Annotated in this window: 56 protein-coding genes (1 of these 56 running past the window's edge); 51 read left to right on the top strand and 5 right to left on the bottom strand. The window is 43.5% G+C overall.

The genetic code is table 11. The features are described from left to right. From A33I_RS14900 to fliT, 12 genes are all read left to right on the top strand, one after another. Positions 1-347, top strand: partial view of a DUF8042 domain-containing protein gene (locus A33I_RS14900; protein WP_022629137.1) — the 3' portion only. The gene continues 22 nt to the left of window position 1, outside the view; only the last 347 of its 369 coding nucleotides appear in the window; its start codon lies off the left edge, out of view; its stop codon occupies positions 345-347. Positions 348-365: 18 nt separating this feature from the next. Then, the gene (locus A33I_RS14895; RefSeq protein WP_022629136.1) at positions 366-566 is read left to right on the top strand and encodes a YjfB family protein; all 201 of its coding nucleotides are present in this window, start codon (positions 366-368) and stop codon (positions 564-566) included. 47 nt (positions 567-613) lie between these two features. Beyond that, a complete protein-coding gene (locus A33I_RS14890) occupies positions 614-856 on the top strand; it encodes a hypothetical protein (RefSeq protein ID WP_022629135.1) in 243 nt (80 codons plus the stop codon). A 72-nt stretch (positions 857-928) separates the two neighbouring features. After that, positions 929-2,779, top strand: a complete 1,851-nt coding sequence (gene fliD, locus A33I_RS14885) for a flagellar filament capping protein FliD (protein ID WP_022629134.1) — start codon at positions 929-931, stop codon at positions 2,777-2,779. A gap of 120 nt (positions 2,780-2,899) precedes the next feature. Next, positions 2,900-3,496, top strand: coding sequence for a hypothetical protein (locus A33I_RS14880; protein WP_022629133.1), 597 nt, complete (start codon positions 2,900-2,902; stop codon positions 3,494-3,496). Between the two features lie 294 nt (positions 3,497-3,790). Further along, the gene (cobA, locus tag A33I_RS14875) at positions 3,791-5,257 is read left to right on the top strand and encodes a uroporphyrinogen-III C-methyltransferase (protein ID WP_022629132.1); all 1,467 of its coding nucleotides are present in this window, start codon (positions 3,791-3,793) and stop codon (positions 5,255-5,257) included. Between the two features lie 34 nt (positions 5,258-5,291). Further along, positions 5,292-6,122 (top strand): formate/nitrite transporter family protein, encoded by an 831-nt coding sequence (locus tag A33I_RS14870; protein ID WP_022629131.1) that lies wholly within the window; start codon positions 5,292-5,294, stop codon positions 6,120-6,122. A gap of 53 nt (positions 6,123-6,175) precedes the next feature. Next, positions 6,176-8,599: a nitrite reductase large subunit NirB gene (nirB, locus tag A33I_RS14865; protein ID WP_022629130.1), complete on the top strand. Its 2,424-nt coding sequence runs from the start codon at positions 6,176-6,178 to the stop codon at positions 8,597-8,599. 11 nt (positions 8,600-8,610) lie between these two features. Continuing rightward, the gene (gene nirD / locus A33I_RS14860; RefSeq protein WP_022629129.1) at positions 8,611-8,937 is read left to right on the top strand and encodes a nitrite reductase small subunit NirD; all 327 of its coding nucleotides are present in this window, start codon (positions 8,611-8,613) and stop codon (positions 8,935-8,937) included. A 118-nt stretch (positions 8,938-9,055) separates the two neighbouring features. Further along, positions 9,056-9,415, top strand: a complete 360-nt coding sequence (locus A33I_RS14855; RefSeq protein ID WP_031311698.1) for a flagellar protein FlaG — start codon at positions 9,056-9,058, stop codon at positions 9,413-9,415. A gap of 79 nt (positions 9,416-9,494) precedes the next feature. Beyond that, entirely contained in the window at positions 9,495-9,893 is a 399-nt protein-coding gene (gene fliS, locus A33I_RS14850) for a flagellar export chaperone FliS (RefSeq protein WP_022629127.1), read from the top strand. Beyond that, positions 9,893-10,255 (top strand): flagellar protein FliT, encoded by a 363-nt coding sequence (gene fliT, locus A33I_RS14845; RefSeq protein WP_022629126.1) that lies wholly within the window; start codon positions 9,893-9,895, stop codon positions 10,253-10,255. The genes fliS and fliT overlap by 1 nt, the downstream gene beginning before the upstream one ends. 448 nt (positions 10,256-10,703) lie before the next feature. Here the strand turns inward: fliT and A33I_RS14840 are convergent, their stop codons facing one another. Next, positions 10,704-11,693, bottom strand: coding sequence for a DUF6612 family protein (locus A33I_RS14840; protein ID WP_022629125.1), 990 nt, complete (start codon positions 11,691-11,693; stop codon positions 10,704-10,706). A gap of 355 nt (positions 11,694-12,048) precedes the next feature. Between A33I_RS14840 and A33I_RS14835 the strand changes: the two genes are divergently transcribed. Then, on the top strand, positions 12,049-12,246 hold the full coding sequence (locus tag A33I_RS14835; RefSeq protein ID WP_012960443.1) for a cold shock domain-containing protein: 198 nt from the start codon (positions 12,049-12,051) through the stop codon (positions 12,244-12,246). Between the two features lie 356 nt (positions 12,247-12,602). Then, complete coding sequence (hpf, locus tag A33I_RS14830; protein ID WP_022629124.1) at positions 12,603-13,160, top strand: ribosome hibernation-promoting factor, HPF/YfiA family; 558 nt, start codon at positions 12,603-12,605, stop codon at positions 13,158-13,160. Positions 13,161-13,239: 79 nt separating this feature from the next. On the opposite strand, the gene A33I_RS14825 is transcribed toward hpf, so the two are convergent. The 4 genes from A33I_RS14825 to dcuS form a co-directional block, all read right to left on the bottom strand. Next, the gene (locus A33I_RS14825; RefSeq protein ID WP_022629123.1) at positions 13,240-13,902 is read right to left on the bottom strand and encodes a glycoside hydrolase domain-containing protein; all 663 of its coding nucleotides are present in this window, start codon (positions 13,900-13,902) and stop codon (positions 13,240-13,242) included. Positions 13,903-14,012: 110 nt separating this feature from the next. Continuing rightward, entirely contained in the window at positions 14,013-15,677 is a 1,665-nt protein-coding gene (locus A33I_RS14820) for an SLC13 family permease (RefSeq protein WP_022629122.1), read from the bottom strand. 322 nt (positions 15,678-15,999) lie between these two features. After that, the gene (locus tag A33I_RS14815) at positions 16,000-16,695 is read right to left on the bottom strand and encodes a response regulator (protein WP_235806198.1); all 696 of its coding nucleotides are present in this window, start codon (positions 16,693-16,695) and stop codon (positions 16,000-16,002) included. Positions 16,696-16,705: 10 nt separating this feature from the next. Beyond that, complete coding sequence (gene dcuS, locus A33I_RS14810; protein WP_022629119.1) at positions 16,706-18,337, bottom strand: DcuS/MalK family sensor histidine kinase; 1,632 nt, start codon at positions 18,335-18,337, stop codon at positions 16,706-16,708. A 355-nt stretch (positions 18,338-18,692) separates the two neighbouring features. Between dcuS and secA the strand changes: the two genes are divergently transcribed. The 37 genes from secA (at position 18,693) to A33I_RS14630 (ending at position 56,789) form a co-directional block, all read left to right on the top strand. Continuing rightward, positions 18,693-21,212: a preprotein translocase subunit SecA gene (gene secA, locus A33I_RS14805; RefSeq protein ID WP_022629118.1), complete on the top strand. Its 2,520-nt coding sequence runs from the start codon at positions 18,693-18,695 to the stop codon at positions 21,210-21,212. A 106-nt stretch (positions 21,213-21,318) separates the two neighbouring features. Further along, positions 21,319-22,423 (top strand): peptide chain release factor 2 gene (prfB, locus tag A33I_RS14800; protein WP_152976483.1). Its coding sequence is split into 2 segments (ribosomal slippage): positions 21,319-21,390 and positions 21,392-22,423, totalling 1,104 coding nucleotides; the frame shifts between segments, so codons are not numbered across the junction. Positions 22,424-22,836: 413 nt separating this feature from the next. After that, the gene (locus tag A33I_RS14795; protein ID WP_022629115.1) at positions 22,837-23,709 is read left to right on the top strand and encodes a YitT family protein; all 873 of its coding nucleotides are present in this window, start codon (positions 22,837-22,839) and stop codon (positions 23,707-23,709) included. 85 nt (positions 23,710-23,794) lie between these two features. Continuing rightward, on the top strand, positions 23,795-24,160 hold the full coding sequence (locus A33I_RS14790; protein ID WP_022629114.1) for a c-type cytochrome: 366 nt from the start codon (positions 23,795-23,797) through the stop codon (positions 24,158-24,160). Between the two features lie 294 nt (positions 24,161-24,454). After that, positions 24,455-25,141: a cell division ATP-binding protein FtsE gene (gene ftsE / locus A33I_RS14785; protein ID WP_022629113.1), complete on the top strand. Its 687-nt coding sequence runs from the start codon at positions 24,455-24,457 to the stop codon at positions 25,139-25,141. Beyond that, complete coding sequence (gene ftsX / locus A33I_RS14780; RefSeq protein ID WP_022629112.1) at positions 25,131-26,024, top strand: permease-like cell division protein FtsX; 894 nt, start codon at positions 25,131-25,133, stop codon at positions 26,022-26,024. The genes ftsE and ftsX overlap by 11 nt, the downstream gene beginning before the upstream one ends. Before the next feature lie 64 nt (positions 26,025-26,088). Further along, entirely contained in the window at positions 26,089-27,459 is a 1,371-nt protein-coding gene (locus A33I_RS14775) for a murein hydrolase activator EnvC family protein (protein WP_022629111.1), read from the top strand. A 341-nt stretch (positions 27,460-27,800) separates the two neighbouring features. Further along, positions 27,801-29,264, top strand: a complete 1,464-nt coding sequence (locus A33I_RS14770; RefSeq protein ID WP_022629110.1) for a S41 family peptidase — start codon at positions 27,801-27,803, stop codon at positions 29,262-29,264. Between the two features lie 1,040 nt (positions 29,265-30,304). Beyond that, positions 30,305-31,495: a PDZ domain-containing protein gene (locus tag A33I_RS14765; protein WP_022629109.1), complete on the top strand. Its 1,191-nt coding sequence runs from the start codon at positions 30,305-30,307 to the stop codon at positions 31,493-31,495. 35 nt (positions 31,496-31,530) lie between these two features. Beyond that, complete coding sequence (locus A33I_RS14760) at positions 31,531-31,755, top strand: DUF2198 family protein (RefSeq protein ID WP_022629108.1); 225 nt, start codon at positions 31,531-31,533, stop codon at positions 31,753-31,755. A gap of 161 nt (positions 31,756-31,916) precedes the next feature. Beyond that, on the top strand, positions 31,917-33,893 hold the full coding sequence (gene uvrB, locus A33I_RS14755) for an excinuclease ABC subunit UvrB (RefSeq protein ID WP_022629107.1): 1,977 nt from the start codon (positions 31,917-31,919) through the stop codon (positions 33,891-33,893). 5 nt (positions 33,894-33,898) lie between these two features. Further along, entirely contained in the window at positions 33,899-36,784 is a 2,886-nt protein-coding gene (gene uvrA / locus A33I_RS14750) for an excinuclease ABC subunit UvrA (protein ID WP_022629106.1), read from the top strand. 143 nt (positions 36,785-36,927) lie between these two features. Beyond that, positions 36,928-38,022: a DUF4097 family beta strand repeat-containing protein gene (locus A33I_RS14745; protein ID WP_022629105.1), complete on the top strand. Its 1,095-nt coding sequence runs from the start codon at positions 36,928-36,930 to the stop codon at positions 38,020-38,022. 43 nt (positions 38,023-38,065) lie between these two features. After that, complete coding sequence (locus A33I_RS14740; protein ID WP_012960420.1) at positions 38,066-38,263, top strand: PspC domain-containing protein; 198 nt, start codon at positions 38,066-38,068, stop codon at positions 38,261-38,263. Between the two features lie 3 nt (positions 38,264-38,266). Continuing rightward, complete coding sequence (locus A33I_RS14735) at positions 38,267-38,608, top strand: phage holin family protein (RefSeq protein WP_022629104.1); 342 nt, start codon at positions 38,267-38,269, stop codon at positions 38,606-38,608. Positions 38,609-38,783: 175 nt separating this feature from the next. Further along, the gene (hprK, locus tag A33I_RS14730; protein ID WP_012960418.1) at positions 38,784-39,722 is read left to right on the top strand and encodes an HPr(Ser) kinase/phosphatase; all 939 of its coding nucleotides are present in this window, start codon (positions 38,784-38,786) and stop codon (positions 39,720-39,722) included. Positions 39,723-39,757: 35 nt separating this feature from the next. Continuing rightward, on the top strand, positions 39,758-40,624 hold the full coding sequence (gene lgt / locus A33I_RS14725; protein ID WP_022629103.1) for a prolipoprotein diacylglyceryl transferase: 867 nt from the start codon (positions 39,758-39,760) through the stop codon (positions 40,622-40,624). Between the two features lie 27 nt (positions 40,625-40,651). Next, entirely contained in the window at positions 40,652-41,602 is a 951-nt protein-coding gene (locus tag A33I_RS14720) for a nucleoside recognition domain-containing protein (protein WP_022629102.1), read from the top strand. Next, positions 41,592-42,257, top strand: coding sequence for a pyrophosphatase PpaX (ppaX, locus tag A33I_RS14715; RefSeq protein ID WP_022629101.1), 666 nt, complete (start codon positions 41,592-41,594; stop codon positions 42,255-42,257). Before A33I_RS14720 ends, ppaX begins: the two co-directional genes overlap by 11 nt. Continuing rightward, on the top strand, positions 42,257-42,745 hold the full coding sequence (locus A33I_RS14710; RefSeq protein WP_022629100.1) for an acyltransferase: 489 nt from the start codon (positions 42,257-42,259) through the stop codon (positions 42,743-42,745). Before ppaX ends, A33I_RS14710 begins: the two co-directional genes overlap by 1 nt. A 124-nt stretch (positions 42,746-42,869) precedes the next feature. After that, entirely contained in the window at positions 42,870-43,103 is a 234-nt protein-coding gene (locus A33I_RS20635) for a hypothetical protein (protein ID WP_152976482.1), read from the top strand. Between the two features lie 176 nt (positions 43,104-43,279). Beyond that, the gene (locus tag A33I_RS14705; RefSeq protein WP_022629099.1) at positions 43,280-44,461 is read left to right on the top strand and encodes an ATP phosphoribosyltransferase regulatory subunit; all 1,182 of its coding nucleotides are present in this window, start codon (positions 43,280-43,282) and stop codon (positions 44,459-44,461) included. Between the two features lies 1 nt (position 44,462). After that, positions 44,463-45,101: an ATP phosphoribosyltransferase gene (hisG, locus tag A33I_RS14700; protein ID WP_012960412.1), complete on the top strand. Its 639-nt coding sequence runs from the start codon at positions 44,463-44,465 to the stop codon at positions 45,099-45,101. After that, positions 45,098-46,369 carry a histidinol dehydrogenase gene (hisD, locus tag A33I_RS14695; RefSeq protein WP_022629098.1) on the top strand — a complete coding sequence of 424 codons (1,272 nt, stop codon included), beginning with the start codon at positions 45,098-45,100 and terminating at the stop codon, positions 46,367-46,369. Before hisG ends, hisD begins: the two co-directional genes overlap by 4 nt. After that, positions 46,370-46,954: an imidazoleglycerol-phosphate dehydratase HisB gene (hisB, locus tag A33I_RS21175; protein WP_022629097.1), complete on the top strand. Its 585-nt coding sequence runs from the start codon at positions 46,370-46,372 to the stop codon at positions 46,952-46,954. After that, on the top strand, positions 46,955-47,596 hold the full coding sequence (gene hisH / locus A33I_RS14685; protein ID WP_022629096.1) for an imidazole glycerol phosphate synthase subunit HisH: 642 nt from the start codon (positions 46,955-46,957) through the stop codon (positions 47,594-47,596). It begins immediately after the preceding gene. After that, positions 47,589-48,317, top strand: a complete 729-nt coding sequence (gene hisA / locus A33I_RS14680; RefSeq protein WP_022629095.1) for a 1-(5-phosphoribosyl)-5-[(5-phosphoribosylamino)methylideneamino]imidazole-4-carboxamide isomerase — start codon at positions 47,589-47,591, stop codon at positions 48,315-48,317. The genes hisH and hisA overlap by 8 nt, the downstream gene beginning before the upstream one ends. A gap of 5 nt (positions 48,318-48,322) precedes the next feature. Further along, the gene (gene hisF / locus A33I_RS14675; protein WP_022629094.1) at positions 48,323-49,081 is read left to right on the top strand and encodes an imidazole glycerol phosphate synthase subunit HisF; all 759 of its coding nucleotides are present in this window, start codon (positions 48,323-48,325) and stop codon (positions 49,079-49,081) included. Continuing rightward, positions 49,078-49,710 (top strand): bifunctional phosphoribosyl-AMP cyclohydrolase/phosphoribosyl-ATP diphosphatase HisIE, encoded by a 633-nt coding sequence (hisIE, locus tag A33I_RS14670; protein WP_022629093.1) that lies wholly within the window; start codon positions 49,078-49,080, stop codon positions 49,708-49,710. The genes hisF and hisIE overlap by 4 nt, the downstream gene beginning before the upstream one ends. A gap of 252 nt (positions 49,711-49,962) precedes the next feature. Next, positions 49,963-50,481 carry a DoxX family protein gene (locus A33I_RS14665; protein WP_022629092.1) on the top strand — a complete coding sequence of 173 codons (519 nt, stop codon included), beginning with the start codon at positions 49,963-49,965 and terminating at the stop codon, positions 50,479-50,481. Between the two features lie 164 nt (positions 50,482-50,645). Beyond that, positions 50,646-51,713 carry a tetratricopeptide repeat protein gene (locus A33I_RS14660; protein ID WP_022629091.1) on the top strand — a complete coding sequence of 356 codons (1,068 nt, stop codon included), beginning with the start codon at positions 50,646-50,648 and terminating at the stop codon, positions 51,711-51,713. A gap of 108 nt (positions 51,714-51,821) precedes the next feature. After that, positions 51,822-52,763 carry a thioredoxin-disulfide reductase gene (gene trxB / locus A33I_RS14655; RefSeq protein WP_022629090.1) on the top strand — a complete coding sequence of 314 codons (942 nt, stop codon included), beginning with the start codon at positions 51,822-51,824 and terminating at the stop codon, positions 52,761-52,763. A 265-nt stretch (positions 52,764-53,028) separates the two neighbouring features. After that, a complete protein-coding gene (locus A33I_RS14650; RefSeq protein ID WP_031311692.1) occupies positions 53,029-53,511 on the top strand; it encodes an NUDIX hydrolase in 483 nt (160 codons plus the stop codon). An 81-nt stretch (positions 53,512-53,592) separates the two neighbouring features. Next, the gene (gene rapZ / locus A33I_RS14645; RefSeq protein ID WP_012960401.1) at positions 53,593-54,486 is read left to right on the top strand and encodes an RNase adapter RapZ; all 894 of its coding nucleotides are present in this window, start codon (positions 53,593-53,595) and stop codon (positions 54,484-54,486) included. After that, positions 54,483-55,436, top strand: coding sequence for a gluconeogenesis factor YvcK family protein (locus tag A33I_RS14640; protein ID WP_022629088.1), 954 nt, complete (start codon positions 54,483-54,485; stop codon positions 55,434-55,436). Before rapZ ends, A33I_RS14640 begins: the two co-directional genes overlap by 4 nt. A gap of 104 nt (positions 55,437-55,540) precedes the next feature. After that, positions 55,541-56,497, top strand: coding sequence for a DNA-binding protein WhiA (gene whiA / locus A33I_RS14635; RefSeq protein WP_022629087.1), 957 nt, complete (start codon positions 55,541-55,543; stop codon positions 56,495-56,497). Between the two features lie 34 nt (positions 56,498-56,531). After that, a complete protein-coding gene (locus tag A33I_RS14630; protein ID WP_022629086.1) occupies positions 56,532-56,789 on the top strand; it encodes an HPr family phosphocarrier protein in 258 nt (85 codons plus the stop codon). Positions 56,790-57,671 lie beyond the last annotated feature (882 nt).

Raw genomic sequence — 57,671 nt, 5'->3', positions numbered from 1 at the left:
TGGAGCAGTCGGTGGAGTTAGTTAACACAATGGTAGAGGGAGCCAGTCATCTTCAGCTTCTATTAAATGAAGGCCGATTTGAGAAGGCGATTATTTTGTTTGAAGATATTATGAAGGCGTATGCTGCCATTGAGCGTTCGATTACGCCTGTGGTTGAAGAAGTTGAGGGTGAAGCGATCAGCGCGCAGCTTGGTAAAGTTCGTGAGAGTTTGGAGCTTGTGTTAACTCATTATGAGAAGAAGGAATTCGGACGTGCGAAGGAAGTGGTTCAGTTTAACATGCTTCCTCAGCTGAAAAAAGTGGAAGCGGGGTGTTCAACGGCTTTTTCTAAGTATTTGGTTTCGTAATAGGATAGGAGGGTTTAGATGGATATCGCATTACTTTCAATGGCTCTTAATCAAGGCCAGGTGCAGCAGCAGGCTTCGATGGCTGTGATGAAAAAGGCGATGGGAAATGCCGAGCAGCAAGGTGAAGCGCTGCAGAAGTTAATGAGTTCAGCTGATGCCAGAGCGATTCAGCAAGCAACTCAGCCGCATTTAGGGAGTTCGATTGATTTGAGTTTGTAAGAGTAACCAGAGTGGTTGCTCTTTTCTTTTATAAGGTGGGATGACATATGAATGAAGAAACAAAAGAACAGATTGTGTTTTTGCAGCAGCAGCTAGAGTGGAGCAGGGAGCAAGCTCAATTACTAGAAGCAATTGAGAGAAAGTTAATTGAAATGAGAGAACTGGCAGAGGCTTCACTGGACTCAGGGCTTTCACAATTGGAATGGGAATCTCTTAACGAACAGTTTCAACAGTTGCGAAATGAAGTAATAGAGTTACAAAGGAAAGCTGCTCCTGAGACACTTCATTAATAAGGCTTAACAAATACAAATACATATCCGATATAAAAAGTAACAATGTGCAGTGACGAGGAGTGAAGTGAAATGAGGATGGGTGGTTTAGCCTCGGGTATGGATACCGAGCAAATCATGCGTGACTTAATGCGGGCCGAGCGTATGCCTGTAGATAATATGGTGAAGCAGCGCCAGGTCGTTGAATGGCAGATGGATGCGTACCGCGAAGTGAACCGGAAGTTTAATGAGTTTCGAAATAAAATGGTCGATCAGTTTATTTTAACGAGTGCGAATTTAAGTGCGAAGAGGGCGACAAGTACAAATAGCAGCCTAGTGACGGCTACAGCCAGCCCTAATGCAGGTAACGTCTCGCTGCGGTTATCAAACATTGATAGTCTAGCACGATCGGAGTCAAGGTTCAGCTCCGGTTCGATTACTGAAGGCGCGAAAATTATAACAAATCAGGCAATAAAAGGCCAAATACCAGAAACGTATGTAGATGGTGAATTGACAAAAGATGTATGGAAATCCGGTTTGGCTAAAACAGAAACAATCAGAGTTTCTTCATCTTCCAATACTGTCTCATTTGCTAATGGGAATTCCAATTTAAATACTGATGCAGTTGGTGATACAGTAGTCAAAGTAAATGGGAAAGAGTATAAAACAACTACTGGTGATCCCGGGGCTGATGAAGTAAAAGTTGATTACGGTACAGGGACACTAACATTTGCCAATGGTTTACCAGCTGGAGCCCAAGTATCAGTGACATATATTGAGAATAGTGAGACGGCTAATTATACTACTTCCTCAATCACTACATTTGATCGTGAAGGTAATGCAATAAAAGATACTTTTGTTATCAAAGATTCAGAGACATTAAGTCAAATATTTCAAAAGGTCAATAGATCAAATGTAGGCGTCAGTATGTTTTATGACGAGCATACGGATGGCGTAGCAGCTACAAGAAAAGAAACCGGAATTAATAATAAAAACGGCGGACAAGAGATGATCTTTGGAGAGGGTTTCTTTAAAGATGTATTGAAGCTTAAAGAAAGCTACGAAGTTAATGAAGAAGGTGAAAATGTTCTTACGAATGGGCAAGCAGCCAAAAACGCCGTCTTCACCATAAATGGTATGGAGACACAACGTCAAACTAACACCTTCACCATCGACGGAGTAACCATCACACTCAGAGGTGAAACAGTAGGGAATGAAGAAGTCTCCCTAAACGTCAGCACCGATACAGATAAAGTATTCGACACGATTAAAGGATTCGTTGATCAATACAACGAGCTTCTTGATTTTGTAAATGGCAAGCTGACTGAAGAGCGTTACCGTGATTACAAGCCGCTTACGGATGAAGAGCGTGACGCGATCAGCGAAAAGGAAGCGGAGCGTTGGGATGAACGTGCGCAAAGCGGGATGTTGCGGAATGACCGGATGATCCAAAGTGTAATGGACCGGATGCGTACGGATATTTACGGGATGGTCTCAAATAACCTAGGTTCGGATTATAATCAGCTCTCAGCGATTGGAATAACAACCTCTCGTGATTATAATGACCGCGGGAAACTTGAAATTAATGAAGACCGACTGCGACAAGCAATCGAAAGGGACCCTGCTGGTGTAGCTGCAATCTTTAACTCCGATGGCCCTACATCAGGTGAGAAAGGGATCATCCGCCGCATGCGTGAGACGCTGACAAGCGGGATTGATAGCATTTCAGGCCGTGCTGGGGGAATGGGCGGTAAGGTTGCGAACCATCAGTTCACCTTAGGGCGTGAAATTGAATCAATTAATACCCGAATTACCAATTTCGAACGTCGTCTTCAGCAAGTAGAAGACCGTTACTGGCGCCAGTTTACGGCAATGGAAAAAGCGATGCAGCAAGCGAATGCGCAAGCAGAATCATTATTTGCCCAGTTATATGGAAATCAATAAACCTTTTGTGAAGACCAGTTCATTAGCTGGTCTTCTTTAGCTTAAAGAGGATGGAGGAAGAGGGGGAAGATGACTTAACTTAAGGGATAGTATGCTAAGTATAAAAGAAAGGAGAAAAGAATGAATAAAAAGATTACAATCATAATTATTTTGCAAAGTATCACTTTTTTAGTTTTAATAGGGTGTACGTCTTCTAATAAATCTATAGATAATGCGTCTGTAAATATAGCTGATTTTTATGGAGAATACACATTTGATGAAGTAGCATATATGCACAAATCGTCTGCAATAAGTGAAGAACAATATCAAAATGACTTAAAAGCAGTAACAGAAATTTTCACAGATGTAGAGTTTTCAATAGGAGAGAGTTATTTCTATGAAACTTCAGGAACATTTGGAGAAAATCCATCAGAAGGTTTTGAAATTATCACCCTAAAGGACTACGGTGATAAATATTATGATGACTTAGCCAGAGAAAATCTGGAGAATTTCGAGGGACTGAGTTCTATATTTGACTATGGTGATATTAAAAAAGCATTAGATGTTAACGAAATTGAGCATTATATTATGTATGTAAATGATGGGATATTGTCAAATCCTACGTTTTATATAACAAAAAACAATATATTTGTTGCCAATGAAACTATATCCTTTGGAAAAACAGATGATGCTTTAAAAGGGTATACTCATTATTTATTGAAACTTAAAGAAAATTAATAATGGCTTTATCTGTGCGTTTTAGTATGCTAATTGTAGTGTTAATTACTTTGCTATTTCAATGTTAAATGTAACGCTATTTAACCTATGAATTAACGTTTCCCACCAAAAACTGAGCCCGTTAGTCAATCAGACAGGGTTCTTTTTTATTTTCGGCTGTATCGCAGGGGTGGCAGGAGCTGCGAGTATTTATATCCATTTCCATCCAAATTTCCATGTCAGATAACATGACATATCTGACCAATCCGACAAGATTTTCCTTTATAGTGATAACTGAGAAAGGGGTTAGTCGACATGAACAGAGGAATCGTTTATTTCGTTGGAGCAGGTCCGGGGGATAAGGAGTTACTCACATTAAAGGGACTTCGGGCGTTAAGGGAAGCGGATGTCGTGGTGTATGATCGGTTGGTTAACCCTGTATTGTTAGCGGAAACGAAAGAGAGTGCCAAGCTGATCTATTGCGGGAAACAGCCGTGCAAGCACACACTTCATCAAGAAGATATTCAAAAAGAGCTATTAATTCATGCGCGAAAAGGAAAGAAGGTTGTTCGTCTAAAAGGCGGAGATCCTGCTGTGTTTGGCAGAGTTGGGGAAGAGGCTGAATTGTTAGCCGATAATCATGTCCCTTATGAGATTATACCAGGGATTACAGCTGGTATTGCAGCGACCATGTATGCAGGCGTGCCGATTACACATAGGGAGCATTCCGGATCATTCGCGGTGGTGACCGGACATACGAAAACGAGTGACGGCAAGCCGGATGTGGAGTGGAAGTCGCTTGCTGAAAGCGTTAGTACGATCGTGTTCTATATGGGAGTGAAACATATCCGAACGATTGCAAGTGAGTTAATCAGTAATGGAAAAAAGGCTGATACTCCGGTGATGGTCAGTCAGTGGGGAACTTACAGCCGACAGCAGACAATTACCGGTACATTAGCAACTATTGCAAATCTCGTAGAAGGCCAAATTCAAAATCCAGCGATTATTGTTGTTGGGGAAGTGGTCAAGCTGCGTTTGAAGTTAAATTGGTTTGATAACAGAATGCTTCATGGAAAAGGAATCTTAATGCCAACTTCAACAGTAGAAGAGAAAGAAGCGGCACAGCATCTACGCAAACTAGGAGCAGATGTCTACGAACACCCTAAATTAACTGAATATTCAACCTGTTTAGATAATGAAGTGTTTGAAGATATTGAGCACTATGAGGAAATCGTCTTTTATTCTCCTAAAGCTGTTCAAGCATTTTTAATGGAGATTGGTGAACGTGAAATGGGCTTACGTACTCTGAAGGCTTGTTTTTACGCAAAAGATGATGAGACGAAAACAGCCTTAAGAAATGCAGGGCATCTCGTACAAGATTGGGTGAGCACCCATGAGTGGAAGAGGGCGCTTGTGATTGGCAGTGAGATCGAACTGGATCAATCTTTTCCGCTCCAAGCAACAAAGTGGGTGAATACAGCACAACGCGTGACAAACGGAGAAGTAACGGCCTTATCTCGTTTAATGGAAGAAGGCCATGTGAATACCCTCATAATCACAAACGAGAACGAAGCGCAAAAGCTTATTGCCTTTTTTAAACTGACTGGCCAAAGTACAGCGGAGTGGTCGAATAAGCTTCGTGTAATATGCATGGGGCCTGCAGCAAGTAAACGTCTCGCGGAAATTGGTCTTATCGCAGATCACGTATTAGATGAGAAAAGTACACCAAAGGAGATCACTTTAGCACTAGCAGACAACGTCGTCTTGGCCAAAGGAAGCTGATTAAGCCCTTATAGGGAAAGAAAGGATCGTTTACATGTTCAAAGATACGTTAGAGACGCTGAATGGGATGGCACTTTCAAAGAAGAAACAGCTTGAGGCAAGTCGTTTTCGTTATTTAATTTCTGCTAGTTTAGCGGGTGCCTATGTCGGTCTTGGAATTGTGTTGATTATGTCTGTCGGGGCGCCGCTGGCTGAAATGTCGATGCCAGTGACTTCGCTTGTGATGGGGTTATCCTTTGGCGTCGCTCTTACACTTGTAATCTTTGCGGGAGCGGAACTTTTTACCGGTAATAATATGGTCTACACGGTCAGCACCTTATCGGGTCACACGACGTGGAAAGATACGCTCACGAACTGGTTTTGGTGTTACTTAGGCAATTTTATCGGGGCAATCGCTCTATGTTTGTTAATTTTAGCTTCAGGTATTTTTTCTGGAATTGGCGGGGATCACCTATTGATGACAGCTGCGGCAAACAAGATGAATTTGAGCACGAGTGAGTTATTTTTCCGCGGTATTCTTTGTAACTGGCTCGTCTGTTTAGCGATTTGGACAGCACTTCGCACGAAAAATGACGCTGCTAAGCTGATTTTAATTTTTTGGATGTTGTTTGCATTTATCGCCTCAGGCTATGAGCACAGCATCGCCAATATGACCGTACTCGGGTTAGCGCTTGTTCACCCTCATCCAGAGACGATTACCATCGCTGGATTTGTCCATAATTTAATACCTGTCACGCTTGGAAACATCGTAGGCGGGGCGCTGTTTGTCGGAGCCTTGTATTGGATGATTAATCCGTTGAAGTCAAAAGAGAAAGCAGATCAGAAAGAAGTTGTCGTCAACCAGAAAGTAGCTTCTATTAAATAGATTTTATTAAACAGACCCTGTAAATAGATCTTAAAAAGGAGAGGTTTAGCTTGATGCGAGAGAAACTAGTTCTGATTGGGAATGGGATGGCAGGAATACGAACAATTGAGGAAGTATTGAAGAAAGATCCAGACCGTTTTGATATTACGGTCTTTGGCGAAGAGCCTCATCCAAACTACAACCGCATTATGCTGTCATCTGTGCTGCAAGGGGATGCGAGTGTGGATGATATTGTCTTAAATTCATATGAATGGTATGCGGAAAATCATATCACGCTGCATACAGGAGATTCCGTGAAGAAAGTCGATACGAAAAAGCAAGTCGTTTACAGCGAGAAAGGAATAGTCCAGAGCTATGACAAGTTGATCATGGCAACAGGTTCTAATGCGTTCATGCTGCCGCTGCCGGGTGCGGATAAAGAAGGCGTGATTGCGTTTCGTAATATTAAAGACTGTGAAACGATGATTGAGACGTCGAAAAACTATAAAAGGGCTGTTGTAATCGGCGGGGGCTTGCTTGGACTTGAAGCCGCACGTGGTCTCTTAAACTTAAATATGGAAGTAGACGTCATTCATATCGGTGATTTCCTGATGGAGAGGCAGCTTGATGAGCCAGCGGGACGAATGCTGAAAGAAGAACTCGAAGCGCAAGGGATGAGGTTCCATTTAAAGAAAAATACTGAGCAGATCCTCGGCAGAGATCGTGTAGAGGAGGTGCGGTTTACAGACGGCTCAAGCCTGAAAACAGACCTTGTCGTTATGGCTGTCGGTATCAAGCCGAATATTGAATTAGGGAAGAAAAGCGGCCTTAAGACAGAACGAGCCATTCTCGTTAATGACTATATGCAGACAAGTGCTGAAAATGTATATGCGGTCGGGGAGTGTGCCGAGCACCGCGGAATTGCGTACGGCTTGGTTGCGCCGCTTTATGAACAAGGAAAAGTGCTTGCTGCCCATCTTTGTTCAACAGATGCTGCATCAGAACCAGGCTACAAGGGGTCGATTGTATATACCCAGTTAAAAGTGTCAGGAGTCGATGTGTTCTCAGCAGGGGTATTTCAAGATAATGAGAAAACAAAAGCAATCCGTGTGCATGATGAGTTTGAAGGCATTTATAAGAAGGTCGTCGTTCAAGACAATAAAGTAGTCGGGGCCGTCCTGTTCGGTGATACCGGGGATTCCCCGCGGCTGTTAAATATGATGAGGAGCGGAGAAGACATTTCTCAAATGAGCAAAGTGGCGATTCTGCCGTCTGAGTCTTCCTCGGATTCAAAAGTGAGTCCAGTCGTTGCGATGGCAGACGGAGAAACGATCTGCGGCTGTAACGGCGTCTCAAAAGGTGAGATTTGTACCGCGATTACAGATCTTGGCTTGCAGTCTGTGGAGCAGGTGAAGCAGTGCACAAATGCCGGCAGATCCTGCGGAGGATGTAAGCCGTTGGTTGCTGACCTATTGGAGTTAACGACGGGTGAAGAAGTGGGAAATGTGAAAGAGCCGATGTGCGGCTGTACGGAATATACCCATGAGGAAGTGGTATCTGAGATCCGCGAGCTTGGATTATCTCACCCTCGGGAAGTGATGAATGTACTTGGCTGGGAATCGGATGAAGGCTGTTCGAAGTGTCGTCCGGCGATTAACTATTATCTGCAAATGGTTGATCCGATTAAAAATGCTGATGATCCATCCTCTCGTTTTGTTAATGAGCGTGTTCATGCCAACATCAATCATAATGGGACGTTTACGGTTGTGCCGAGAATGTACGGCGGTGTGACGAATGCCGACCAGCTTCGCAAAATTGCTGATGTGGCAGATAAGTACAGCGTTCCTCTGTTAAAAGTAACAGGAGGGCAGCGCATCGATTTGTTTGGCGTAGAAAAAGAAGATCTGCCAAAAGTGTGGAGTGATCTTGGCATGAGGTCTGGTTCGGCCTATGCGAAAGCTCTTCGTACCGTAAAAACCTGTGTCGGCGAGCAGTTCTGCCGTTTCGGTACGCAGGATTCAATCGGTCTTGGCATTGAGCTTGAGAAGAAATTTGAGTACATCAACACCCCTCATAAAGTGAAAATGGCAGTCTCAGCCTGTCCGAGAAACTGTGCTGAATCAGGCATCAAAGACTTTGGCGTTGTCGGCGTCGAAGGAGCTTGGGAGCTTTTTGTCGGCGGCAATGGCGGGGTCGACCTGCGAGGGGGCGACTTGTTCTGTAAAGTGAAAACGAAAGAGGAGATCATTGATACGATCAGTGCCTTCCTGCAATATTACCGCGAACATGCCCGCTACCTCGAGCGTACCTCTCATTTTGTAGAGCGAGTCGGACTTGATCATATGAAGCAGGTTGTCTTAGAAGATGTTGAAGGGCGAAATGCTTTAATCGAGCGCTTGGAGATTGCTTTATCGACTGGAAAAGATCCGTGGAAAGAAATCGTTGAAAATGAAGAGAAGCAAAAAGAATATCAAAAAACGCATGTGACGATGTCCTAAGGAGGAGACCTATGAGTACAGTAAACAGCGTAAGAAAGGTATTGGTAGCCACAATTCAAGAGCTCTCAGTCGGGATCGGAAAACGAGTGAAGGTAGAAGGCATTGAGCTTGCTTTGTTTAAACAAGAAGACCACACCGTTCATGCGGTCGAGAATAAATGTCCCCATAAAGGAGGGCCCCTTTCAGAAGGGATTGTCAGCGGTGAACATGTCTTTTGCCCGCTGCATGATTGGAAGGTGAACGTCCGCGACGGCCAGGTCCAGGCGCCGGATCAAGGCTGTGTGAACCGATACGACGTGGAGATCGAGGGCGAGCAGGTGTATGTATTTATTGAATAGAAGATGGGAGGAAGCTGACTCTGGTGACAGAGCAGCTTCTTTTTTATGGCAAATGCTTAAACGGGACGCGAAATGTACCGATAAAAAAGAAAAAAGCGTCGTGCCGCGGAGGTGCCTTATGGAGATTCAACATTCAACGTCATCACAGCTTATTGACCTATCTAAGAAATCTGCAAAAACAATCGAGAACACACCAGGTGAGTTGATTCAAAAAGGGATTGAACATGTAAGAGAAGAAAGACGGAATCATTATTCGAAGGATCTGCTGGAGGATCAGGTTGAGAGCATGAATGAGTTGTTAAAGACGAATCAGACGTCGGTGAAATTTAATGTTCATGAAGACTTAGACCGGATGTATGTGCAAGTGGTTGATCTTGAGACAGATGAAGTCGTCAAAGAAATTCCACCTGAACAATTTCTTGATATGGTCGCCTCGATGTTAAAACATGCGGGATTAATTGTCGATCAACGAATTTAGTGTTTAACAATGACGAATAAAAGCCGATATAAATAATGTGAAATCACCACAATGATTGAAGTGGAAAGGGTGACTTGTTATGGCAACAGCAATGCAATCGGCTTACAAACAAAATGCGATGAAAACAGCTTCCCCCGGGGAGTTAACGTTAATGTTATATAATGGCTGCTTGAAATTTATTAAGCAGACACGTCTGGCAATGGAAGAAAATGATTTAGAAAAACGCAATCTGAACTCGACGAAAGCACAAAATATTATTCGTGAGTTAATGGTGACATTAAAAACAGATAATGAAGTCGGGCAGAATATGATGCGGATGTATGATTTTATTTTGAACCGTCTGATCGAAGCAAACGTGAAAAACGATGCCAATGCGTTAACAGAAGCAGAAGGGCTCGTTGTTGAGTTTCGCGATACATGGAAAGAAGTGATCCAGCTTGATCGCAAGCAGCGTCACGGGGCGGGCGGCAAGGCATAATGTCTGTCGTAAAAGAACTGTATATTGCCACACAATCTTTGTATGAGCATGCAAAAAAGCCTCTTCCTAAAGAGGATGATGCAAGGGATCAATTTATTGCGATTATTGATCTCGAGCTTGAGTATCGCGCGGCATTGATTGAGCAAATTGAGCGAGAGAATCTGACAGCTGGTGAAAAGAAGCTTGGAGATGAGCTGATAAAGCTGAATACGAAGCTGAATGCGCGGCTTGAAGTGATCCAAGCGGAGATCCAGGCCAATCTTTCTGAGTTAAAAGTGAAAAAACAGACCCATAAAAAATACGAAAATCCTTACGATGGACCAACAACGGATGGTGTGTTTTTTGATAAACGGGGAGTATAACATGAGCATAAGTTCCTTATTTGGGAGCTTGTGCTTTTTTTGTGGTGAAAAGAGGGGTGCATGCTTGGTATACTAAGAGGAGCAACTGCATAAGCAAGGTGGCGGCTGAACTCCCTTTATGAAAGGGGGTGATGCTTATTACGACATACGAGGCGCTTAGTTTATCGGCACAAATGATTGTTGTGCTCGTTTCGGTACTCGGCTTAGTGATCACGATCGTCGTGGAGTTAAACAAAAAGAAATAGCCACCCTGCCTGCCAGTAAGGTGTGCTATTTCTGTGCAATAACCTGATGGTCAGTCGCTCCATTAGCGACATGTAGTTGCGTTTGCAGGGTGTTTGCCGCACCCTGCTTTTTTCGTTTTGTTCTGTTAGGTCTATTATACAAAAAGATTTGCTTTCTATGCAATAAAAAGCAGCGCATGAAGATACGCTGCTCACAATCAATGTTATTCTGTTTCTTCTTCCTCTAGCTCAAACTCTGTCTCATCAAAGTCTTCAAAGCCGCCGAAATCAAGGTCTAATTCTTCTGCAGAGTCAATGATTTCTTGTGGAACTTCAATGTTTTCAATTTCGTTGAAGTTTGAGAATGTTCCTGTTGAATGCTGAATCATCGAGATTTTCTCGCCTTCAGCTTCCATTGAGAATTCCATCATCATATCGATTGCTTCTTGATAGAATGTTTCTTTATTGATGTGAAGCGTGTAATCTAATTGAGTAATATCCATCATTGATGTTAACTCACCGAAACCTTCGCCTAAGTTTTCGCCAAACATCATATTCAGCTGGTCAGCCATTTGATCAATCGTCTGATCTGAACCTTCCACTGTAATAACGTAGTGATCGCCATCCTCTGTCATCGTTAAATTCTCAGAATAGCTTTTTAAGATCTCAAGCTGCTCTTCAGGCTGTATTTGCATTTCTTGAAGGGCAAGCAAATCTTGTGTGAAGTCATCTGGATACTTGAACCAGACATCTTCCATACCGTCATTCATATATGCGCCGTCTTCAGTAAAGTATACTTTCGCCATTAAGTCGCCTTCATCAAAATCAGGAACTTGCATAGACGTTTCTTGATAGAGGGCAAATGGATTTTGTGTTGCATCCATTTTCATTGTCATTTTCGTTGCAATGGTCTCGTCCTCACCTAGAGTCGTTTCTTGATCGACTTCCATCTCTGTAGAGAAGCTTTCAACACCGTTCATTGCTTCAATTGATTTAGCTAAAACATCTTCTACTGTAAGCTCCTCACTGACTTCTTCTTCTTCAGCAGGCGCTGTTTCTTCAGCTGCCGGCTCTTCAGCAGGTTCCTCTCCCTCAGCTGGTTCAGCCGCTTCCACTTCTTCTGGTTCATCAATCTCTGTTGTAGAGCTTTCATTACAACCTGTCATGATCATCATAGCGGCAATACCAGCACCTAGCCATTTCATTTTTTTCATTTGTTCATCCCCTTTATATTGTTGCTCCATATGTCATGTTTCATTTTACCAGAGAGTACCAATTGATGATAGGTCATTCTTATAATCAATTGGTAAAAAGAAGGGAAATCATTCTTTTTGCTCATGAAAAGGATAAGAGAAAGGACATAATAGAGACAGTGAATTATTCCCTAATGTAGGTAAAATGAAACCTAAAAAGCAAACGTTTACAACTATTTTAGTATTGCACTTTATAAATTTACTATTTTTTCTGTAAATTCAAGATGAAACCGTTTGACAACAGAATCTGACGCTGCTATAGTAAAAGTGTGGAAATTATTCCACGTGAATTAAGTTACGAAGGGAATGTGAAAACATGCAAGGAAAAGTAAAATGGTTTAATGCAGAAAAAGGTTTCGGTTTTATCGAGCGTGAAGATGGAGACGACGTATTCGTACACTTCTCAGCTATCAATTCTGAAGGATTCAAGTCTCTAGACGAAGGTCAAGACGTTGAGTTTGAAATTGTTGAAGGTGCTCGCGGACCTCAAGCTGCAAACGTAGTTAAGCTTTAATTCACATTCCTGGGCAGGAAATGAACTATAGCTATAACGATACAACCCATTCCGGTTTCGGGATGGGTTTTTACTTTTTCAAGATAGATTATCCCTGCAGTTTCATTTACTTTTGTCGAATGAGGGAAGTTTTGGAACGTGTGTCTCGATCGTTTTTGGAAATGTTATAGATGTGGCAATCTCTTACCTAGAAAGGCTTCTGCGCCATTGGAGTGGTGGAACGCTTGTGTTATGTGAACACCTTATGAACGCCTGATGTAGAATGTTGTCACATTATTAAATCTTTTTAAAGGTTTAAGAAGGAATAGATGAAGGGTATGTAGAATATTAAGTACATAGAAAAGGAGGAGTTCTTTATGAATTATAATATTCGTGGCGAAAACATCGAAGTAACTCCAGCATTACGCGACTATGTTGAGAAAAAGGTTGGGAAGCTCGAGCGTTATTTTGACACTACCCCTGTAGCGGATGTCAATGTACGCATGCAGGTGTTAAATAACCAGCATATTATTGAGATTACAATCCCAATGCCGCAGCTCTTACTACGTGGTGAGGAAACTCATACCGACATGTATGCTGCTATTGATAATGTGATTGAAAAGCTTGAAAGACAAATTCGTAAGCACAAAACAAAAGTAAACCGTAAGTTCCGTCAAGAAGGAAGCTTAAAATATATGTTCAAGAATGAGTTAGAGCCTCTTGAGCAGGAAGAAGTCGAGCCGGATGAAGATGAAATTCAAGTGGTTCGTAAAAAGCGCTTTAACTTAAAGCCTATGGATGCAGAAGAAGCGATTTTACAAATGGATATGCTAGGCCATAATTTCTTCGTCTTCTCAAATGCAGTAAATGGCGATACAAGCGTTGTCTACCGTCGTAAAGATGGCAAGTACGGCTTAATCGAGCCAGAAGCTTAAAATAACGTGAAAAAGGAGTGCAGCCACCAGCTGTGCTCCTTTGTTTTGTGTATGGGGTGAGGGATGATAGCGTCAGTCTCTACCCAAGGGCCTCGTACAGCCTTGTTTCCATTAAGACGGTATCAATTGGACAATTTTCTGAGTCACGGCCGTATTGCCATGCCCACACATTGGCATCACAACTCGGTCGTGCCGGATTATAGCGCGGAATACGGTTTTTAGGCGTTGTGCCGGGCTCTGGTTCCGCACTAAAGATGACTGCTTGCTGGCGGATGCTCTCGCTTGCCTCAGACGCATTGCAATACGCTTCATTAAAGCCGCCTTCTACCGGATCGCCTAAAAAGCCTGGGCGGTAAGGACTCGTATAAAACGCATCGGACCAAGCAATCAGCCATGCTGGATCTACATTGAAGAAGTTTTCAATAGTAGCGAAAATGAAGCTGCCTTCTAAAATGCCGAGCCGTCTTGCTTGGAAGATCGCATTACGTGCGGCCACTGCCCCGGCACGTTCACCGACTGCTTCACTGAAATTGTTATAGATCGGCATAATCTTCATCCCTTGATCGCGGATAAAGTGTATCTCTTCAGGAGTCAGACCGTCGCATACATTTTCAATCGTGGTTAGGTAGCGGCCCCAAAAGTCAGGCTGTCCGTACGAGGAGGTGACGCACTCATACAGCTCTTGTGTGACAGCTGCGGCCGAGTCCACCCCCCAATTGATACTTCGTTGATTTCTATACATTTGATGACCTCCTTCTTTATGACCACGATATGCAAGGGGTGCCAAGTTGGAAGGATGTCTAAATGAAAAAAAGAGGAAATCACCTAGAAAAGGTGATTTCCTCTTTATACTTATAAGCTGAATCCAGCTGGTACTACATTTAGATCAATGCCCCAGAATAGCGGCACCATGAAGTACACGGCAAGGACGATAAGGAAGGCAGCAATCAAGTTAATTAAGAACCCGACTCGTACCATCTCGATGATTTTTAATTTACCTGTACCGAAAATGATTGCATTTGGCGGTGTACCAACTGGAAGCATGAATGCACAGTTAGCAGCCATCGCACAAGGAATCATAAGGGCAAATGGGTGAATATTTAACGCTAGGGCAAGCGACGCAACAACTGGAATGATCATTGTCGCTGTTGCTGTGTTTGATGTGATCTCTGTTAAGAATAGAACGAATAGAGCTGTGGCAGCGATCATGACGATTAGGTGTAAACCGTCAAGCACTGTCAGCTGCGTACCCATCCAATCAGATAAGCCTGTTTCTCTAAATCCAGCAGCAATCGCCAGACCGCCCCCGAATAGAAGCAGCACGCCCCAAGGAATGTCACGAGAATCTTTCCATTCTAAAATACGAGAACCAAATTTACGTGAAGTTGGAATGACAAACAGCATAACAGCGGCTAATACGGCAATCATACCATCACGTAATTCAGGAACAAGATCGACCCAGATGAATTCACGGGAGATCCACATGAATGCGGCAAAGGTGAAGACAGCAGCCACTGCTTTTTCTTCAAATGACGTTTTTCCAAGCTTCGAGCGTTCGTTTTGAATTAAGTTTTTGCCTCCAGGAAGGCCTTTAATGCTCATCTTAAATGCCATGCGGCCAAGATACATCCACGCAATGACTAATAGAAGAATAACAACAGGAACCCCGACTAACATCCATCGTGCAAATGAAATTTCAACATCAAATAATTGCTGTGCTTGTGCAGCTAAAATAATATTTGGCGGCGTCCCGATTAACGTACCAAGACCACCGATCGTTCCGGCATAACCTACACCGAAGATCAGCGCTTTTTCAAATTTCGGCAAGTCGCGCTCCTCAGGCTTTCCTTTAAGAGCAGCTGCTACTTGAGCCGTAATAGCAAGTCCCATCGGCACCATCATCATAACGGCTGCCGTATTTGATACCCACATTGATAAAAATGCTGTTGCAATCATAAATCCAAGTAAAATACGCTGTGTGCTCGTTCCAATAAATGCGATAATCGCTAGAGCCATACGCTTATGCAGGTTCCATTTTTCCATCGCCGTAGCAATAAAGAAACCACCTAGGAATAAGAAAATGATATCGTCACCGTAAGCAGAGGTTACGGTACCCCCATCAAGTGCGCCGGTAATCGGCAGTAAAAATATCGGCAGGATCGACGTTGCCGGAATTGGAATCGCCTCGGTGATCCACCATGTCGCTACCCATAACGTAATTGCAAGAACAGCTCTTGCTTCAAAGCTTAATCCTTCTGGTGAGAAGAATAAGATAGTAAGTAAAAAGAGTGCCGGACCTAGGACAAGGCCGATCATTTGTGCTTTTGAATAGGATTTTTTTGGTTCGTTATCATTATAACCCGGCTGCATTGACTGCCCTTCACGTGAGCTTGTGGCGCTTGCATTTGCAGCTTTTGCAGCTGATCCTTTTTGATAGGAAAAGACATTGAGTAGTTTTTTCGTTTGACGGTGTGAGTGCCACAGGCCGTTCCAAACATTCGCTACCATACTTTTCATGTTTAAAGCCTCCCTCTCTTGAAAGCGGTTTCTTTCTTTATATTCTGAATCATTTGAGTCTTATCGTATAGTTTTAGAAACTATTATGCAGGGTTTTGTAACTAAAGAAAGTGAGGGAGTGTAGGTGTGTTCCAGTATTTGTTAGCATTTGCTGGAATAATTGGAATATTTGCTAGAAAAGTCACCTGGTTGGCTAGAATAAATGACGGCTTTGCTAAAAAAGACAACAAATTTGCTGAAAAATCCCCCTGCTGAGCGCTCAGTCCCCTGTATAAAACACCGCACCAAACCAAAAAACTGCCGCAAACACGGCAGTTTCCGCTTATTTCCCTTCCTTTAATACACTCACAATATAATCATATCCTTGGTTGGTCAGCTTATATTGATGCAGCGGGCGGCCTGTGCGCTGATAATCGACATCGAACAGGAGAATATCTGAGTTTGTTAAATATTGCAGGTACTTACGCAAAGATACGCGTGAGATGCCTGTTGCGTCTACTAGATCATTGGTAGAAAACCAGTCGCTATGCTTATTAATTTCTCGCAGCACGCGTATGTACGTTTCTTTTGTGATTCCTTTTGGCAAGGGGAGATCAGCTTTTGGGACATTTTTATTTGAATTTCCTTTTGTTAAAAATAAACGGTCAACCTCTTCTTGCTGGATGGCTTCTTTTTTCATATCTTGAAAGGTCTGCTTATAGCGCAAGAGCGCATCTTGAAAACGATCAAACTCAAACGGCTTAATTAAATAGTCTACCGCACCGAAGCGGAGGGCAGTTTGAATTGAGCCGCGGTCATTGGCGGAGGAGACGACGATCACATCAACCGGATGATTCTCGCGTCGCAGTTCCATTAATAGGTCCAGCCCGTTCTCATTTGTCATATATACATCTAGTAAAATTAAATCAACAGCTTCCTCGTTTAAATACGTCCAGCCCTCCTCAATGCCGCGTGCGACACCAACAAGCTTAAACTCTGGAATTCTTTCAACGAAGATCGCATTAAACTTAGCTACCATCGGGTCATCTTCAATAATGAGTACTCGTATCATGGTTGGTGTAGGGAATGCGTGCCTTAAACGTCATTCCTTCTCCTTTCTGTGAATCAATTTCTAGCTCTCCGTTTGTACGGCGGATTGCTTCATTAATTAGATACATGCCGTAGCCGCGGTCGCCGCTTTTGGTCGTTTGCTTTTTCTCCAGCCAATTTCTTGGATGGTCCTCATCAAGCCCCGGCCCGTTATCTTCTACTGTCCATTCTAAGTAACCATCCTCTGAATATGAAACGTCAATATATAGTTCCTGCACATCTTGTTCTTTAATCGCTTCATAGGCGTTATCCAGTGAGTTGCCGATGACGGTAATGAGAGAATCCAGCACCTCAGCTTGTCTAATCGATGGCCACGGCATCTCACCGCATAAATCAACTTCGACGCCTTGTTCTTCTAGGAAACTTAATTTGTTTAGAAGGTAGCCGGCTAAGACTGGGTCCTTCACGTAGTCTGAGATCCAGCCGACATCCTTTTGATAGAAGTCAGAGATTGTTTGAATGTAAGATTGCAATTCATCATAGGACTCGGTATAAACCATCGCCGAGATGACATGGAGTTTATTCATAAATTCATGGGTGTGGCTGCGCAGAGTCTCAGCGTATGTTTTAGCACCGGATAATTGCTCTAGCATCATTGTCAGTTCTGTTTTATCACGGAAGGTAGCTAGGGCGCCGACTAATCGGCCGGACGTCTTAACAGGGACATGATTAATGACTATATCGAGCTTATTCAGCTTTTCTGCTTGGTCTAATTTCATCTCTTTATGCACTAATACCTCATGCAGTCGGGAGTTTGGCATGTAGGATGCGACATGCTGTCCTAATGGATTACCCTTAAGCCCGGCACGTTCAAACATGCTGAGAGCCGCACGGTTTGCAACGACGATCACACCTTTTTCATCAATCGCAATAATTCCTTCCCGAACAGAAGCAAGCATCGCCTCGCGTTCTTTAAGCAGCTGTGAAATTTCACTAGGTTCAAGCCCATTTAAGACATTTTTAATCTTTTGCGCTAAAAACAGGGCCCCGATTAAGCCAGCTAACAAACCGAGAATAAGCCCGTAAATGATGCTTGTTTGACCTTCAATAATCGTTGAGCGGATCTGGCTTTGCAAAATACCGGTAGAGACAACGCCGATCTGTTCATCTCCGTCATAGACGGGTACGAAGGCACGCATTGACTCTCCTAATGTTCCTTCAGCAACTGACGTATAGGATTCGCCTTGTAAGGCACGGTCCTCATCACCGCCGACAAATCTCTCACCTATTAATTCTTCATTTGGGTGTGAAAGCCGAATACTGTTCATGTCCATGACGACAATATAATGTACATCTGTCAGGTCTTGAACCTCTTTTGTAAAGGCTTGTACAGAACCATCTTGATCCCCGTTGCGCAACCCGTAAATAACATCTGGCGTTTGTCCGATCGTCGCGGCGATCGTCCGTGCTTTCTCTTCAAGAGTCCTCTCGCTACGCTGGGCGGTATCGTAGGCAACGAGAAGGCCGGTTAACAGCAGGGCACTAACGACCACAATCGATACTAACAAGATGATAAGTGTTCGAAGTTGATACGGTCTCTCCTTTTTAAAATAGCTAAGCGGGTTCTTCATCAGAATTTCCTCATTTTTTTACATTTTCTTTCTACTATATCAAATGAAAGTCCTTAAGAAAATGAGTTTCTTCCTATTAACTAGGGAAAAGAGTTGCATGTAAAGGCTTGTTGAATAACAAGAAAGGCTAAGGTTCAGAAGATCTCCCACTATTTAATAAGTTTTACTTGATCCACGAGTCGTGCTGTCGATTCACTGACTGTAAGGCGGGTTCGTGTCGACATCTTCTAAGCCCCGGAGCGGTAATTACCTTGTAAGGGCAGATTTAACCTGTTAAAATTGAGCATATGCGAGATAAAGCTTCACGTTCATAGAAAGTTGTTGTTATGAGCTGAATGAAGAGAGGGCGAATTCAATGCTAGGACTACTTAAAAAAGTCATCGGTGATCCAAGTCAGCGTCAAGTAAAGAAAAACGAAAAGATCGTGGACCAAATTGATGCGCTGGCCGATGATATGAAAAAGCTATCAGATGATGGTCTTCAAAAGAAAACGTTTGAATTTAAAGAGCGTCTTGAAAAAGGCGAAAAACTAGATGACTTATTACCAGAAGCCTTCGCAACCGTTCGCGAAGCTTCAACACGTGTCCTTGGAATGACACCTTACCGCGTCCAGCTATTAGGCGGTATTGCACTGCATCAAGGAAATATATCAGAAATGAAAACAGGTGAAGGTAAAACATTAGTTGGAACACTCCCTGTTTATTTAAATGCGTTAACAGGAAAAGGCGTTCATGTTGTGACCGTCAATGAATACTTAGCTCGCCGTGACTGCGAAACGATGGGTGAGTTATACCGTTTCTTAGGACTGACTGTCGGACTGAATGAATCGGGTCTTACAAAAGAAGAAAAAGCAGAAGCGTACCGTGCGGATATTACGTACAGCACGAACAATGAGCTTGGCTTTGATTATCTCCGTGACAATATGGTGCTATATAAAGAGCAGATGGTACAGCGTCCGCTTCACTTTGCCCTTGTCGATGAGGTTGACTCCATCTTAGTCGATGAAGCAAGAACACCGTTAATTATTTCTGGTTCGGTTGAACGTTCAACCCAGCTGTACACGCAGGCAAACTCATTTATCCGCGTGTTAAAGGCAGAAGAAGATTACACGTTTGATGAGAAAACAAAAGCTGTTCAGCTGACAGAAGAAGGGGTTTCAAAAGCAGAGCGTGCGTTTGGAATCGAGAACTTATATGATCAGCAGCATGTTCAGTTAAACCACCATTTAAATCAATCATTAAAAGCACATGTCGTTATGCAACGTGATGGGGACTATGTGGTGGAAGACGGTGAAGTGGTGATTGTTGACCAATTCACAGGCCGTCTGATGAAAGGCCGCCGCTACAGTGATGGTCTTCACCAAGCGATTGAAGCAAAAGAAGGCATGCAGATCCAGCGCGAGAGCATGACACTTGCTTCAATTACATTCCAAAACTACTTCCGTATGTATGAGAAGCTTGCCGGTATGACTGGTACAGCCAAGACGGAAGAAGAAGAATTCCGGAATATTTACGGCATGGACGTTATGGTGATTCCAACCAACAAACCAATCGCCCGTATTGATAAGCCGGACCTTATCTATAAGACGATGGAATCGAAGTTTAGAGCGGTTGTTAATGAAATTGAAGAAATCCATAAAAAGGGACAACCTGTACTGGTTGGTACGGTAAGCGTTGAGACATCTGAACTTGTTTCAAAGCTGTTAAATAAACGCCGTGTACCGCATCATGTATTAAATGCGAAAAACCATGAGCGTGAGGCTGAAATTATTGAAGGTGCAGGTCAACAAGGTGCAGTAACGATCGCAACGAACATGGCCGGCCGTGGTACAGATATTAAACTAGGCGAAGGTGTACGCGAGCTTGGCGGTCTTCATGTTTTAGGTACAGAACGCCATGAGAGTCGTCGTATTGATAACCAGCTTCGTGGTCGTGCCGGTCGTCAAGGGGACCCTGGTTCATCTCAATTCTATTTATCAATGGAAGATGAATTAATGCGCCGCTTCGGATCTGATAATATGCGTTCTATGATGGAGCGTCTTGGCATGGAAGAGGATCAGCCGATCGAAAGCCGTCTCGTTTCACGTGCGGTTGAAACGGCTCAAAAACGAGTAGAGGGTAACAACTTCGATGCTCGTAAGCAAATCCTTCAATATGACGATGTAATGCGTGAGCAGCGTGAGATCATTTACAAGCAACGTATGGAAGTACTTGAGTCTGACAACCTGCGTAAAATTGTGGAGACAATGATTAAGGATGTCATTGATCGCACAGTCCGTCTGCACACACCTGAGAATGAAGTGCCAGAGGATTGGGATCTTATGGCGATCGTCAACTATATGAATGCAAACCTTCTTCAAGAGGGCGAGCTTGAAGAGAAAGACATTAAAGGCTTAGATTCAGAGGAAATGGTTGAGGCTATTACGGAGAAAGTGATTGCTCGCTACAATGAAAAAGAAGAGCAGTTCACACCTGAACATATGCGTGAGTTCGAGAAAGTTATTATGCTCCGCACGGTTGACCGTAAATGGATGAACCATATTGATCAAATGGATCAGCTGCGCCAAGGGATTCACCTGCGTGCATACGGGCAGAACGATCCGTTGCGTGAATACCGCTTCGAAGGTTTCGAAATGTTTGAGGCGATGATTGCTTCTATTGAAGAGGAAATCTCAATGTACATCATGAAGGCGCAAGTACAGCAGAACCTTGAGCGTCAAAAAGTAGCTGAAGGAAAAGCAGTTCATCAAGATACATCTAAACAAGAACCAAAGAAAAAGAAGCCAATCCGTAAAGGCGAAACGATCGGACGTAACGACGCGTGCATTTGCGGAAGCGGCAAGAAATACAAAAACTGCTGCGGAGCGGGGAAATAACAGCTCTAACGCATAATATAGGTTTGAATGGAGCCCCGCTTATGCGGGCTCCTTTAGCCTTTTCGGCAATAAATTTATGTAGGGAAATAATCAATGAGGTGAGCGTATGGAATTAGTAGAAGTGAAGCAAGAACTAGCAGCAATGGCCAAACGATTAACAGACTTTAGGGGGTCTCTTTGACTTAGAAGCAAAGCAAGAGCGCATGGCTGAGCTTGATGAGTTTATGACTGCCCCGGACTTCTGGGATGATCAAGAGGCTGCACAGACCGTAATCAACGAGTCAAATGGCTTAAAAGAACAAGTAAATGTTTTTTTAGAGCTGGAAGAAGAGTATGAGAACCTTGAAGTCTCCTATGAGCTTGTGAAAGAAGAAGCTGATGAAGAGCTTGAAAAAGAACTTGAGGCAGGAGTAAAAGAGTTAATCTCTCGTCTAAATGACTTTGAACTACAGCTTCTTTTAAGTGAGCCATATGATAAAAATAATGCAATTCTTGAGCTGCACCCAGGTGCTGGCGGTACAGAGTCACAAGACTGGGCATCTATGCTCCTTCGTATGTACACTCGCTGGTCCGAACAGCGCGGCTTTAAAGTTGAAACAATGGATTACCTGCCAGGTGATGAGGCTGGGGTGAAAAGTGTAACCCTCCTTATTAAAGGCCATAACGCATATGGCTACTTAAAAGCGGAAAAAGGGGTTCACCGCCTCGTTCGTATTTCTCCGTTTGATTCATCAGGACGCCGTCACACATCTTTTGTTTCTTGTGAAGTGATGCCGGAGCTTGATGATAATGTGGAAATTGATATCCGCACCGAGGACTTAAAAGTTGATACGTACCGTGCAAGCGGCGCCGGCGGTCAGCATATTAATACAACAGACTCGGCCATCCGTATCACTCACTTGCCGACAAACACAGTCGTTACATGTCAAAGCGAACGTTCACAGATTAAAAACCGTGATCAAGCAATGAAAATGTTAAAGGCTAAGCTTTATCAATTAGAGATTGAAAAGCAGCAGCAAGAGCTTGCCGAAATCCGCGGGGAGCAAAAAGAAATCGGCTGGGGGAGCCAGATCCGTTCGTATGTGTTCCATCCATACAGTCTTGTAAAAGACCACCGAACAAGCTTCGAGATCGGAAACACAAACGCAGTCATGGACGGCGATTTAGACGGATTTATCAATGCATATTTACGTTCATCTTTGAAGATGTAATGCTAGCAGGGAAGACTGTTCTATTAGGAACAGTCTTTTTTTGTGCGGTGGGGGAAGAGGGAGAGAGCGAGCAGAGTGGCGCATTTATTGCTTTAAGCGACGCTTAAAACGAAAAAGCAGCACAATAGTCTTTATGACTCGCGCAATTATAGATTGGACTGACGCAATTAACTTGTAATTGCGCCATTTGAGGAGATTATAGCGTCAGTGTTGGCAGGAATTGCGTCTGTGTCTGATTTATTGTATCAACTGAGCGCTCAATCTAGAGGTCATTCTGTTGATGCTCAGTCCCGCGCAAGCATCCCCACAACCCCTTCACCGCATTAACGAGCTCGCGTTTACAGCGCGAGGCCGTGGTGCTATACTACCGAAGGATTTAGGACATACTACGAAGAAAAGAGAGTGGGACAAGCATGGTGAACACAAGAAGACGGCCTGAGCCACGCAGCCGTTTAATGCAAGGAATGATTGATTATACGTATATTTTAGTTGGATCAGCAATCGTGGCATTGGCATTTAACTTATTTTTACTACCTAATAAGATCGCATCAGGCGGAGTAAGCGGGATTAGTACGCTGCTGACGTATACGGTCGGTTTTGAGCCGGCTTATACGTTATGGGCGTTTAATATTCCTTTATTTATTTTAGGGGTGCTGATGCTTGGCGGCTTTAAATACGGTATAAAAACGTTAGTCGGGACGATTTTCTTGCCGTTTGTCGTTTTTATTTCAAGAGATTGGTCAGTTGGGATTGAAGACCCATTACTCGGAGCTTTATTTGGCGGGATTGGAGTCGGTTTAGGACTCGGGACGGTATTCCGTGCGAATGCGAGTACAGGCGGAACAGATCTTGCAGCTCAAATTTTCAATAAGTACACTGGAGTATCGCTCGGCTTATGTGTATTTGTGATTGACGGCCTGATTGTAGCGACTTCAGCTGTCGTTTTTAGTCTGGAATTAGCACTTTATGCCTTAATTGCATTATTTGTTACAGGAAAAACGATTGATTTAGTGCAAATGGGGGTAGGATATGCAAAGGTAGCTCTTATTATCTCTGATCATCAAGAGGAAGTTCGCCAAAGCATTTTAAAAGATGTCGATCGCGGCGTGACGAAGCTTAGCGGACATGGCGGCTATACGGATGCTGAACGTCCTGTGCTGATGTGTGTGGTCAATCAGCAGGAGGTCACAAAATTGAAACAAATTGTCCGAGCCGTTGATCCAAAAGCGTTTGTCATTGTTACGAATGCCACAGAGGTGCTTGGGGAAGGATTCAAGCGAGCGTAAGGGGTAATAAATCGGCTATAATAATGTGTGATGGGTTTCTACCCAAATCTATCCAATTAGTTCTAACAAAAAGGAGGAAACACAGATGAAAAAGTTTTTATTAGCTCTTGGCGTAGTCGTTGCTCTTACAGCATGTGGCGGCGGAGATGAAGCAGCTCCACCAGTTGACGAGGAGTCTCCAGCAGTAGATGAAGCTCCAGCAGATGAGCCTGCAGATGATGCAACAGCTGGTGATTACGATGCAGAATCAGCTCGTGCTACATATGAGCAAAGCTGTATTGCATGTCACGGCGGCGATCTTCAAGGAGCATCTGGTCCTGGTCTAGAAGGAACGGGCTTGTCAGCTGCTGAAATCGAAGACATCATTCATAACGGGCAAGGTGCAATGCCTGCTCAAAACTTAGAAGATGAAGATGCAGCAAATCTAGCTGCATGGCTTGAAGCTCAATAAGCAATAAGATCTACTCTCATGATGAGGGTAGATCTTTTTTTGACAAAAATGCGTTAAACCTCTCATCCTTTTTTACAATTATGCTATCTGTTGAAACGAAAATGTAATATAAATGAACATGCACAAGTTTTAATAAATGGTATAATGGGTAAGCGAGCCGACAAGAAAGGCCCGTATTCTACAAAAAGTACAGGCGTCTAGCGCCGTATTATGTTGCTTATGAAAGCAGCGTTCGTAGGAATCATGAAGGTTAACAGACAACATGAGAGACTGAACGCAAGGAAGTGATTAGGTTTGATCGAAATGAAAGATGTTTGGAAAATGTATCCAAACAATGTTTCCGCAATTAATGGCATAAACATAATAATTGAAAAAGGTGAATTCGTTTATGTGGTTGGACCCAGCGGTGCTGGTAAATCAACATTCATCAAAATGATGTACCGAGAAGAACGCCCGACAAGAGGCGACATATTTATTGATAAGACGAACTTGTCTACCTTAAAAGAGAAGCAAATCCCACATCTGCGCCGCAGAATTGGTGTAGTGTTTCAAGACTTTAAACTTCTTTCAAGTCTTACAGTCTATGAAAATGTTGCGTTTGCTCTTGAGGTTATTGAAGAAGATCCATCAGTCATTAAGCGCAAGGTGATGGATGTATTAGATATCGTTCGCCTTAAACATAAAGCAAGAGCTCTGCCTGATGAATTATCTGGAGGGGAGCAGCAACGTGCAGCGATTGCACGTGCGATTGTTAACCAGCCGGAAGTTCTTATTGCAGACGAGCCTACAGGGAACCTTGATCCTGATACAGCATGGGAAATTATGGACATCTTAGAAGATATCAATCACCGCGGTACAACCGTTGTGATGGCTACTCATAACAAGGATATCGTAAACACGATCAAAAAACGTGTTATAGCGATTGAAAATGGACGGGTAGTGCGTGATCAGATAAGGGGGGACTACGGCTATGAAGTTTAGAACCCTCGGACGTCATGTAAAAGAAGGAACGAAAAACCTTGGACGAAACGGCTGGATGACGTTTGCATCGATTAGTGCTGTAACGGTCATGCTGCTTGTTGTAGGAGCGTTCTTACTTTTAATTTTAAATGCCAATAATTTTGCAAGCAGTGTAGAAGATGATGTAGAAATTAGAGCGTATATTGAATTAACGGCAACACCTGAACAACAAGAGGAATTAAGGACTCAAATAGAAAACACCCCAAATGTGGAGAGTGTAACCTTCTTAAGTAAGGATGAAGGTCTCGATCAGTTGATAGACAGTTTAAATGAAGCAGGAAGCGCTTTTGAATCGATTCGAGAGGAAAACCCGCTTAATGATGCATTCATTGTCAGAGCAGCGAGTCCGCAATTAACAGAATCTATTTCTCAGCAAATAGATGAAATGCCTTATGTAGAGTCAACGAATTATGGACAAGATTTTGTTGAGCGCTTGTTCGCTTTTACAGATCTTGCTAGGACCATCGGCGTCATTCTCATTGTCGGGATGATGTTTACAGCGATGTTCTTAATTGCGAACACGATTAAAATTACGATTATCGCACGTAAACGAGAGATCCAAATTATGAAACTAGTAGGGGCAACAAACGGCTTTATCCGCTGGCCTTTCTTTGTAGAAGGTCTGCTGTTAGGTGTTGTTGGTTCCTTAATTCCGATTGTCGTATTAGGCTTTGGTTATTCCTATCTTTACTCTGCGTATGGATCACAGTTTGAAACGTTATTTTTCTCACTGTTAACGCCATTCCCGTATATATGGCAAATCGCTGCTCTTTTAGTCGGAATCGGAGCGTTTATTGGTGTATGGGGAAGCGTAATGTCAGTTCGTAAGTTTTTAAAAGTCTAAATAAATGTAATAAAAGGTAGCAGCTTCTTGCTGCTGCCTTACATATGAGGAGGAGCAAGGTCGAATGAGGAGAAGAATCGGATTAGTCGCAGCAGCCGCAATACTTACATTCAGTTCGTTTGGATTTTCGCCGAAAATGGATGTAGCCCATGCCAACAGTGAACTTAAACAACAAATCTCTGATGTTCAACGTGAGCAGCAGCAAAACTCAGAAAAAGCAACTCAGACGGAAGCGGAATTAGAGAAAATTGAGGCAGAACTCGAGTCAGTGAATGCTGAAATGCAGGAAATTGATGAGCAGATGTCTGAAACAAACCAAAAGATTCGTGAAAAGCGTGGAGAAATTGAAGAAACACGTGCTCATATTGAAGAACTTCAAGGAGAGATTGCTATTTTAGAAGAGCGCATCGCAGAACGTGATGAACTATTAAAGGATCGTGCTCGTTCAATGTATCAATCTGGCGGATCTATTGACTATTTAGAAGTGATCTTAGGGTCTAAAGATTTCGGTGATTTCCTTGATCGTGTCAGTGCGTTAACGGTTATTGCACAGCAAGACCGTAGTATCCTAGAAGCACATATGGAAGATCACTTAGCTCTTGAAGAAGCGAAAGAGACCGTTGAAAGCGAGCTTGTTAATTTAGAGCAGCAGCTAATCGAGCTTGAAGAGTTAAGTGCTGAACTTGAAGCACAACGTCAAGAAAAAGATCGTCTTCTCGGTCAGCTTGAGCAAAAAGAAGGCGAGCTTCATACCGATCTTGGTAACTTAGATAATGAAAATGAAATCCTAAAACAGCAACAAGCAGCACTAGAACAGCAGCTTGCAGAATATGAAGCAGAACAAGAGCGTAAACGTCAAGAAGAAGAAAAGCGTAAAGCAGAAGAAGCTGCAGCAGCAGCGGCTGCAAGCCAGCAATCGACTTCAAGAAGTTCTGGATCAAGTTCAAATTCAAATTCAAGTTCAAGTTCAAACTCAAATGCAAGCAACAACACACAGCATAGTGCACCAGCAGTAACAAACTCTGGGTTTATGCGTCCAGCAACAGGGACAATTACTTCAACATACGGACCACGTGCGACATTCGGAGGCCGTATGCACCATGGTATTGATATTGGTAAGAACGGGCGTACAGGTGATGTTCCAATCGTAGCAGTAGCAGATGGACAAGTTGTTCAATCTTACTACTCTTCAAGTTACGGTAACACTGTTTTAATCTCTCACATGGTGAACGGACAGCAAATTACAACTCTTTATGCTCACCTTGAGAATCGTGAAGTGAGTAATGGAGACCGTGTATCAAAAGGTCAGCGCCTTGGTATGATGGGTAATACAGGTCGCTCATTCGGACCGCATCTACACTTTGAAGTACATGAAGGCGGCTGGAATGCTTCTAAATCAAACTCTGTTGATCCATTAAAATATATTCCACGTTAATCCTAACGTAAACCTCGCAGTCTCGTACTGCGAGGTTTTTTTCATAATCTTTCATACTATAAACACTCATCCTCTTTTGACTTACGAAACATCCTTGTTTAAAATGGAAGTATTAGATAGAAGCGACATAAAACGTACAAGCCACACATAAGATGAAGGTAAAGTAGGGCATTGCACATGCGCGTGTAATGCCTTTTGTTGCACATGAAAGAGTGTTCGGGGAAATAAATGCACGCATACCGCTCAATCTATGCGTTTTTTCTTGAAATGTTTTGAAAGATCGTAACAAATAAGATAATCAATCGGCCCTTGTGGTTTGAGATCAAGTGGGAGTGGTGAGGATGAATAGCAAGAAATTGCTTCTCATACTAGTCGCTGTAGTGGCGATCGGCTTAGGAAGTATCTTTTTATTTACAGGCTCATTTGCATTAGAAGGAAATGAAAGGGCATCAACAACTGATCCAGATAATCAGCCTGCAGAAGAGGTTCAGCTAGAGGATATTGAATCACTTGAGAAGATTGCGAAGACACTCGCCATTATTCAAGAGCAATATGTAGAAGATGTGAGTGAAGAAGAGTTGATTCAAGGGGCCATTGAAGGAATGCTTGATACGTTAGATGACCCTTATTCAGTGTATATGGATCAGGAAACGGCAAACCAATTTGTCGAGTCATTAGGTTCGAGCTTTGAAGGGATCGGAGCAGAGGTGAGCATGACAGACGGCACGGTGACAATTGTTGCCCCGTTCCGTGAGTCACCGGCAGAACAAGCAGGTCTTCAGCCGAACGATAAAATTATTGAAATTGACGGCGAGTCAACGGACGGTTTATCACTTTATGAAGCTGTGTTGAAGATCCGCGGAGAAAAAGGAACAACTGTAACGCTGACAGTAGACCGTGCAGGAGCAAGCGAATTTTTAACGATTCCGGTTGTACGAGATGATATTCCGATTGAAACAGTAAGAGTCAGCACGATTGAGCGTGACGGAAAAACGATCGGAATGCTTGACATTACCTCGTTCTCTGTTGATACAGCTGAACGTTTTGAAGAGGGTTTGGCGGAATTAGAAGCACAAGGTATTGATGGACTATTAATTGATGTTCGCGGAAATCCGGGCGGCTACTTAGATAGCGTGGAAAAAATCGGTAAGTTGATTATTCCTGGTGGAGAACCAATTGTTCAAATTCAAGATCGTGCAGGAGAGCGTGTTCGTTACGTATCTTCATTAGATGAGAGAAAGCCGTATCCGATTGTCGGTTTAACAGACCGCTCAAGCGCATCAGCATCAGAGATTTTATCAGCTGCTTTAATTGAAGCCGGTGATTACGATGTAGTTGGTGAGACGACATTTGGAAAAGGAACGGTCCAGCAAACGATTCAACTCGGTGATGGAAGTGAATTGAAGCTCTCCTTATTCAAATGGCTGACATCGGCTGGGAATGATATCAATGGTGAGGGGGTCGAACCTACTGTTGAAGTGAAGCAGCCAGATTATTTCTATTCGGCACCGCTCACAGGAGATGAGACACTGACACTTGATATGATGAACGAACAGATCCGCAGTGCTCAAACAATGCTTAAAGGACTTGGTCATGAGCCTGGCCGCACAGATGGATATTATGATGAACAAACGGAGCAAGCTGTTCGTGCCTTCCAAAAAGCTCAAGGTCTGAGTGAGACTGGTGATATTGACGAAGATACAGCAGGCACATTGCAGCAGCTCATTGTTGATGAAGTCCGCGATGAGTCTAATGACAAGCAGCTGCAAACAGCGATTGAGTTGATTATTAAACAAGCGAATTAATTACGAAGAGGCGGGGGTGAAACGAAGTCTCTAACCGGGCTCTTATCGCGAGCTTTTCTTATTGAAAAGTTCGGATAAGGGCCTTTTGTATGTAATAAACATGGGTATTAGCGGACTCGCCGCTCCTGAAATATGCTTCGCTTTCCGTGTGGAGCTAGTGAGCTTCCTCGGGCTATTGCTTTATAAAATTATTATGTGAAGCGTTGTAGTTATAGCTAGTTTATTTAACTTCAAGTAACTCAACCATGGATTATAGGGTACTCACCGCTCCTGAAATATGCTTCGCTTTCCGCGGTGAGCTACTGAGCTTCCTCGGGCTAAAGCCCTGTGGGATCTCAGCCCTGCTCTAGGCACCGCAGGAGTCTTCGCATATTTCATCCGCTAGGTTATTCCATTGAGTAATCCTTATGTGGGGCCATTTAGTTGTAGTTCGGTTCAATTTATAAAAGGGCATACATCCATTGGTTTATTTTCTAAGATGATTGATCAGTTGTTTAAATAGGAGCACTATATAACCTCCTCGCTCCGTTGATTGGAGCGGAAGGCAATCGACTCCTGCGGGAAGTGCGTGGCCATGGGAGACCCCACAAGAGTGAAACGATGAGGAGGCTCCCGGACCGCCCGCGGAAAGCGATTGCCTGCAGCGGAAATCAACAATTATTGCAGGTAGGGCGCTTTAGTAGCTTTAGGTGCGTGACCAGGGAGATCCAACAGAACGTAGCGACGAGGAAGCTCCCGGGCCGCCCGCGGAAAGCGATTGCCTGCAGCGGAGGTCAACAACTACTGCAGGGGGATGTTTTTTTAGTTGCATTATGTAGTTGAAAAACAAGACTTCAGATGAGTGCAACGACAGGGAAGATATCGTCTGCCCATGGAAAGCGTGTGCTTGCAGCAGAGATCAACAAATGCTGTCAGGGGGAGCTGTTCACCCTCTCCTATGTAGGAAATTATCAAAAATCACAATTTCTCATAGATCCTTTATCTCTTTTCCCCTTATATAATGTAGAATAGAGAGAAAGAGTTCTGGAGGCGTTAGATGTATGATGATCGACATTCTGAAAAGCTTGGGACTTACGATTGGCTCATTTTTCGCCAACCCCATCTTGTACATAGGATTATTTGTGATATTTTTAATTGCGCATCGCCGCGTTCAAAAAGAACGGGTAGCGTTTCATACGCGAGTGACAGATAAGATTGCTGACTTTGTCATTCCGTTCTTGCCTGCACTATTGATTGGACTCCTTATTTCAGCCGCAACGCTTGGAATTGGAATTGTGATCACAATGGAAGTGGTATTTGTGATGATTGCGGCTTCGATTGTGATGGTGTTAACTACATCAGTCAGGTGGATGTCACCTTCTTATATTATAGGCCTGACACTTTTAGCTGTGGCGTTTGCACCCGTATTTACTGAGGTTATTATGCTGCAAAATATCGCTGCTTTTCTGAGCGGCTTCCCGCTGCATTATATAGCTGTTATTCTTGCTCTGTTAGTAATTGGGGAAGGACTCCTTATTTACCGTAATGGAGATGTGTATACATCGCCTGGTGTTGAACGAAGTAAACGCGGTAAATGGGTAGGATTTCAAGAGGCTAAACGATTATGGATTGTTCCGGTCTTCTTCTTTGTACCGACAGGAATCATTCCTGGCTTTGAGTATTGGCCGGTATTCTCTTTAGGTGAGACAAGCTTTCAGCCGATCCTGTTCCCTGTACTAGTAGGGTTTGGCCAGCGTGTTCGTTCCGCTCTTCCGAAAGAGCCTATTAAGATGATGGGCATGCGAGTGGCAGGGCTTGGGGTGTTTTTAGGCATTCTTGCAGCAGCGAGTTATTGGTATCCGTTTGTAGCAGTACTGGCTGCTTCCCTTGCGATCATTTTACGGGAAGTATTATGGATGCTTGCCAAGGCTCGTGATGAGGCAGGTCCATCATTTTACGGCTCAAGGGATAAAGGCTGCGTCATTTTAGGGGTGATCCCAAATAGTCCTGCAACCAAAATGAAGCTGCAAGTAGGAGAGACAATAGTTAAAGTGAATGGTCAGACCGTCCATGATGAGAACAGTTTCTATGAGGCGCTTCAGCTTAATGCTGCTGCCTTCTGTAAATTAGATGTGCTTGATCATTCTGGGGAAGTTCGATTTACGCAAGGTGCCCTTTATGACGGAGAACATCATCAGCTAGGTGTATTATTAGTAAAGCAAGACTATCAATTGCAAGATTCGGTGGTTTAAGCTTGAGATAAAGTAAAGGAGAAATCGTATAACGCATGTCAGAAATATTATTAGCATTGTTCGCCCCGTTCTTGCTAATGGTCATCACCACAAGAGTAACCTTTAGTTTGGTCGGAGCAAGTATTGTCACATGGATGGTCATTCTGTCTGTCATCAGTGTGTATGATAAACCTTGGTGGCTTTTGCTGATCGCCATACCTTCCTTTGCAGCAGGCGTCCTTATCGCTAAAAAAGTATTAATCAAACGTCCAGGTATGTAGCAGAGAGTCGAGAAATCGGCTCTTTTTCTTTATTTAAATACCACACAGTTTCAAATTTAAGGAAAATAAATGAGGACGTACGTTCTTATTATTTGCTTTTAACCTAGCTGGTTGTGATATACTATTGCTAAGAGATCATAGGTTCGTGAGGAGGTTTTTTGGTGGATCAGACATTTGAACTTAACTCGCCTTATCAACCAGATGGCGATCAGCCTGCTGCGATTAAAGAGATTGTAGCAGGGATAAAAGAAGGAAAAAAGCATCAGACTTTGCTTGGTGCAACAGGTACAGGTAAGACATTTACGATGTCTAATGTTATACAAGAAGTAAACAAGCCCACATTAATTATCGCCCATAATAAAACTCTTGCAGGCCAGCTTTATAGTGAGTTTAAAGAGTTCTTCCCAAACAATGCTGTAGAGTATTTTGTCAGCTACTATGATTATTACCAGCCAGAAGCTTACGTCCCTAGTTCTGATACGTATATTGAAAAAGATGCAAGTATAAATGAAGAAATAGATAAACTTAGACACTCGGCTACAAGTGCGCTTTTTGAGAGGAAAGACGTCATCATTATTGCCAGTGTCTCTTGTATTTACGGCTTAGGTTCGCCTGAGGAGTACCGCGACTTAGTCGTGTCTCTTAGAACTGGAATGGAAATGGACCGTAATGCCTTATTGCGTAATTTAGTAGACATTCAATATGACCGAAATGATGTCAATTTCACGCGTGGTACGTTCCGAGTTCGCGGCGATGTCGTAGAAATTTTTCCGGCATCTCGTGATGAACAATGTATTCGTGTGGAGTTTTTTGGTGATGAAATTGATCGGATGACAGAAGTAGATGCGCTGACAGGTGAAATCAAAGGCGAGCGAAATCATGTAGCCATTTTCCCAGCATCCCACTTCGTTACCCGTGAAGCAAAGCTTAAAAAAGCGATTGCTAATATCGAAGTAGAACTTGAAGAACAGCTGAAGAAAATGCATGAGGAAGGGAAGCTTCTAGAAGCACAGCGTCTTGAACAGCGAACGCGCTATGATTTAGAGATGATGGCTGAAATGGGTTTTTGTTCAGGCATTGAGAATTATTCACGTCACTTAACATTGCGCGAAGCAGGAGCTACTCCTTACACGCTGCTTGACTTCTTCCCTGAAGACTTTTTGCTGATTGTTGATGAGTCCCATGTTACACTTCCGCAAGTTCGGGGAATGTATAACGGAGACAGGGCTCGAAAAGAAGTACTCGTTAATCACGGATTCCGTCTGCCTTCAGCGCTAGATAACCGGCCTTTAAAATTCGATGAATTTGAAAAGAAGGTTTCACAAAGCGTCTATGTTTCAGCAACACCGGGTCCGTATGAGCTTGAACACACACCGAAAATGGTTGAGCAGATTATCCGTCCGACAGGCTTACTCGACCCAACCATTGACGTGCGCCCGATCGAAGGCCAGATTGACGATATGATCGGCGAAATTAATGCAAGAGTCGAGAAGAATGAAAGAGTGCTTGTCACGACACTGACGAAGAAAATGTCCGAGGATTTAACTGATTACTTAAAAGAGATCGGCATCAAAGTACGTTATCTTCATTCTGAAATCAAAACGCTTGAGAGAATTGAGATTATTCGTCAGCTGCGGATGGGGACGTTTGATGTGTTAGTCGGCATTAACTTGCTGCGTGAAGGGCTTGATATTCCTGAGGTGTCTCTTGTTGCGATACTAGATGCTGATAAGGAAGGGTTCTTGCGTGCAGAACGTTCATTAATTCAAACGATTGGACGTGCTGCTCGTAACTCTAATGGTCATGTCATTATGTATGCAGATAAGATGACTAAATCGATGCAGATCGCCATTGATGAAACGGCAAGACGCCGCAGCATTCAAGAAGAATATAATGAAAAGCATGGCATCACCCCTAAAACGATTCAAAAGAAAATTCCAGAGGTGATCCAGGCAACAATTGTATCGGATGAAGACGGCGAAACAACAGCCGCACCGAAGACGAAACTAAGTAAGAAAGATAAAGAAGCGATGATCGAACGAATGGAAAAAGAAATGAAGGATGCTGCCCGCGAATTAAACTTCGAGCGTGCGGCAGAGCTTCGTGATTTACTATTAGAGCTAAAAGCGGAAGGGTGAACAGGATGGCATTAGAAGAAATCGTCGTAAAAGGAGCTCGCTCACATAATTTAAAAAATATTGACGTGACGATTCCGCGCGACAAGCTTGTCGTATTAACAGGCTTATCAGGCTCAGGTAAATCTTCGCTTGCCTTTGATACGATTTATGCAGAAGGGCAAAGAAGATATGTTGAATCCCTTTCTGCCTATGCTCGTCAATTTTTAGGGCAGATGGATAAACCTGATGTTGATGCAATTGAAGGCCTTTCACCAGCTATCTCAATTGATCAGAAAACAACAAGCCGCAACCCACGGTCTACTGTTGGTACGGTAACAGAAATCCATGATTATCTGCGGCTTTTATATGCACGTATCGGAAAACCAGTTTGTCCGAAGCACGGGATTGAAATCTCCTCGCAGACGATTCAGCAAATGGTGGACCGCCTTATTGAATATCCAGAGCGGACGAAAATGCAAATTCTAGCACCGCTCGTATCAGGACGAAAAGGAACGCATGTGAAGGTGCTTGAAGACATTAAGAAACAAGGCTTTGTCCGTGTGCGTGTTAACGGAGAGATGCGTGAAGCAGCCGAGGAAATTGAGCTGGAAAAGAATAAAAAGCACAGCATTGAAGTCGTTATTGACCGAATTGTGATCAAAGAGGGTATTCATACTCGTTTAGCTGACTCACTTGAAACGGCGCTGCAATTAGCAGACGGACGTGTACTTGTTGATGTAATTGGTGAAGAAGAGCTGCTCTTCAGTCAGCATCATGCATGCCCTGAGTGCGGCTTTTCGATCTCAGAACTTGAGCCGCGGATGTTCTCGTTTAACAGTCCATACGGCGCGTGTCCAACATGTGATGGACTTGGTTCAAAGCTTGAAGTGGACTTAGAGCTTGTGGTCCCTGACAGATCAAAAACACTTCGTGAGCATGCGATTGCAGCCTGGGAGCCGACGAGTTCACAGTATTATCCGCAGCTCCTGGCTGCAGCGGCAGATCACTACGGCATTGATCTTGATCAGCCGGTGGAACAGATACCTGAAGCTTTATTTGATAAGGTGCTCCATGGAAGCGGACGAGAGAAGATCTTCTTCCGTTATGAAAATGAATTCGGACAAGTGAGAGAAAATGAGATTGTTTTTGAAGGGGTAGCGAACAATATTTCACGCCGCTATCATGAGACAAGCTCTGATTATATCCGTGATCAAATGGAAACGTATATGACGCATAAGCATTGTCCTAGCTGTAAGGGCTACCGTTTAAAGAAGGAAGCTCTAGCTGTAAAGATTAATGGAACACATATTGGTGAAGTTTCCTCTCTTTCAGTAAAAGAAGCAAAAGAGTTTTTTGAAAACCTAGAACTGAGTGAGAAGGATTATGCAATTGCTCGCCTTATTCTAAAAGAAATTAATGACCGTATCGGCTTTTTAATTAATGTTGGGCTCGACTATTTATCTCTATCGCGTGCAGCGGGGACTTTATCAGGCGGTGAGGCGCAGCGTATTCGTCTGGCTACCCAAATTGGATCATCATTAATGGGTGTTCTCTACATTCTTGATGAACCGTCGATTGGTCTTCATCAACGTGATAATGACCGCTTAATTCAAACGCTTGAACATATGCGGAATCTTGGAAACACCCTGATTGTGGTTGAGCATGATGAGGATACGATGATGGCAGCTGACTATATTATTGATATTGGTCCAGGTGCAGGCGTTCACGGCGGTCAGATTACGGCACAAGGGACGCCAGAAGAGATTATGAAAGATAAAGAGTCACTTACAGGCCAGTATTTATCCGGTGAAAAATTTATTCCGCTGCCAACAGAACGCAGAAATTCTGACGGGCGCTCATTTACTGTGAAAAAAGCAAGCGAAAATAACTTGAAAAATGTTTCGGTTACATTTCCTCTCGGGCTATTTATGGCCGTAACAGGCGTTTCAGGCTCAGGAAAAAGTACCCTTATTAACGAGATTGTGTATAAATCGTTGGCTCAAAAGCTTCATCGTGCGAAGGACAAGCCAGGGAAACATAAAGAAATTGCTGGTATCGATGAAATTGATAAAGTTATTGATATTGACCAGTCGCCGATCGGCCGTACACCTCGTTCAAATCCGGCCACGTATACGGGAGTGTTTGATGATATCCGCGATGTGTTTGCGATGACAAACGAGGCAAAAGTGCGCGGATATAAGAAAGGCCGCTTCAGCTTTAATGTGAAAGGCGGCCGCTGTGAGGCTTGCCGCGGGGATGGGATTATTAAAATTGAGATGCATTTCCTGCCTGATGTATATGTGCCTTGTGAAGTGTGTGAAGGAAAACGCTATAACCGTGAAACACTTGAAATTAAGTACAAAGGAAAGACCATTTCTGATGTGCTTGAAATGACGGTGGAAGAGAGTGTAGACTTTTTCGCTAACATCCCGAAAATTAAACGCAAGGTGCAGACCTTAGTCGATGTTGGGCTTGGCTACATTAAACTTGGCCAGCCGGCAACGACTTTATCAGGAGGGGAAGCGCAGCGTGTGAAACTTGCTTCTCAGCTTCACCGTCGTGCAACTGGCAGAACATTATATATTTTAGATGAACCAACCACTGGTCTTCATGTGGATGATATTGACCGTTTATTAAAAGTGTTGCAGCGACTTGTCGATAATGGGGATACAGTCCTTGTTATTGAACATAATTTAGATGTGATCAAAACGGTGGACCATATTATTGATCTTGGCCCTGAAGGCGGGGACAAAGGCGGGCAGATTGTCGCTGAAGGGACACCAGAGCAAGTGGCTGAAACAAAAGCTTCTTATACCGGCCGCTATTTAAAGCCGATACTAGAACGTGATCGTAAACGGATGGAAGATCAAATGAAAGATCAAATGGAAGAAAAAGAGTTACAAAAAAGCTAAAAGATTTGAAACATGATCGCAGGCTCATCCGTAATACAATAGAAGATGACAACAGAAAAGGTGCGTGCTTTTAGTGCGTACCTTTTCTACTAAGTATTATAGAAAATCTGACATGAGCTACATTGATTAAGGAGGCTTTAACGATGGAAGAGCGGAAAATGATTTTGAAGATGATCGAGGATGGTAAAATTACAGCTGAAGAGGGCATTAAGCTTTTAGAAGCGATGGATACGAAGGCGGAACCTGAACCAAGGCGTGCTGAGCCAGCTTCTCTATCAACAGATGTGAATTGGGATGAGGGAGAAGAGTATAAGAAACGCAACCGTCAATCCTCTTCTGCTGAAAATCGATTTGCAAGCTTCATTGACACGGCACTCCAGAAAATTAAAGACTTTGATCTAGACTTTAACTTTGGGTCTTCTGTTGTGGTGGACCACATTTTCCAACATCGTGACCTAGCACCTGCTAATGTGGACATTTCACTTGAAAACGGGTCGATTACCTTTGTTCCTTGGGAAGAGCCAGATGTTCGAATTGAATGTCAGGCACGTGTTTACCGCGTGAAAGATTCCGAGGAGGCACGTCGTGTGTTCTTGCAGGAAGCGACTTTCCGCGTGAACGAGCAAAAAGTATTATTCCATACCAAAGTAAAATCAATGAAAGTGCAAGCGACTGTTTATGTTCCTAAAACGACATTTGAACACCTGAAGCTCTATACGTTTAACGGTCAAATAAAAGGGGAACAGATTCATGTCGATACATTTGATGTAAATACGTTAAATGGAGCGATTTCTTTTAAATCCATCAAAGCGAAAAAGATTATGGCAGAAACAGTAAATGGTGCTATTGAACTCGAGCATCAAGAGTCTGATCTTGTTGATGTGAAAACGGTCAATGGAAGCATCTCGTTATCTGGAAAGGCGCAAGATGTGGATGCGGAGACAGTTAACGGTGGCATCACATACAAACTAGATGCTTTGAATGAGTCCGGATATGCTGACCTTAAAGCGACGACCGGCAGCATTCATTTATATGTACCGGAAGATATCCGCGTTGAAGGTAAGCTGAAAACGAATGTGGGCGGCTTTACAATGGACTTAGCCAACCATGAAATTTTAGATGAGAAGAAAGAATTTGCCCAAAAAAGCACAAGCTTTGTAGGGAACCAGCAGTCCTCACCACGAGTGAAAGTGAATGCTGTGACCTATACAGGCTCTATTTTGGTAAAAGACCGCTAAGTTAAATACACGTGAAGCCGTCCAGAAAATGAGGTGATAAGAGATGAAAAAATTAGTCAGAACACAATATGATCGCAAATTAGCTGGTGTATGTGGAGGACTTGCGAAATACTTTGGCATTGATTCAACGATTGTACGAATTATCTTTATCGTACTTTTCTTCTTGTCAGTCGGTTTTCCGCTTCTCCTTGCTTACTTTATCGCCATCTTCCTAATCCCTAATGAAGAGGATGTGCGTTAATCAATGAGATGGATCATAGGTCTTGTTATAAATGCTGTCATTTTATTACTCATTGCATATGTCTTTGACGGCTTTGAGCTTGCTGGATTTTGGGCTGCCATAGTCGCCAGTGTACTGCTTTCGATTGTGAACGCAATTGTTAAACCAGTCTTGGTCGTGTTGACACTCCCGATTACCATTTTGACATTAGGGTTATTCTTGTTTGTGGTTAGTGCGCTAACTTTAATGTTGACAGCGGCCCTTATGGGTGATGCGTTTGTGATTAATGGATTTGGCATGGCGCTGCTTGCTTCTATTCTAATCGCTTTAATCCAAACGTTTGTCGTTAAGCCGCTCCGTAATTAATTGACAAAAAGGTCTGGCCTCTAAAGGTCAGGCCTTTTTCTAGTGAAAGAAATGAGCAGTGCTTCTCATGTTCGTCTTGCTCCTTAAAACATGATAAAATGGAAAATAGGTTTTAAAACTGGATTAGAGATTTTAAATCGGCTTAAATGTGGGAAAGTGACGAGGTGGGAATAGCATGGCTAAAGTAACAGCAAATGATTTACTAGAACAATTTCAATTAGAGTTATTAGCGGGTGAGGAAGGAATCTACCGTCCGATTACAACGAGTGATATATCGCGTCCTGGTATGGAAATGGCAGGCTTTTTCACGTATTACCCGGCAAAACGTCTTCAGCTGTTAGGTAGAACGGAGCTCACGTTCTTTGAGCAGCTGACAAAAGAAGTTCAACAAGAGCGGATGCTTAAATTATGTACATACGATACACCTGGAATTATTATTTCACGTGGGAACGAGGCTCCTCGTGCGCTACTCGAAGCTGCTGAGCAAAACGGCGTTCCTGTTATGCGCTCGAAGCAGACAACAACACGTTTGAGCAGTAAATTGACAAACTATCTTGAAAGTAAGCTCTCACCAATGACAGCTGTACACGGGGTGTTGGTCGACATTTATGGGATTGGTGTGTTGATTACAGGAAACAGCGGCGTGGGTAAAAGTGAAACAGCTCTAGACTTAGTTCGCCGTGGACACAGATTAGTAGCGGATGATTCGGTAGAAATTCGCCAGGAAAATGAAGATACACTGGTCGGCCGTTCTCCTGAGTTGATTCAGCATTTATTAGAAATTCGCGGGCTAGGCATTATTAATGTGATGACATTATTCGGTGCCGGGGCCGTTCGTCCGTATAAACGAATTGTGTTATGTATTCATCTTGAGCTCTGGGATCAAAAGAAAGCCTATGATCGCTTAGGGCTAGAAGAAGAGACGATGAAAATCATGGACTCAGAAATTCAAAAGCTGACGGTGCCTGTACGTCCAGGTCGTAACCTTGCTGTTATTATTGAAGTTGCAGCGATGAACTTCCGTTTAAAACGCCTTGGTTTTAACGCGGCGGAAGAATTTTCTGAACGTTTAACGGATGTAATAGAAGAAGGAGACCGTGACGAATTCAACTAAAACGAATAAAACAAGAGATAGAGAGGATGTTTTAAATGGAAGAATCGATTGAACCGCTTAGTCGGATCTTTTTAGATATTGGTCCATTTACGATTTATTGGTATGGTGTCATTATTGGGCTTGGGGTATTTCTTGGCTACATCTTAGCTTCAAGAGAATCCGTTCGCTTAGGAATGCCTAAGGAAACTTTCGCTGACCTCTTGCTGTTTGCGATTCCAATTTCAATAATTTCAGCTCGTATATACTATGTGACCTTTAGGTGGGAACAGTTTGCAGACGATCCAATTCGTGTTTTCTACATATGGGAAGGCGGAATTGCGATTCACGGAGCTCTTATTGGAGGGGTCTTAACGGCCTATGTGTTCACAAAAAGACATAATCTTTCCTTTTGGCAGCTCGTTGACGTAGCCGCACCAAGTATTTTATTAGGTCAGGCGATCGGCCGCTGGGGCAACTTTATGAACCAGGAAGTATACGGCGGACCAGTGACGCGTGAGTTTCTAGAAGGGCTTATGCTGCCTGAATTCATTATTAACCAAATGTACATTAACGGCACGTACTATCATCCGACTTTCCTTTATGAATCGATCTGGAATCTGCTTGGGGTAGCCTTGCTTTTATACTTACGCAGAGTGAACTTGAAACAAGGGGAAATTTTCTTTACGTATGTGATTTGGTATTCGGTAGGGCGTTTCTTTATCGAGATTATTCGTTTAGATTTTTTACTTATTTTTGGCGTGTTAAAAACAGCTCAGGTCATTTCAATTGTATTAGTCCTTGGAGCCGTTATTCTATGGATTTACCGTAGAAAACAGCCTGGTACAAAACGATACTTAGATCCTGCACTGCCAGAAACAAAAGCAAAAGCTTCTTCTAAAAAAACAAAGAAAAAGAAGAAGTAAATAAGGAGTTGGAGGGGGAGAGAGCACATGCTGAAAAGAGGTTTCTTAGTCGGGCTCAAAACGACGTGGACACTTGGGAAAATCATTTTTCCGATTACGTTAATTGTGACGATACTAGGCTATACACCGCTGCTAGGATGGCTGGCTGATTGGCTTGCACCGTTAATGAGGTTTATTGGTCTTCCTGGGGAAGCAGCGATTCCGCTCGTTCTTGGAAATGTGTTAAATCTGTACGCAGGGATTGGAGCCATTTTGACGCTTGATTTAACAGTGAAAGAAGTGTTTATCCTCGCTGTTATGCTCTCTTTCTCTCACAATCTTTTTGTAGAGTCAGCGGTTGCGACCAAAGTTGGTATCAGAATGAGCGTCGTCTTAGCGGTGCGCGTCGGGCTTGCTTTATTTTCCGCTTTTATGATCAATCTTTTTTGGAGCGGAGGAGGCGAGCAGGCACAGTATGGATTTGTCTCAACGACTCCAAGTGCTGAGCCGACAACATGGCTAGGAATTGCCTGGTCTGGCGTGGAAAGTGCGACACTTGGTATCCTGCAGCTTGCTATGATTGTCATTCCGTTAATGATTTTTGTGCAGATTGCAAAAGAAATGAATTGGCTGCAAGTGATGTCACGCTGGATGGCGCCTTTTACGCGGCTGCTTGGCATTCGTGAAAATACATCCACTACACTCGCTTCAGGTTTGGCATTTGGCTTGGCCTACGGGGCCGGGGTGATGATTCAAGCGGTGAAAGAGGACAATGTCTCGAAGAAAGATTTGTACTTAGTTTTTATTTTTCTCGTGGCCTGTCACGCGGTAGTTGAAGATACGTTGATCTTTATCCCGCTTGGCATCCCTATTTGGCCGCTGTTAATTATCCGTCTTGTCACGGCAATTGTTCTCACGATGGCAGTAGCCTTCATCTGGAACAGGCTTGAAAAAGATCAACAGGTAAATCGAAAGGAAGCGACGACCTATGAACATTAATACAAACACTGAAACAGGTATCAAAACACTATTATTTGATTTGGATGGAACATTAATTAATACCAATGATTTAATTATTGCTTCATTCTTGCATACACTTGAACAGTTTAAGCCTGGAGAGTACACTCGTGAGCAGGTAATCAATTTTATCGGCCCGCCGTTAATTGACAGCTTCAGAAAAGTGGACCCTGAGCGTTATGAGGAAATGGTTGACGTGTACCGTACGCATAACCATTCCTTCCACGATGAGCTAGTCAAAGAATACGCGGGCGTTTATGAGACCATTAAGGAACTTCACGAAAAAGGCTATAACCTAGCGATCGTGACAACCAAAATCCGCAAAACGGCCTTGATGGGGCTGAAGCTGATGAAGCTCGATCAATTTTTCGATGTTGTTATTGGTCTTGATGATGTTGAAAATGCGAAACCGCACACAGAGCCGCTTGAAAAAGCATTGAATGCCCTTGGTGTCACAAAAGAAGGCGCGATGATGATTGGCGATAGTCCTCATGACATTCATGCCGGCAAAAATATGGGGATCCCAACAGCTGCGGTCAGCTGGTCAATCAAAGGGGAAGAAGCGATGCGCGCCTTAGAGCCGGACTACATTTTAGCAGAAATGAGTGATCTGCTAGATATCGTGGAGGCGAGATAGTGAGTCGAAAAACTGAGAGCTATCCGGTGAAAACCGCAAATTCCTTATGGCATATTTACCGCACAGTTCCGTTTTTTAAAGTTGTTAAAAATTTTATTGTCATCCAAATTGCCCGCTACACTCCTTTTCTAAAGGTGAAAAATTGGCTGTACCGTACGTTTCTCAGAATGAAAGTCGGACCTGAGACGGCGGTCGCCTTGATGGTGATGATGGATGTTATGTTCCCAGAACGTATCTCGATTGGGCGCAATACGATTATCGGCTATAATACCACGATTCTTGCCCATGAATATTTGATTAAAGAGTATCGGCTTGGAGATGTCGTGATCGGCGATGAAGTGATGATCGGTGCGAATACGACAATTCTTCCAGGTGTAACGATTGGTGACGGGGCTGTCATCTCAGCTGGAACACTTGTCCACCGTGATGTACCAGCCGGCGCATTTGTCGGCGGCAACCCGATGCAAATGATAAAAGAACGAGTCTAGAACCGCTTCAGCGCAGATAATGTGCTGGAGCGGTTTTTCTGTTCTAGAGGATTTATAGGAGAAAAAGTCGAATACTAAGCAGAATGGAAAAGTCATTGGTTTGTGCGGAGCAAGGGATTATGCGGTGGAGAGGGAGATTGCGTCGGTTGGAGACGTAATCGCGTCTTTTCAAATGGTAATAGTGTCGCTTGCTCAAGTAATTGCGCCGCTTCAAGGCTTAATTGCGCCTATTGGATGTAATTGCGCGGGTTGGATGGATTATTGCGTCGGTCTCAGACGTTATTGTATTCGTTCGAGCTATAATTGCGCCAATCGGCCTCACTGTCCCGCGGAAGCCCCAGCTTCTATTACTTTATAATCTCAAAAAAATCAGTCTTTTCAGTTGACGGTATGGTTATCGTCGTGTAGACTACATATAAATTCTTTATTTCGGTAGTATATTAGCGAACTAAAGTAAAAACGAAACGAACTGGTATGAGGCAGCCGCTTAAGCTGACTCACATTATAAATAGAGAAAACAAGGAGTGGAACGTGATGTCGAAGCCATTTATGTTTGAAAAGCCGATTGGAATGAGAGATACCTTACCTGCTCTTTATCGAACGAAAAAGTTGATTCGCGATCAGCTGACAACAGAAATGTCATTATGGGGCTATCAAACAATTGATACCCCAACACTTGAATTTTACGATACGGTTGGAGATGCTTCTGCGATTTTAGATCAGCAGCTCTTTAAATTACTGGATTCAAAAGGACATACCCTTGTGCTTCGTCCAGATATGACTGCACCGATTGCAAGACTTGTTGCATCAAGTTTAAAGGAAGCAACATTCCCAGTGCGTCTCAACTATCAATCAAATGTCTACCGTGCCCAACAGCATGAAGGCGGCAAGCCGGCTGAATTTGAACAAGTTGGTGTCGAGCTGATTGGAGATGGGACGGTCAGTGCTGACGGTGAAGTGATTGCTTTAATGATCGCAAGCTTAAAGCGTGCCGGTCTTGATAACTTTAAAGTAGCGATTGGGCATGTCGGCTATGTCGATGCCTTGCTCTTAGATGTCGTCGGAAATGAGGAACGAGCGCTTGTTCTCCGCCGTTATCTGTATGAGAAGAATTACGTCGGCTTCAAGGAGCATGTTAAAGAGCTCAGCCTGTCGTCGATTGATAAAGACCGTCTCTTAAAATTGCTTAAGCTGCGCGGCGGCAAAGAGGCGCTTGATCAAGCACGTCAATTGATTCAAACAGAACAAGGAGAACGCGCCCTTAATGAATTAACACAGTTATGGGGCGTGCTTGAGAGTTACGGTATTGATTCGTATGTGAAGCTTGACCTAAATCTTGTGTTGCACCTGAGCTATTATACGGGAGTTGTATTTGAAGGCTACGGCGGTGATCTTGGGGTGCCGTTAAGCAGCGGCGGCCGTTATGATCAGCTGCTTGAAAAGTTTAACCGTCCAGCGCCTGCAACAGGGTTTGGTGTGCGTTTAGACTTATTAACGGAAGCGATCGGAAAAACAGCACCTGCTAAGGAAAATGTATGTGTGATTTTCAGTAAGGAACGCCGCACGGAAGCAACAGAGTTGGCACGCCAGAAGCGTGAAGAAGGGATTTCTGTTGTCCTGCAAGATCTCTCTGGTGTTGGCGATGTCGATCAAATGAGCGAGCAGTATGATGATGTAATCTATTGCATTGGAAAGTCTAAAAAAGGAGGCGAGTAGAATGAGCGAAGTGTTAACAGTGGCAATGCCAAAAGGACGTATTTTTGAAGAGGCGGTTGAGTTATTACGTAAAGCAGGCTACCGCCTCCCAGAGGAATTTGATGATTCAAGAAAATTAATAATAGATGTCGAAGAAGAAAACCTGCGCTTCATTCTAGCAAAGCCGATGGATGTACCGACGTATGTGGAGCACGGGGTAGCTGATATTGGGGTAGCTGGAAAAGATGTCATGATTGAAGAAGAACGTGATGTGTACGAGGTGCTTGATTTGAAAATCAGCGAGTGCTATTTAGCTGTGGCAGGACTTCCGGGGTATGAGAAAAAAGACATTAACCCTAAAGTAGCCTCAAAGTATCCTAATCTTGCGGCACAGTATTTTAAAGAGCAAGGCGAGCAGGTTGAGATGATTAAGCTGAATGGTTCGATTGAGCTTGCACCGCTTATCGGCCTGGCAGATCGCATTGTCGACATTGTCTCGACTGGACGCACCCTGAAAGAAAACGGTCTGGTTGAGTTTGAAACAATTGTGCCGATTACCTCTCGTTTAATCGTCAACCCAGTCAGCTACCGGATGAAAGATGAGCAGATTGACCGTATGGTTGAACGTTTGTCAGGTGTTGTGGATGGTGTGGAAGCATGAGAATTATAGAAGTCACTGATTCAGTCAGTTTAAAAAGAGACTTGGATGCTGGTACGAGCGAGCAGCGAGAGGCTGTCGATGCGATTATTGAAGAGGTGAGAAAACGCGGTGATCAAGCCTTGTTCTCATATACCGAGAAGTTTGACGGGGCGCAGCTTGACGCACTTCTTGTTGAAGAGTCAGAATTTCTTGCGGCATATGAACAGCTGGATCCAGGCGTCTTAAAAGCTATTCGAGAGGCAATTGAGAATATCCGTGATTTTCACCAGCGGCAGGTGCAGCAGTCATGGATGACGACAAAAGAAGACGGAACGATCCTTGGCCAGAAAGTCACGCCGCTTGATGCTGTCGGCTTATATGTGCCAGGCGGCAAGGCAGCTTATCCGTCCTCGATCATGATGAACGTGATCCCGGCGCAGGCAGCGGGCGTAGGAAGAATATCAATCGTTACTCCCCCGCAAAAAGAAGGCACAATCCCGGCAAGTGTCCTCGTTACAGCGAAAGAGCTTGGTGTTACCTCTATTTATAAAGTAGGAGGCGCTCAGGCCATTGCCGCTCTCGCTTACGGAACAGAGACGATCCAAGCTGTCGATAAAATCACAGGACCAGGCAATATCTTTGTCGCTTTGGCAAAACGCGCGGTATTTGGACGAGTGGATATTGATATGATTGCAGGACCGAGTGAAATTGTCGTCTTAGCCGATGCGAATGCGAATGCGCAATACATTGCAGCGGATCTGTTGAGCCAAGCAGAGCATGACGAGAGAGCATCGGCCGTATTAGTAACGCCTTCAAGCGACCTCGCGGAAGCAGTAAAAACTGCCGTAGAGAAGCAGCTTGAAACACTGCCGAAGCGTGAGATTGCAGCAGCATCGATTCGCGATTACGGGGCGGTCTATGTGACGAAAGATTTAGATGAAGCTGTGGATGTAACGAATGAGTTAGCCCCAGAACATCTTGAACTTTTAACAGAAGATGCGATGGCGCTTGTCGGACGGATCCGCCATGCTGGGGCAATCTTTGTCGGACCATACAGCTCAGAGCCTGTTGGAGATTATTTTGCAGGACCGAATCATGTTCTGCCGACGAACGGCACTGCGCGTTTCTCAAGCCCGTTATGCGTGGATGATTTCGTGAAAAAATCAAGCATCATCAGCTACAGCAAGCAGGCGCTAAAGCAAAATGGAGCGAGTATTTCTGCCCTTGCTAGATTAGAAGGATTAGAAGCACATGCTAGAGCAATTGATATTAGGTTGGAGGATGAATAGATGAGACAGGCGAGACTTGAAAGACACACCGGTGAAACAAATATCGTTTTAGACTTTACCATTGACGGGGAAGGTGTTTCTGAACTCGAAACGGGTGTACCTTTTCTTACTCATATGCTCGATTTATTCACAAAGCACGGTCACTTCAATTTAACAGTGGATGCGAAAGGTGATATTGAGGTGGATGATCACCACACAACGGAGGATATCGGAATCTGTCTAGGAACGGCTTTAAAAGATGCTCTAGGCGATAAAAAAGGAATTAAGCGTTATGGCAGTGCCTTTGTTCCAATGGATGAAACGCTTGCCCAAGTCGTAGTGGACTTAAGCAACCGCCCGCATCTTGAATTCCGTGCCGAGTTCCCGAGCCAGAAGGTCGGTACATTTGATACGGAGCTTGTGCATGAGTTTTTATGGAAACTCGCACTTGAAGCTAGAATGAATCTTCATGTCATTGTTCATTACGGACAGAATACTCACCACATTATTGAGGCAATCTTTAAAGCCTTGGCGCGTGCCTTAGATGAAGCAACCACGATTGATGAGCGTGTTAAAGGAGTTCCATCCACGAAAGGAATGTTGTAGATGATTGGCATTGTCGATTATGGCATGGGGAATTTACATAGTGTAAGTAAAGCATTAGAGCGTATGGACATGCCTTATTTTCTATCAGCGGACCCGGCTGAGCTGGAAAAAGCAGACGGGCTGATCCTCCCGGGTGTTGGGGCGTTTCGTGATGCGATGAGTATTTTAAACGAAACAGGTCTCGCGCTGTTTTTGCGCAACTGGGCAAATGAGGGCAAACCGCTGCTTGGTATCTGTCTTGGAATGCAGCTGTTATTTGAAAGCAGTGAGGAGCATGGGCTGACATCAGGGCTTGGCTTGCTCCCTGGACGTGTTGAACGCTTCAGCGGGGTGAATGATTCGGGCCAGACGTATAAAGTACCGCATATGGGCTGGAATAAGCTGAAGTTTCATAAAGAAAGCTTGCTGCTTCACGGGGTAGAAGAAGGACATGTGTATTTTGTTCATTCCTATGTTGTGAAAACAGACGATAAGAATGTACTCCTTGCTACAAGTGATTACGGAAGAGTTGTTCCTGCCGTTGTTGGCCGTGAGAATGTATTAGGAACACAATTTCACCCGGAGAAAAGCAGCACGGTCGGAATGGCAATCCTGAAAAATTACGGGGCTTATGTAGAGAGAGGAGCGATTGCACGTGGCTAAATTTGAGATCTATCCAGCAATTGATATGCGTGATGGGAAATGTGTGCGACTTGTTCAAGGTGATTACAATCAAGAGACGGTGTACGGTGATTCACCGTTTGAGATGGCTAAATCATTTGCGGAAGCAGGAGCAAAGTGGATTCATATGGTCGACTTAGACGGGGCGAAGGCGAAGACTCGCATTAACCATGAGCATGCTGTGAAAGTAGCGAAGGAACTTAATGTGTCCGTTCAAGTCGGCGGCGGGATTCGCACGGCTGAAGATATTGCTTATTATTTAGAGCGCGGGGTTGATCGTGTCATTTTAGGGAGTGTCGCAGTCAATAATCCTGCTTTTACTAAAGGAATGCTTTCTACATACGGCGGTGAAAAAATTGCGATTGGTCTAGATGCGCGCGATGGCTATGTGGCGACAGACGGCTGGCTTGAAACCTCATCTGTTCAGGCAGTTGATCTTGCCAATGAGCTCGCACGTCACGGAGCAGAAGTGTTTATTTTCACTGACATTTCACGTGATGGGATGCTGTCCGGCCCGAATACAGAAGCGATTGCCAAAATGGCTGAGGCGACAGGGAAAGAAGTAATTGCTTCAGGCGGCGTCAGCAACTTGGCTGACTTAAAAGAACTTCGCGAACACCCGAGTGAGATCGGCGGAGCCATTGTCGGTAAGGCTTTGTATACGAATCAATTTACCCTCAAAGATGCATTAAAAGGAGAGTGAAACACGTGCTTACAAAACGAATGATTCCATGCTTGGATGTGAAAGAAGGACGTGTGGTCAAAGGCGTTCAATTTGTGGACCTCCGTGATGCAGGGGATCCAGTTGAACTGGCTGCCTTTTATGATGAGCAGGGTGCAGATGAGCTCGTATTTTTAGATATATCCGCCTCGCATGAAGGCCGTGAAACGATGGTGGAAGTCGTTGAAGAAGTAGCTGGAAAACTTGCGATTCCATTTACCGTCGGCGGCGGGATTAATACGCTAGAAGATATGAAGCGAGTGCTGCGGGCCGGTGCTGATAAGGTATCACTGAATACAGCAGCAGTAAAACGCCCAGAACTGATTCGTGAGGGAGCGGACTTTTTTGGCTCGCAATGTATTGTCGTGGCGATTGATGCGAAATATGACGAAGAGCTTGGCTCATGGAGAATTTATACCCATGGCGGCCGTCAAGCAACGGAGTGGGAAGTGCGTGATTGGGCGAAAGAAGCGACGCGTTTAGGTGCAGGTGAAATTCTGCTTACAAGCATGGACCAGGACGGGGCTAAGACTGGATTTGATCTTGCTTTAACAAAAGCGGTAAATGAAGTGGTCAGCGTACCGGTTATTGCTTCAGGCGGTGCTGGCAAAAAAGAAGACTTTGCCGATGTGTTTAAAGAAGCCAACGCGGATGCCGCACTCGCAGCGTCGATATTCCATTACAAAGAAACGTCTGTGGAAGAAGTAAAAACATACTTGAGAGAGGAAGGGGTGCTCGTTCGATGAGTGTAGAAAAAATCAAATTTGATGAACGCGGACTAGTGCCGGCGATCGTTCAAGATGCAACAAGTAAAGAAGTGCTGACATTAGCTTATATGAACGAAGAATCTCTGCAGAAATCTCTAGAAACACGAGAAACATGGTTTTACAGCCGTTCTAGAGAAGAACTGTGGCATAAAGGCGCAACTTCTGGCAACACGCAGCAGATTGTCGATATGCGTTATGACTGTGATGCTGATGCCCTTGTAGTGCTCGTCACACCGGCAGGTCCGGCATGCCATAAAGGAAATTACACATGCTTCAGCGATTCGCTTTTTGGCGAGAATATCCGTACTAATCCTACACGATTTGCGATTCTTGATGAGCTTGAGCGTGTCATTGCTGAGCGTGAGGCGGAGATGCCAGAAGGAGCTTACACTACATACTTGTTTGAAAAAGGTGTAGATAAAATCCTGAAAAAAGTTGGTGAAGAAGCGGGCGAAGTGATTATTGCGGCGAAAAACCGTGACCCAGAAGAATTAAAATGGGAAGTTGCAGATCTCCTTTATCATGTTCTGGTGTTGTTAAGAGAACAAAAGCTTCCATTAGACGAAGTGTTATCAGTGCTTGAAGAACGCCATAAGCCTAAATCATAAGAGACAGAGACTTATTCACATGTGGATAGGTCTCTTTTTATATAAAATTTGCTCAATATTTCACAAACTGGTCACAGAAAACAATACTATGTGATTAACTTCACAAACTAATCGTAGTATAATATGAGTGTAAGGAAGTTAGTGATCACTAAACCAAACCAAAATTTTTTAATCTATCATGTGAAATGTTTCACAAATTAATTTGCTAACTTGAAGAACACGTAAAATGAAAACAAGAGGAGAAGATGAACAATGTTTATGAATTTTTTACGGACGAACCGCTATGCAGCAGGAACTCTAACTTTGATTCGATTATATATTGGCTGGATGTGGGTGACAGCCGGTTTTGGTAAAGTAACGGGAGGATTTAGTGCTGAGGGATATTTAATGGGAGTTGTGAATAATCCCGCTGTGCTTGAGCAATATCCAACATACCATGCTTTTATTGAAGGGTTTGCTGTTCCTAATGCAGAGCTGTTCAGCTTCATGGTGGCATGGGGAGAATTGTTTGTCGGCCTTGGGTTGATCTTCGGGGTATTTACAACGGCAGCAGCCTTCTTCGGGATTATGATGAACTTTGCCTTCTCATTTGCCGGAACGATTTCTTCTAATCCGTGGATGATCTTATTTACCATATTCATCTTGGCAGCAGGAGCGAATGCAGGCAGATACGGCGGCGACCGCTGGGTAATCCCTTATATGAAAGGGTTCATTAACAATAAACGAAATGGCGGCCAAGGCATTCAAGGTGATGTGGCGAATGCGGCTTAACATTGTATAATAACTCAGGAGCATGCTGATATGTTCCTGAGTTTTCTTTAGTGGACAGGGCGAAGAGAATTTCTACTTAATAGATTATTTATTTCACATTCCTACTTCTCCTCGTTTATTGTATACTTGGGTGTATGAATGAGAACTTGGGGGAATTAAACTTCATGAACTTAACACCTGAAAATGAGCAAGAAAACCGAAATGTGGTTCCGTTTTATCGCAGCGGCGATTATTTCTTTCATAGAGGCATTATTGCTTATCGTAAAAACCATCTGAAGCGAGCAGTGAAATTATTTGAACGTGCTGTTAAGCTGACGGATCAAGAGCCGGTTTTTCATGTTCAATTAGCGGCAGTTCTCTCAGAAATCGGCCAGTATGAGAGATCGAATGACATTTTAGAGATGGTCTTAACGAACCATGGTGAGGATCAATCTGAATGTTATTTTTTCATGGCTAACAACTATGCCTATCTTGGATTATTTGAAAAGGCTGAAGAGGCCGCAAAGCGTTACATGGTATTAACTCCTGGCGGGGAATTCTTTAAAGACGCAGGCGATTTGTTGGATTTAATGCAAGTAGAGCAAAATGAAGCAGAGGCTGATGCGGACGACGAAGAAGATTGGGAGTCGTTTGATTTGTCATCTGATGAATATATTATTGAGCATGGCCGTGCCCGTACGCTTCTTAGAGACGGGAAACCAGAAGAAGCGCTTCCTATTTTGCAAGACATTATTACGGAGCACCCTGCTTGCTGGTCGGCGCATAATCATTTAGCTGAAGCACTTTTTCGGTTAGGCGATGATTCGGCGTTTGAACTAAGCAGAAATGTGTTACAAGAAGATGAGGGGAATTTATTCGCCCTTTGTAATTTAGCAGTATTTTATACGATAAAAGAGGATGAGTTGTCTGCAGCACCTTTTATTGATGCGATTAAACGCATTTATCCGCTTGATATCGAACATCATATGAAGGTAGCACAAGTGCTGGCAGCAGTCGGACATTACGAGCAGGTCATCGGACGGATTATGCGTGTAGAGCCCTTCATTTTAGAACGGGAACCCGATCTGTTCCATTGCTTAGCTGTGGCGTACTATCACACAGACCAGTATGAAAAGGCCTTATTTTACTGGCGCAGAGCGGGAAAGCTAGGGAATAAAGCTGCGGCAGAAATTCTTGAAAAAGTAGAGCAAGGCACCCTTTTGGCGCGCGATGTAGAATACCACCTGTGGTAATTGTAAAGAATTTGTGTTGTTTGAGCATATAAGTAGACACTTATATGTCTCTTGATTAGGATAAGGGTAGAAATCAATTTACAGCAGTGATTGAAGGAGTGGATTAGGATGAGTGAAGAAAAAGTGTATGATGTCATTATCGCAGGAGCAGGTCCTGCCGGAATGACTGCAGCTGTTTATACATCTCGTGCCAACTTAAGCACGATTATGCTTGAGCGCGGAGTTCCTGGCGGTCAGATGGCTAATACAGAAGATGTCGAAAATTATCCCGGCTTTGACCATATTTTAGGGCCTGAGCTTTCAACAAAAATGTTTGAGCATGCGAAGAAGTTCGGCGCTGAATATGGCTATGGCGATGTAAAAGAGATTATCGATGAAGGTAATTATAAGGTCGTCAAAGCAGGCAGTAAAGAATACAAGGCGCGTTCTATCATTGTTGCAACGGGTGCAGAATATAAAAAGCTTGGCATTCCAGGTGAAAAAGAGCTTAGCGGCCGCGGGGTTTCATACTGTGCCGTTTGTGATGGAGCTTTCTTTAAAGGGAAAGAGCTTGTCGTTGTCGGCGGAGGAGACTCGGCTGTTGAAGAGGCTGTGTACTTAACTCGTTTTGCTTCTAAAGTGACAGTCATTCACCGCCGTGATCAGCTTCGTGCTCAAAAAATTCTTCAAGATCGTGCGTTTAACAATGATAAGATCGAATTTATTTGGAATCATGTGGTAAACGAGATCAATGAAGAGGGCGGAAAAGTAGGCAGTGTCACAATTGAGAACACAGAAACAGGCGAAACAAAAGATTTCAAGACAGATGGTGTATTCATCTACATCGGTATGCTTCCGTTAAATGCGAGTGTGAAAAACCTTGGCATCTTAAATGAGGAAGGATATGTTGTTACAAATGAAGAAATGGAAACGAAAGTACCTGGCATTTATGCAGCAGGTGATATTCGTGAAAAATCTCTTCGTCAAATCGTCACAGCAACAGGCGATGGCAGCTTAGCCGCACAAAATGTGCAACATTATCTAGAAAGTCTCGCAGAAGAGACAAAATAATTCAAAAAACTGCAGAAAAAAACGTAATTCGGTCTTAATGAGTTTGTAACAAGGATGAAATATATATGGGGTATGATATAAATAAGTAATTGACCCCCTTTTTTATATAATTTGCACGGACACACCGTCCGTGCCCTTTTTTTGTCTATTTTGAAATGATTCGACAAAATCAACTCCCCATGCAAATTTTCCCTAATCCAAGTAATTGTGACGTTATCAAAATGAATGTATAATATTAAGGAGTAGTAGAACTGAGGTGAAGCTGTTGCAAAGGGTTACAAACTGTGTACTAGTAAATGGAGATCAAGCGTTATTGTTACAGAAGCCACGTAGAGGATGGTGGGTGGCACCAGGAGGGAAAATGGAGTCTGGTGAATCCATTAAAGAAGCAGTGACAAGAGAGTTCCGTGAAGAAACAGGATTTCTTGTGAAAGATGCGAAGCTGCGTGCCGTTTTTTCAATGGTCATTATTGAAGATGACAAGATTCAATCTGAGTGGATGATGTTTACATTTCAAGCAACACAGTATGAAGGTGAACAGCTTGAGGAATCACCAGAAGGATCTTTAAAATGGCAGCCGCTAGATCAGATTACATCCCTGCCTATGGCTGAAGGAGATAAACAATTATTCCGTCACGTGTTAGAACACGACGGACTGATGTATGGAACGTTTCATTATACACCCGATTTTAAATTGCTATCTTATCGATTAGATCCTGATCCATCAGATCCTGATCAATCTAAGTAAAGATAAGCTGAAAGATAAATTAAACATAAATAAGGTTATTTTTAATAAGAATGAACTAAATCTAAGAGCAGGTGATAGGCTATGACCAATCAAGAAGAAATACAAATCGTAATCATCACAGGAATGTCTGGGGCAGGAAAAACTGTGGCTGTCCAAAGTTTTGAAGACTTAGGGTATTTCTGTGTGGATAATTTGCCCCCTGCTTTAATTCCAAAATTTGTTGATCTCTTAAAAGGCTCAAACGGGACGATGAATAAAGTCGCACTCGTTATCGACCTTCGCGGGAAAGCATTTTTTGATCATTTATTTGAGGCAATTGATGCGATCAGCATTGAAGAAAACATCCAGCTTAAAATGCAAATTTTGTTCTTAGATGCAAAGGATGCCAAGCTCGTACAACGCTACAAAGAAACGAGAAGGTCTCATCCATTAGCTAAAGGCGGACTTCCGCTAGATGGAATTAAAAAAGAACGTGAATTGCTTGAAGAGTTAAAAGGCCGCGCCCAGCAGATTATTGATACAACAGAGATGAAGCCAATCCAGCTGCGTGAGAGAATTATCCAGCGCTTTAAAACGACGGACCGTCATCCATTCTCAATCAATATCATGTCGTTTGGCTTTAAATACGGAATCCCGATTGATGCCGACCTTGTTTTTGATGTGAGATTCCTGCCTAATCCTCATTATGTCGATCATCTAAGACCTCAAACAGGATTAAATGAAGAGGTTTCATCTTATGTATTAAAGTGGAGTGAAACACAGACATTTATTGAAAAGCTTCGTGACTTGCTGACGTATATGCTTCCTCAGTATAAACGAGAAGGTAAGAGCCAGGTTGTCATCGGAATTGGATGTACTGGCGGAAAGCACCGTTCGGTTACTTTAGCGGAATACTTTGGTGAGGCATTCTCAAATGAGTATGTCATGCATGTGAGTCATAGAGATATTGAAAAGGGGAAGGAAAAAACAACGTGAAGCAAAAGAAAATTGTTGTAATCGGCGGAGGAACAGGACTATCTGTATTGCTTCGAGGGTTAAAAACATTTCCTGTTTCGATCACGGCGGTTGTAACAGTGGCCGATGATGGGGGCAGCTCAGGGCGTTTGAGACAAGAGCTTGATATTCCGCCTCCAGGAGATGTTCGTAACGTTCTCGTCGCCCTTGCTGAAGTAGAGCCATTAGTAGAAGAGTTATTTCAGCATCGTTTTCAAAATGGGAATGGCTTATCAGGACATTCCTTAGGCAACTTGCTGCTAGCAGGAATGACTTCTCTCACTGGAGATTTTGCAAAAGGGATAGCAGAGCTCAGCAAAGTCCTAAATGTACGTGGAAAAGTATTTCCTGCTGCTAATCGCAGTGTCGTCTTACATGGTGAGATGGAGGATGGTACCGTGGTAACAGGGGAGTCTAAAATACCGCTTTCCAAAAAACGAATTAAACGAGTCTTTTTAACACCAGCAGATATTAGTCCGCTTTATGAAAGTGTTAAAGCTATTCAAGAGGCAGACCTTATCGTACTTGGACCAGGAAGCTTATATACAAGTGTCCTGCCAAATCTGCTCGTTCCAGGGATCAGTGAAGCTGTTTCAGAGTCAGAAGCAAAAAAGGTATATATCTGCAATGTGATGACACAAAGCGGAGAGACTGACGGCTATACAGCATCCGAACACCTCGATGCGTTGTTTTCTCATTGCGGAAAAGGTATGATAGATGAAATCCTCGTTCATGGGTCACCTGTATCTGATGAAGTGAGGAAGCATTATTCAAAAGAACATGCTGTCCCTGTTACTGTAGATACAGACCGGCTTCAATCAATGGGTGTTGGCATAATCTGTGATCATTTTGTTGTGGAGTATGAGAAAATGCTGAGACATGATGCGATTAAAGTATCTAAGGCATTGATAGATGTAATAGATAAAAGGTAAATGGCGTAAAAGGTTACTAGAATATTGGCGTGTGGTTTTGCAAACGATCAATTAGTAAAAGCGGGTCATACATGCGTGCTGCACGGCTGAAAGGAGTGAACGTAATGTCCTTCGCAGCCACTACAAAAAAAGAACTAACCCAGTTTGAGCAAGAGGATTGTTGTGCTAAAGCAGAACTTTCCGCTTTAATCCGTATGAATGGATCGATGTCACTTGGAAACAAGCAGCTTGGGCTTGATGTGACCACTGAGAACGCAGCGATTGCTCGTCGGATTTACACTTTAATTAAAAAGTTATATCCAGAGATTTTTGTGGAGCTTCTCGTTCGAAAAAAGATGCGCTTAAAGAAAAATAACGTCTATCTTGTTCGAATCTCTCATGAGGCAAAACGATTGCTTGAGCTCCTTGGAATCCTTGGAGAAGGGTTTTCGTTTATCCGCACGATCTCACAAGAAATAGTGAAGACATCATGCTGTAAGAGAGCATACTTAAGAGGGGCGTTTTTAGCAGGGGGCTCAATTAATCACCCAGAAACCTCATCTTATCATTTAGAGGTTTTTTCTCTCTATGAGGAACATAATCAATCTTTATGTGAATTGATGAACGAATACGATCTAAATGCAAAAACATTGGAACGTAAGAAGGGGTTCATCACGTATATGAAAGAGAGCGAAAAAATTACGGAGTTCTTAAACATCATCGGCGCACATCAAGCTCTTCTTTATTTTGAGGACGTGCGTATTATGAAAGATATGCGTAATTCTGTAAACCGTCTTGTAAACTGCGAAACCGCTAACTTAAATAAGACGGTAGGTGCAGCTTTAAGGCAAGTGGAGAATATCCGGCTGGTGGAACGTGAGATCGGCCTTGAGCAGCTCCCGCCGAAATTACGTGAAATCGCAGAACTTCGAATGAAACACCAAGATGTTACATTGAAAGAGCTTGGGGAAATGGTGGAGAGCGGTGTCGTTAGTAAATCAGGCATCAATCATCGTCTCCGGAAAATTGACCAACTGGCTGAACGTATTCGCTCTGGGCAATCGGTGGAATTAAAAATGTAAGACTAGAGCGAAAAACAGTAGAGGAGGGACACAGATGGCAGAAAAAGAAGTACAAGTTAAACTAAAAACCGGTTTGCAAGCAAGACCGGCAGCTCTATTTGTTCAAGAGGCGAATCGTTTTTCATCTGATGTATTTATTCAAAAGGGTGAAAAGAAAGTGAATGCGAAGAGTATTATGGGTCTTATGAGCCTTGCTTTGAGCCAGGGGACTACGATTACTCTTATTACTGAGGGACATGATGAGGCAGAAGCGTTAGAAGCACTAGCTGCCTATGTAGAGAAAGAAGCTTAAGAAAGGCGGCCTGATGCAGGGCCGTTTTTTTGTTTGGGAAGGTTTTTTGAAAATGAAAAACACACATGTTGGATAGGCGTGAGCTAGCCGCTGCTGAAATATGCTTCACTGGGTAATTTACTCTTAGAAATATGTATGAGTTGGGTGAAGTCACAGCTCAGTTCAAGTGAAAACACCGAACATATACAAGATAAAGTGCCTCAAACAAGGGTTATAGCAAAGTCGTCGCTGCTGAAATATGCTTCGCTTTCCGCGGTGAGCTGCTGAGCTTCCTCGGGCTTGTGCCCTGCGGGATCTCAGCCCTGCTCTAGGCACCGCAGGAGTCTACACATATTTCATCCGCTGGGTTACTGCTTTTTGTAATTATTATGTGGAGCGATTTAGTTAGGCTCAGTTCAAATTATAAACCGCTCTTCGTTTACTAAACCACTGAGCAAAGAACACGTTCGATGAGGGAGCACTATCCAACCTTCTCTCTCGGTTGATTGGAGCGGAAGGCACCGACTCCTGCGGGATGCGCGTGACCAGGGAGATCCCACAGGAGCCGTAGCGACGAGGAAGCTCCCGGGCCGCCCGCGGAAAGCGTGTGCCTGCAGCGGAAATCAACAACTATGGCAGGGGGGATGTCTTTTCAGTTGCCTTATATACGTGCAAAACAAGACTCCACTCCGCACGAGTGCAAAGATGAGAATGCTCCCGGACCCGCCCACGGAAAGCGTGTGCCTCCCTCAACACAAATGTTCGTGATCGTTCGTTCTGCACGTACTGATGTTAGCCACAACAAGAAAACCACCTGACAAAATAAAGTGTACCCTTTGTAAAGGACATTTTTAAAAAGCCTAGGCAGCCTTAATAAGATGATCTCTGTACTGAACAGGGGTC

This window comes from Alkalihalophilus marmarensis DSM 21297 (genome assembly GCF_000474275.2).
In the GTDB taxonomy this organism is placed as follows: Bacteria; Bacillota; Bacilli; order Bacillales; family Bacillaceae_D; genus Alkalihalophilus; species Alkalihalophilus marmarensis.
Note: the sequence above shows the minus strand (reverse complement) of the source record. Positions and strands in the feature narration are given on the sequence as shown.

Coding starts and splice junctions, on each gene's coding strand:
- hpf (WP_022629124.1), top strand. CDS start 12,603: ATGAATTATAATATTCGTGGCGAAAACATCGAAGTAACTCCAGCATTA.
- fliS (WP_022629127.1), top strand. CDS start 9,495: ATGGCAACAGCAATGCAATCGGCTTACAAACAAAATGCGATGAAAACA.
- hisH (WP_022629096.1), top strand. CDS start 46,955: ATGATTGGCATTGTCGATTATGGCATGGGGAATTTACATAGTGTAAGT.
- A33I_RS14770 (WP_022629110.1), top strand. CDS start 27,801: ATGAATAGCAAGAAATTGCTTCTCATACTAGTCGCTGTAGTGGCGATC.
- A33I_RS14705 (WP_022629099.1), top strand. CDS start 43,280: ATGTCGAAGCCATTTATGTTTGAAAAGCCGATTGGAATGAGAGATACC.
- A33I_RS14790 (WP_022629114.1), top strand. CDS start 23,795: ATGAAAAAGTTTTTATTAGCTCTTGGCGTAGTCGTTGCTCTTACAGCA.
- A33I_RS14890 (WP_022629135.1), top strand. CDS start 614: ATGAATGAAGAAACAAAAGAACAGATTGTGTTTTTGCAGCAGCAGCTA.
- fliD (WP_022629134.1), top strand. CDS start 929: ATGAGGATGGGTGGTTTAGCCTCGGGTATGGATACCGAGCAAATCATG.
- A33I_RS14735 (WP_022629104.1), top strand. CDS start 38,267: ATGAGATGGATCATAGGTCTTGTTATAAATGCTGTCATTTTATTACTC.
- A33I_RS14665 (WP_022629092.1), top strand. CDS start 49,963: ATGTTTATGAATTTTTTACGGACGAACCGCTATGCAGCAGGAACTCTA.
- hisG (WP_012960412.1), top strand. CDS start 44,463: ATGAGCGAAGTGTTAACAGTGGCAATGCCAAAAGGACGTATTTTTGAA.
- A33I_RS14825 (WP_022629123.1), bottom strand. CDS start 13,902: ATGTATAGAAATCAACGAAGTATCAATTGGGGGGTGGACTCGGCCGCA.
- cobA (WP_022629132.1), top strand. CDS start 3,791: ATGAACAGAGGAATCGTTTATTTCGTTGGAGCAGGTCCGGGGGATAAG.
- A33I_RS14815 (WP_235806198.1), bottom strand. CDS start 16,695: ATGGTAGCTAAGTTTAATGCGATCTTCGTTGAAAGAATTCCAGAGTTT.
- A33I_RS14870 (WP_022629131.1), top strand. CDS start 5,292: ATGTTCAAAGATACGTTAGAGACGCTGAATGGGATGGCACTTTCAAAG.
- A33I_RS14630 (WP_022629086.1), top strand. CDS start 56,532: ATGGCAGAAAAAGAAGTACAAGTTAAACTAAAAACCGGTTTGCAAGCA.
- A33I_RS14720 (WP_022629102.1), top strand. CDS start 40,652: ATGCTGAAAAGAGGTTTCTTAGTCGGGCTCAAAACGACGTGGACACTT.
- fliT (WP_022629126.1), top strand. CDS start 9,893: ATGTCTGTCGTAAAAGAACTGTATATTGCCACACAATCTTTGTATGAG.
- A33I_RS14775 (WP_022629111.1), top strand. CDS start 26,089: ATGAGGAGAAGAATCGGATTAGTCGCAGCAGCCGCAATACTTACATTC.
- nirB (WP_022629130.1), top strand. CDS start 6,176: ATGCGAGAGAAACTAGTTCTGATTGGGAATGGGATGGCAGGAATACGA.
- whiA (WP_022629087.1), top strand. CDS start 55,541: ATGTCCTTCGCAGCCACTACAAAAAAAGAACTAACCCAGTTTGAGCAA.
- ftsX (WP_022629112.1), top strand. CDS start 25,131: ATGAAGTTTAGAACCCTCGGACGTCATGTAAAAGAAGGAACGAAAAAC.
- A33I_RS14760 (WP_022629108.1), top strand. CDS start 31,531: ATGTCAGAAATATTATTAGCATTGTTCGCCCCGTTCTTGCTAATGGTC.
- ppaX (WP_022629101.1), top strand. CDS start 41,592: ATGAACATTAATACAAACACTGAAACAGGTATCAAAACACTATTATTT.
- trxB (WP_022629090.1), top strand. CDS start 51,822: ATGAGTGAAGAAAAAGTGTATGATGTCATTATCGCAGGAGCAGGTCCT.
- lgt (WP_022629103.1), top strand. CDS start 39,758: ATGGAAGAATCGATTGAACCGCTTAGTCGGATCTTTTTAGATATTGGT.
- rapZ (WP_012960401.1), top strand. CDS start 53,593: ATGACCAATCAAGAAGAAATACAAATCGTAATCATCACAGGAATGTCT.
- A33I_RS14820 (WP_022629122.1), bottom strand. CDS start 15,677: ATGAAAAGTATGGTAGCGAATGTTTGGAACGGCCTGTGGCACTCACAC.
- secA (WP_022629118.1), top strand. CDS start 18,693: ATGCTAGGACTACTTAAAAAAGTCATCGGTGATCCAAGTCAGCGTCAA.
- A33I_RS14855 (WP_031311698.1), top strand. CDS start 9,056: ATGGAGATTCAACATTCAACGTCATCACAGCTTATTGACCTATCTAAG.
- A33I_RS14880 (WP_022629133.1), top strand. CDS start 2,900: ATGAATAAAAAGATTACAATCATAATTATTTTGCAAAGTATCACTTTT.
- hprK (WP_012960418.1), top strand. CDS start 38,784: ATGGCTAAAGTAACAGCAAATGATTTACTAGAACAATTTCAATTAGAG.
- dcuS (WP_022629119.1), bottom strand. CDS start 18,337: ATGAAGAACCCGCTTAGCTATTTTAAAAAGGAGAGACCGTATCAACTT.
- A33I_RS14840 (WP_022629125.1), bottom strand. CDS start 11,693: ATGAAAAAAATGAAATGGCTAGGTGCTGGTATTGCCGCTATGATGATC.
- A33I_RS14835 (WP_012960443.1), top strand. CDS start 12,049: ATGCAAGGAAAAGTAAAATGGTTTAATGCAGAAAAAGGTTTCGGTTTT.
- hisIE (WP_022629093.1), top strand. CDS start 49,078: ATGAGTGTAGAAAAAATCAAATTTGATGAACGCGGACTAGTGCCGGCG.
- A33I_RS14765 (WP_022629109.1), top strand. CDS start 30,305: ATGATGATCGACATTCTGAAAAGCTTGGGACTTACGATTGGCTCATTT.
- hisD (WP_022629098.1), top strand. CDS start 45,098: ATGAGAATTATAGAAGTCACTGATTCAGTCAGTTTAAAAAGAGACTTG.
- uvrA (WP_022629106.1), top strand. CDS start 33,899: ATGGCATTAGAAGAAATCGTCGTAAAAGGAGCTCGCTCACATAATTTA.
- A33I_RS14795 (WP_022629115.1), top strand. CDS start 22,837: ATGGTGAACACAAGAAGACGGCCTGAGCCACGCAGCCGTTTAATGCAA.
- nirD (WP_022629129.1), top strand. CDS start 8,611: ATGAGTACAGTAAACAGCGTAAGAAAGGTATTGGTAGCCACAATTCAA.
- A33I_RS14660 (WP_022629091.1), top strand. CDS start 50,646: ATGAACTTAACACCTGAAAATGAGCAAGAAAACCGAAATGTGGTTCCG.
- hisB (WP_022629097.1), top strand. CDS start 46,370: ATGAGACAGGCGAGACTTGAAAGACACACCGGTGAAACAAATATCGTT.
- A33I_RS14895 (WP_022629136.1), top strand. CDS start 366: ATGGATATCGCATTACTTTCAATGGCTCTTAATCAAGGCCAGGTGCAG.
- A33I_RS14745 (WP_022629105.1), top strand. CDS start 36,928: ATGGAAGAGCGGAAAATGATTTTGAAGATGATCGAGGATGGTAAAATT.
- A33I_RS14740 (WP_012960420.1), top strand. CDS start 38,066: ATGAAAAAATTAGTCAGAACACAATATGATCGCAAATTAGCTGGTGTA.